The sequence below is a fragment of the Amycolatopsis sp. cmx-4-61 genome (assembly GCF_046548775.1).
Lineage (GTDB): Bacteria > Actinomycetota > Actinomycetes > Mycobacteriales > Pseudonocardiaceae > Amycolatopsis.
Map to the genome: position 1 here is coordinate 451138 of NZ_JAEBEI010000002.1, position 54412 is coordinate 505549.

General features: G+C 72.6%; 55 protein-coding genes (2 of these 55 running past the window's edge). 25 read left to right on the plus strand and 30 right to left on the minus strand.

Annotated elements, in window-relative coordinates:
* The 4 genes from ACLJOU_RS10485 to ACLJOU_RS10500 all read left to right on the plus strand — a co-directional run.
* Positions 1 to 1825, plus strand: partial view of an AfsR/SARP family transcriptional regulator gene (locus tag ACLJOU_RS10485; RefSeq protein WP_410565758.1) — the 3' portion only. Its footprint begins 1466 nt before the window's first position; 1825 of the gene's 3291 nt are visible here — the last part of the coding sequence; the start codon falls outside the window, past its left edge; its stop codon occupies positions 1823 to 1825.
* A gap of 79 nt (positions 1826 to 1904) precedes the next feature.
* Positions 1905 to 3386, plus strand: a complete 1482-nt coding sequence (locus tag ACLJOU_RS10490; RefSeq protein WP_410565761.1) for an FAD-dependent monooxygenase — start codon at positions 1905 to 1907, stop codon at positions 3384 to 3386.
* A 204-nt stretch (positions 3387 to 3590) separates the two neighbouring features.
* Positions 3591 to 4754: a PucR family transcriptional regulator gene (locus tag ACLJOU_RS10495; RefSeq protein WP_410565764.1), complete on the plus strand. Its 1164-nt coding sequence runs from the start codon at positions 3591 to 3593 to the stop codon at positions 4752 to 4754.
* A gap of 159 nt (positions 4755 to 4913) precedes the next feature.
* Positions 4914 to 5270, plus strand: coding sequence for a hypothetical protein (locus tag ACLJOU_RS10500; RefSeq protein WP_410565767.1), 357 nt, complete (start codon positions 4914 to 4916; stop codon positions 5268 to 5270).
* 116 nt (positions 5271 to 5386) lie between these two features.
* On the opposite strand, the gene ACLJOU_RS10505 is transcribed toward ACLJOU_RS10500, so the two are convergent.
* Positions 5387 to 5965 carry a TetR/AcrR family transcriptional regulator gene (locus ACLJOU_RS10505; protein WP_410565770.1) on the minus strand — a complete coding sequence of 193 codons (579 nt, stop codon included), beginning with the start codon at positions 5963 to 5965 and terminating at the stop codon, positions 5387 to 5389.
* Positions 5966 to 6048: 83 nt separating this feature from the next.
* Here ACLJOU_RS10505 and ACLJOU_RS10510 point away from each other — a divergent pair, with 83 nt between their 5' ends.
* Complete coding sequence (locus ACLJOU_RS10510) at positions 6049 to 6930, plus strand: SDR family oxidoreductase (protein ID WP_410565773.1); 882 nt, start codon at positions 6049 to 6051, stop codon at positions 6928 to 6930.
* Positions 6931 to 7078: 148 nt separating this feature from the next.
* Here the strand turns inward: ACLJOU_RS10510 and ACLJOU_RS10515 are convergent, their stop codons facing one another.
* Entirely contained in the window at positions 7079 to 7987 is a 909-nt protein-coding gene (locus ACLJOU_RS10515) for an alpha/beta hydrolase (protein ID WP_410565776.1), read from the minus strand.
* A 40-nt stretch (positions 7988 to 8027) separates the two neighbouring features.
* Between ACLJOU_RS10515 and ACLJOU_RS10520 the strand changes: the two genes are divergently transcribed.
* The gene (locus ACLJOU_RS10520; RefSeq protein ID WP_410565779.1) at positions 8028 to 8504 is read left to right on the plus strand and encodes a MarR family winged helix-turn-helix transcriptional regulator; all 477 of its coding nucleotides are present in this window, start codon (positions 8028 to 8030) and stop codon (positions 8502 to 8504) included.
* A 119-nt stretch (positions 8505 to 8623) separates the two neighbouring features.
* Here ACLJOU_RS10520 and ACLJOU_RS10525 read toward each other — a convergent pair whose 3' ends face one another.
* From ACLJOU_RS10525 to ACLJOU_RS10535, 3 genes are all read right to left on the minus strand, one after another.
* Entirely contained in the window at positions 8624 to 9886 is a 1263-nt protein-coding gene (locus ACLJOU_RS10525; RefSeq protein ID WP_410565782.1) for a fatty acid desaturase family protein, read from the minus strand.
* Positions 9887 to 9901: 15 nt separating this feature from the next.
* Positions 9902 to 10999 (minus strand): ferredoxin reductase, encoded by a 1098-nt coding sequence (locus tag ACLJOU_RS10530; RefSeq protein ID WP_410565785.1) that lies wholly within the window; start codon positions 10997 to 10999, stop codon positions 9902 to 9904.
* A gap of 156 nt (positions 11000 to 11155) precedes the next feature.
* A complete protein-coding gene (locus ACLJOU_RS10535; protein WP_410565788.1) occupies positions 11156 to 11806 on the minus strand; it encodes a TetR family transcriptional regulator in 651 nt (216 codons plus the stop codon).
* A 79-nt stretch (positions 11807 to 11885) separates the two neighbouring features.
* On the opposite strand from ACLJOU_RS10535, the gene ACLJOU_RS10540 reads away from it, so the two are divergent.
* Complete coding sequence (locus ACLJOU_RS10540; protein ID WP_410565791.1) at positions 11886 to 12338, plus strand: YybH family protein; 453 nt, start codon at positions 11886 to 11888, stop codon at positions 12336 to 12338.
* 60 nt (positions 12339 to 12398) lie between these two features.
* On the opposite strand, the gene ACLJOU_RS10545 is transcribed toward ACLJOU_RS10540, so the two are convergent.
* Positions 12399 to 13004 carry a TetR-like C-terminal domain-containing protein gene (locus ACLJOU_RS10545; protein ID WP_410565794.1) on the minus strand — a complete coding sequence of 202 codons (606 nt, stop codon included), beginning with the start codon at positions 13002 to 13004 and terminating at the stop codon, positions 12399 to 12401.
* A gap of 92 nt (positions 13005 to 13096) precedes the next feature.
* Here ACLJOU_RS10545 and ACLJOU_RS10550 point away from each other — a divergent pair, with 92 nt between their 5' ends.
* The 3 genes from ACLJOU_RS10550 (at position 13097) to ACLJOU_RS10560 (ending at position 16258) form a co-directional block, all read left to right on the plus strand.
* Positions 13097 to 14203 (plus strand): amidohydrolase family protein, encoded by a 1107-nt coding sequence (locus ACLJOU_RS10550; protein WP_410565796.1) that lies wholly within the window; start codon positions 13097 to 13099, stop codon positions 14201 to 14203.
* Positions 14203 to 14796 (plus strand): nuclear transport factor 2 family protein, encoded by a 594-nt coding sequence (locus tag ACLJOU_RS10555; RefSeq protein WP_410565799.1) that lies wholly within the window; start codon positions 14203 to 14205, stop codon positions 14794 to 14796. Before ACLJOU_RS10550 ends, ACLJOU_RS10555 begins: the two co-directional genes overlap by 1 nt.
* A gap of 352 nt (positions 14797 to 15148) precedes the next feature.
* The gene (locus tag ACLJOU_RS10560) at positions 15149 to 16258 is read left to right on the plus strand and encodes a pyridoxal-phosphate dependent enzyme (RefSeq protein WP_410565802.1); all 1110 of its coding nucleotides are present in this window, start codon (positions 15149 to 15151) and stop codon (positions 16256 to 16258) included.
* A 42-nt stretch (positions 16259 to 16300) separates the two neighbouring features.
* Here ACLJOU_RS10560 and ACLJOU_RS10565 read toward each other — a convergent pair whose 3' ends face one another.
* The 5 genes from ACLJOU_RS10565 to ACLJOU_RS10585 all read right to left on the minus strand — a co-directional run bounded on the left by ACLJOU_RS10565 (position 16301) and on the right by ACLJOU_RS10585 (position 22450).
* Complete coding sequence (locus ACLJOU_RS10565) at positions 16301 to 17308, minus strand: RimK family alpha-L-glutamate ligase (protein ID WP_410565805.1); 1008 nt, start codon at positions 17306 to 17308, stop codon at positions 16301 to 16303.
* Positions 17309 to 17334: 26 nt separating this feature from the next.
* On the minus strand, positions 17335 to 18504 hold the full coding sequence (locus ACLJOU_RS10570) for an ATP-grasp domain-containing protein (RefSeq protein ID WP_410565808.1): 1170 nt from the start codon (positions 18502 to 18504) through the stop codon (positions 17335 to 17337).
* Positions 18497 to 19660, minus strand: a complete 1164-nt coding sequence (locus ACLJOU_RS10575) for an MFS transporter (RefSeq protein WP_410565811.1) — start codon at positions 19658 to 19660, stop codon at positions 18497 to 18499. Before ACLJOU_RS10575 ends, ACLJOU_RS10570 begins: the two co-directional genes overlap by 8 nt.
* Complete coding sequence (locus ACLJOU_RS10580; protein WP_410565814.1) at positions 19657 to 20835, minus strand: acetyl-CoA carboxylase biotin carboxylase subunit family protein; 1179 nt, start codon at positions 20833 to 20835, stop codon at positions 19657 to 19659. Before ACLJOU_RS10580 ends, ACLJOU_RS10575 begins: the two co-directional genes overlap by 4 nt.
* A 226-nt stretch (positions 20836 to 21061) precedes the next feature.
* Positions 21062 to 22450 (minus strand): KamA family radical SAM protein, encoded by a 1389-nt coding sequence (locus ACLJOU_RS10585; RefSeq protein WP_410565817.1) that lies wholly within the window; start codon positions 22448 to 22450, stop codon positions 21062 to 21064.
* Positions 22451 to 22569: 119 nt separating this feature from the next.
* On the opposite strand from ACLJOU_RS10585, the gene ACLJOU_RS10590 reads away from it, so the two are divergent.
* Genes ACLJOU_RS10590 through ACLJOU_RS10600 form a run of 3 tightly spaced genes read left to right on the plus strand, consistent with a single transcriptional unit; the run spans position 22570 to position 26581 of the window.
* Positions 22570 to 24165 (plus strand): amidohydrolase, encoded by a 1596-nt coding sequence (locus ACLJOU_RS10590; protein WP_410565819.1) that lies wholly within the window; start codon positions 22570 to 22572, stop codon positions 24163 to 24165.
* Positions 24166 to 24176: 11 nt separating this feature from the next.
* Positions 24177 to 25787 carry an apolipoprotein N-acyltransferase gene (gene lnt / locus ACLJOU_RS10595; protein WP_410565822.1) on the plus strand — a complete coding sequence of 537 codons (1611 nt, stop codon included), beginning with the start codon at positions 24177 to 24179 and terminating at the stop codon, positions 25785 to 25787.
* A gap of 26 nt (positions 25788 to 25813) precedes the next feature.
* Positions 25814 to 26581 (plus strand): polyprenol monophosphomannose synthase, encoded by a 768-nt coding sequence (locus ACLJOU_RS10600; RefSeq protein WP_410565825.1) that lies wholly within the window; start codon positions 25814 to 25816, stop codon positions 26579 to 26581.
* Here the strand turns inward: ACLJOU_RS10600 and ACLJOU_RS10605 are convergent.
* A complete protein-coding gene (locus tag ACLJOU_RS10605) occupies positions 26568 to 27320 on the minus strand; it encodes a class I SAM-dependent methyltransferase (RefSeq protein WP_410565828.1) in 753 nt (250 codons plus the stop codon). The genes ACLJOU_RS10600 and ACLJOU_RS10605 overlap by 14 nt on opposite strands.
* Positions 27321 to 27354: 34 nt before the next feature.
* Here ACLJOU_RS10605 and ACLJOU_RS10610 point away from each other — a divergent pair, with 34 nt between their 5' ends.
* Positions 27355 to 28149 (plus strand): PIG-L deacetylase family protein, encoded by a 795-nt coding sequence (locus ACLJOU_RS10610; protein WP_410565831.1) that lies wholly within the window; start codon positions 27355 to 27357, stop codon positions 28147 to 28149.
* Here ACLJOU_RS10610 and ACLJOU_RS10615 read toward each other — a convergent pair.
* On the minus strand, positions 28082 to 28831 hold the full coding sequence (locus ACLJOU_RS10615; RefSeq protein ID WP_410565834.1) for a DeoR/GlpR family DNA-binding transcription regulator: 750 nt from the start codon (positions 28829 to 28831) through the stop codon (positions 28082 to 28084). The two genes, ACLJOU_RS10610 and ACLJOU_RS10615, sit on opposite strands and share 68 nt — an antisense overlap.
* Before the next feature lie 48 nt (positions 28832 to 28879).
* Between ACLJOU_RS10615 and ACLJOU_RS10620 the strand changes: the two genes are divergently transcribed.
* Complete coding sequence (locus tag ACLJOU_RS10620) at positions 28880 to 29488, plus strand: NUDIX domain-containing protein (protein WP_410565837.1); 609 nt, start codon at positions 28880 to 28882, stop codon at positions 29486 to 29488.
* 185 nt (positions 29489 to 29673) lie between these two features.
* Here ACLJOU_RS10620 and ACLJOU_RS10625 read toward each other — a convergent pair whose 3' ends face one another.
* From ACLJOU_RS10625 to ACLJOU_RS10635, 3 genes are all read right to left on the minus strand, one after another.
* Positions 29674 to 30021, minus strand: a complete 348-nt coding sequence (locus ACLJOU_RS10625) for an RNA polymerase-binding protein RbpA (protein ID WP_003081521.1) — start codon at positions 30019 to 30021, stop codon at positions 29674 to 29676.
* Between the two features lie 226 nt (positions 30022 to 30247).
* Positions 30248 to 31009: a thymidine kinase gene (locus ACLJOU_RS10630; RefSeq protein ID WP_285991785.1), complete on the minus strand. Its 762-nt coding sequence runs from the start codon at positions 31007 to 31009 to the stop codon at positions 30248 to 30250.
* A 21-nt stretch (positions 31010 to 31030) separates the two neighbouring features.
* Positions 31031 to 32431, minus strand: coding sequence for an MFS transporter (locus ACLJOU_RS10635; protein ID WP_410565843.1), 1401 nt, complete (start codon positions 32429 to 32431; stop codon positions 31031 to 31033).
* 245 nt (positions 32432 to 32676) lie between these two features.
* On the opposite strand from ACLJOU_RS10635, the gene ACLJOU_RS10640 reads away from it, so the two are divergent.
* On the plus strand, positions 32677 to 33342 hold the full coding sequence (locus ACLJOU_RS10640; protein ID WP_410565846.1) for a transglycosylase family protein: 666 nt from the start codon (positions 32677 to 32679) through the stop codon (positions 33340 to 33342).
* Positions 33343 to 33346: 4 nt separating this feature from the next.
* Here the strand turns inward: ACLJOU_RS10640 and ACLJOU_RS10645 are convergent, their stop codons facing one another.
* Entirely contained in the window at positions 33347 to 34138 is a 792-nt protein-coding gene (locus ACLJOU_RS10645; RefSeq protein ID WP_410565849.1) for a glycerophosphodiester phosphodiesterase, read from the minus strand.
* 66 nt (positions 34139 to 34204) lie between these two features.
* On the opposite strand from ACLJOU_RS10645, the gene ACLJOU_RS10650 reads away from it, so the two are divergent.
* Complete coding sequence (locus tag ACLJOU_RS10650; RefSeq protein ID WP_410565852.1) at positions 34205 to 34576, plus strand: hypothetical protein; 372 nt, start codon at positions 34205 to 34207, stop codon at positions 34574 to 34576.
* 137 nt (positions 34577 to 34713) lie between these two features.
* Here ACLJOU_RS10650 and ACLJOU_RS10655 read toward each other — a convergent pair whose 3' ends face one another.
* The 5 genes from ACLJOU_RS10655 to ACLJOU_RS10675 form a co-directional block, all read right to left on the minus strand.
* The gene (locus ACLJOU_RS10655) at positions 34714 to 35694 is read right to left on the minus strand and encodes a tyrosine-type recombinase/integrase (protein WP_410565854.1); all 981 of its coding nucleotides are present in this window, start codon (positions 35692 to 35694) and stop codon (positions 34714 to 34716) included.
* 555 nt (positions 35695 to 36249) lie between these two features.
* On the minus strand, positions 36250 to 36690 hold the full coding sequence (locus ACLJOU_RS10660) for an SRPBCC family protein (protein WP_410565857.1): 441 nt from the start codon (positions 36688 to 36690) through the stop codon (positions 36250 to 36252).
* Positions 36691 to 36692: 2 nt separating this feature from the next.
* Positions 36693 to 37049: an ArsR/SmtB family transcription factor gene (locus tag ACLJOU_RS10665; RefSeq protein ID WP_410565859.1), complete on the minus strand. Its 357-nt coding sequence runs from the start codon at positions 37047 to 37049 to the stop codon at positions 36693 to 36695.
* Complete coding sequence (locus ACLJOU_RS10670) at positions 37046 to 37492, minus strand: SRPBCC domain-containing protein (protein WP_410565862.1); 447 nt, start codon at positions 37490 to 37492, stop codon at positions 37046 to 37048. Before ACLJOU_RS10670 ends, ACLJOU_RS10665 begins: the two co-directional genes overlap by 4 nt.
* Positions 37493 to 37524: 32 nt before the next feature.
* Positions 37525 to 38040, minus strand: coding sequence for a GNAT family N-acetyltransferase (locus tag ACLJOU_RS10675; RefSeq protein ID WP_410565864.1), 516 nt, complete (start codon positions 38038 to 38040; stop codon positions 37525 to 37527).
* Positions 38041 to 38083: 43 nt separating this feature from the next.
* Here ACLJOU_RS10675 and ACLJOU_RS10680 point away from each other — a divergent pair, with 43 nt between their 5' ends.
* Entirely contained in the window at positions 38084 to 38647 is a 564-nt protein-coding gene (locus ACLJOU_RS10680; protein ID WP_410565867.1) for a cupin domain-containing protein, read from the plus strand.
* Here ACLJOU_RS10680 and ACLJOU_RS10685 read toward each other — a convergent pair.
* Positions 38631 to 39242, minus strand: coding sequence for a TetR/AcrR family transcriptional regulator (locus ACLJOU_RS10685; RefSeq protein WP_410565870.1), 612 nt, complete (start codon positions 39240 to 39242; stop codon positions 38631 to 38633). The two genes, ACLJOU_RS10680 and ACLJOU_RS10685, sit on opposite strands and share 17 nt — an antisense overlap.
* A gap of 22 nt (positions 39243 to 39264) precedes the next feature.
* Between ACLJOU_RS10685 and ACLJOU_RS10690 the strand changes: the two genes are divergently transcribed.
* From ACLJOU_RS10690 to ACLJOU_RS10700, 3 genes are read left to right on the plus strand one after another with little or no spacing between them, the layout of a single operon-like run.
* The gene (locus ACLJOU_RS10690; RefSeq protein WP_410565873.1) at positions 39265 to 39720 is read left to right on the plus strand and encodes an SRPBCC family protein; all 456 of its coding nucleotides are present in this window, start codon (positions 39265 to 39267) and stop codon (positions 39718 to 39720) included.
* Positions 39721 to 39753: 33 nt separating this feature from the next.
* Positions 39754 to 40359, plus strand: coding sequence for a TetR/AcrR family transcriptional regulator (locus ACLJOU_RS10695; RefSeq protein WP_410565876.1), 606 nt, complete (start codon positions 39754 to 39756; stop codon positions 40357 to 40359).
* Positions 40343 to 41974, plus strand: coding sequence for an acyl-CoA dehydrogenase family protein (locus tag ACLJOU_RS10700; protein WP_410565879.1), 1632 nt, complete (start codon positions 40343 to 40345; stop codon positions 41972 to 41974). The genes ACLJOU_RS10695 and ACLJOU_RS10700 overlap by 17 nt, the downstream gene beginning before the upstream one ends.
* On the opposite strand, the gene ACLJOU_RS10705 is transcribed toward ACLJOU_RS10700, so the two are convergent.
* Entirely contained in the window at positions 41971 to 42465 is a 495-nt protein-coding gene (locus ACLJOU_RS10705; protein ID WP_410565882.1) for a pyridoxamine 5'-phosphate oxidase family protein, read from the minus strand. The genes ACLJOU_RS10700 and ACLJOU_RS10705 overlap by 4 nt on opposite strands.
* Positions 42466 to 42546: 81 nt before the next feature.
* Positions 42547 to 43080, minus strand: coding sequence for a TetR/AcrR family transcriptional regulator (locus ACLJOU_RS10710; RefSeq protein ID WP_410565885.1), 534 nt, complete (start codon positions 43078 to 43080; stop codon positions 42547 to 42549).
* A 77-nt stretch (positions 43081 to 43157) separates the two neighbouring features.
* Between ACLJOU_RS10710 and ACLJOU_RS10715 the strand changes: the two genes are divergently transcribed.
* A complete protein-coding gene (locus tag ACLJOU_RS10715) occupies positions 43158 to 44369 on the plus strand; it encodes an FAD-dependent monooxygenase (RefSeq protein ID WP_410565888.1) in 1212 nt (403 codons plus the stop codon).
* Positions 44370 to 44717: 348 nt separating this feature from the next.
* On the opposite strand, the gene ACLJOU_RS10720 is transcribed toward ACLJOU_RS10715, so the two are convergent.
* Genes ACLJOU_RS10720 through ACLJOU_RS10735 form a run of 4 tightly spaced genes read right to left on the minus strand, consistent with a single transcriptional unit; the run spans position 44718 to position 50063 of the window.
* The gene (locus ACLJOU_RS10720; RefSeq protein ID WP_410565891.1) at positions 44718 to 45800 is read right to left on the minus strand and encodes an SWIM zinc finger family protein; all 1083 of its coding nucleotides are present in this window, start codon (positions 45798 to 45800) and stop codon (positions 44718 to 44720) included.
* Positions 45797 to 48298 (minus strand): DEAD/DEAH box helicase, encoded by a 2502-nt coding sequence (locus ACLJOU_RS10725; RefSeq protein ID WP_410565894.1) that lies wholly within the window; start codon positions 48296 to 48298, stop codon positions 45797 to 45799. The genes ACLJOU_RS10720 and ACLJOU_RS10725 overlap by 4 nt, the downstream gene beginning before the upstream one ends.
* Before the next feature lie 44 nt (positions 48299 to 48342).
* Complete coding sequence (locus tag ACLJOU_RS10730; protein ID WP_410565897.1) at positions 48343 to 49125, minus strand: ABC transporter permease; 783 nt, start codon at positions 49123 to 49125, stop codon at positions 48343 to 48345.
* Positions 49122 to 50063 carry an ATP-binding cassette domain-containing protein gene (locus ACLJOU_RS10735; RefSeq protein WP_410566690.1) on the minus strand — a complete coding sequence of 314 codons (942 nt, stop codon included), beginning with the start codon at positions 50061 to 50063 and terminating at the stop codon, positions 49122 to 49124. The genes ACLJOU_RS10730 and ACLJOU_RS10735 overlap by 4 nt, the downstream gene beginning before the upstream one ends.
* Before the next feature lie 78 nt (positions 50064 to 50141).
* Between ACLJOU_RS10735 and ACLJOU_RS10740 the strand changes: the two genes are divergently transcribed.
* A complete protein-coding gene (locus tag ACLJOU_RS10740; RefSeq protein WP_410565900.1) occupies positions 50142 to 50918 on the plus strand; it encodes a TetR/AcrR family transcriptional regulator in 777 nt (258 codons plus the stop codon).
* Here ACLJOU_RS10740 and ACLJOU_RS10745 read toward each other — a convergent pair.
* Positions 50901 to 52076 carry a cytochrome P450 family protein gene (locus ACLJOU_RS10745; RefSeq protein ID WP_410565903.1) on the minus strand — a complete coding sequence of 392 codons (1176 nt, stop codon included), beginning with the start codon at positions 52074 to 52076 and terminating at the stop codon, positions 50901 to 50903. The genes ACLJOU_RS10740 and ACLJOU_RS10745 overlap by 18 nt on opposite strands.
* Before the next feature lie 86 nt (positions 52077 to 52162).
* Here ACLJOU_RS10745 and ACLJOU_RS10750 point away from each other — a divergent pair, with 86 nt between their 5' ends.
* Positions 52163 to 53233 (plus strand): TetR/AcrR family transcriptional regulator, encoded by a 1071-nt coding sequence (locus tag ACLJOU_RS10750; protein ID WP_410565906.1) that lies wholly within the window; start codon positions 52163 to 52165, stop codon positions 53231 to 53233.
* A gap of 21 nt (positions 53234 to 53254) precedes the next feature.
* On the plus strand, positions 53255 to 54412 hold the 5' portion of the coding sequence (locus tag ACLJOU_RS10755; protein WP_410565909.1) for an RNA polymerase sigma factor. The gene runs 132 nt beyond the window's last position; the window shows 1158 of its 1290 coding nt (coding positions 1–1158); the start codon lies at positions 53255 to 53257; its stop codon lies off the right edge, out of view.

Below are 54412 nucleotides of genomic sequence, written 5' to 3' on the forward strand. Positions count from 1 at the left end.
GATGCCGCTGGCTCTCGAACTCGCCGCCGCCCGGTTGCGGACGCTGTCCCTGCCCGACCTCGCCGATGGGCTCGCCGACCGGTTCCGGCTCCTCACCACCGGCCACCGCACCGCGCCACCCCGGCACCGCACCCTGCGGGCGGTCATCGCCTGGAGCTGGGAGCTGCTCGGCGAGCGGGAACGCACCGTCGCGGAACGGATTTCGATCCTGCCCGGCGGCGTCACCCCCGCCTCGGCGGGGGCCGTCTGCGCCGGCACGAGCGTGCCCGCCGCCGAGATCCCCGAACTGCTCGCCGCCCTCGTCGACCGGTCACTGCTGCAGCTGGCGCCCGGCACCGGCCGCTACCGCATGCTCGAAACCATCCGCGAGTACGGCATCGGCCGCCTGACCGGAGCCGGCGGTCTCGACGCGGCCCGCGACCTGGCTGCCGCCCACTTCACCGAGCTGATGGCCCGCCAGGACGCCCGGCTGCGGGGCCACGGCCAACGGCAGGCCCTCCGGGTGATCAACGCCGAGTACGACAACACCCTCGCCGCCCTGCGCCACCGGTGCACCACCGGCGACTCCGCCGCCGCGATCACCCTCGCGCTGAGCCTGGCCTGGTACTGGCAGATGTCCGGCCGCAACTCCGACGCCGGCTACTGGCTGGAAAAGGTCCTGGCGCTGCCGGGCGGGGGCCCGGCGGCCGAGCGGGACTGCGCCCGGGCCGTGTACCTGCTCAACCGGGCGGACATCTCCTCCGGGATCACCGCGGGGGAAGCCGCGGGCGACCGGGCGCGGATGCGGGAGCTGGCCGACGGGCTGCTCGCGCACCCGCACCTGCCGAGCCAGTACCGCGCGTTCGGTCCGGTGCTGCTGCTCGTGCTGGAGGAGGAAGCCGCCGCGCGGACGGCCTTCCGGCGCTTGGCCGACGGCGACGACGCGTGGCTGTCCGGGCTGGCCCACCTGTTCCAGGCCGACATCGCCGAGAACGAGGGCGCGCTGGGGCGGACGCGGGTCCACGTGGAGGCGGCCCTGGGCCGCTTCCGGCAGGTCGGCGACCGGTGGGGCCAAGCCGCCACGCTGCCGCTGCGCGCCCGGCTGCGGTGCTACGACGACCTCGACGGCGCGCTGGCCGACCTGCGCGAAGCCCGGACGCTGGCGGGGGAGTTCGGCTCGCTGAGCCTGGGCGACCAGCTCTACAGCGACCTGCGCTGGATCGACCTGCACGTGCGGCGGGACGAAACCGGCGAGGCGATGGCGGTGCTCGGCTCCGCCCGGGAGCGGGCGGTGCGCACGTCCTCGGCGGAGATGCTGGTGCTGATCGACGCCCGCGAGGCCGACCTCCGGATACGGCTCGGTGACCTCGACCGGGCCGGCGCCCTCCTCGACGACGCCGAACGAGGCCTGCTCGGCGACACCGCGTTCCCCGCGGACCACGCCCGTGCGCTGGTCGGCGGCACCCGGGCCGCGCTTTGCCTGGCCCGGGGCGACCTGCCCGCCGCGGACCAGGCGCTGCGGGCGGCCTACGCCGCCGCGCTGGTCACGCGTGACCTCCCGGTCCTGTCGCTGGTGACCGTGCACACGGCGGGGCTCGCCGAGGCACTCGGGCGGCACCGGGAGTCGGCCGTGCTGCTCGGTGCCGCCGCCCGGCTGCGGGGCGCGCACGACCACACCGATCCGCAGGTCCGCGACCTCACCCGGCGGGGCAAGGCGGCGCTGGGCGCGGACGAGTTCGCCGCGGCGTACGCGGAAGGCTGGGAACTGGCCCCGGAGGCCGCGGTGACCACGGCCGATCCGGCCACCCCGGTTCGGCGGCCGGGCCACCACGAACCCGCGGTGTGAGCGCGGTGTGCGCGTCCTGCAAGCGGCGGCGGTGATTCTCGGCGTACCGGAATGGCGTACTTCGAGAAGGTGGTTTGTCGTGCACGACGTGGTGATCGCGGGGGGCGGGCCGGTCGGTCTGTTCCTCGCCTGCGAACTGGGCCTCGCGGGCTGCTCGGTGCTGGTCCTCGAGCGGGAGCCGCAGCCGCATTCCCCGTGGCGGAGTTTTCCGCTCGGCATGCGCGGCCTGTCGGGCGGCTCGGTGGAGGCGTTCTACCGCCGCGGGCTGCTGTCGCCCCTGCTGGCGGCCTCGGGCGTGGCCGAGCCGCCCGGCGCGGAGGAGCCGGCACCCCCGCGGTCGGTCGGCCATTTCGCCGGGCTGCCGCTCGATCCGGCCGACGTCGACCTCACCCGGCTGCCCTACCGGCTGCCCAGTCCCGCCGCGGACGGCATGATGACCAGCCTGGACGCGGTGGAGACGGTGCTGGCGGAGCGGGCCGGCGAGCTCGGCGTCGAGATCCGGCGGGGGACCGCGGTCGAAGGCGTCACCCAGGACGGCGAAACCGTGGTCGTCCGGGCCGGTGAGCACGACTACCCGGCCCGCTGGCTGGTCGGCTGCGACGGCGGGCGCAGCACGGTGCGGCGCCTCGCGGGCTTCGCCTTCACCGGCACCGAACCGCAGTTCACGGGCTACCTCGCGCTCGCCACGGTGCGTGATCCGGAGCAGCTGCGCCCGGGCTTCACGCTGACCGAGGCGGGCATGTACCTGACGATGTCCGAGCCCGGCCATTTCGGTGTGCTGGATTTCGACGGCGGCGCGTACGACCGTTCCCGGCCGTTGACCCGCGAGCACCTGCAAACGGTGCTGCGCCGCGTGTCCGGCACCGGAGTCACGCTGGACGACGTCCGCTTCGCCTCGAGTTTCACCGACCGGGCGATGCAGGCGACCACCTACCGGCGCGGCCGCGTCCTGCTCGCCGGCGACGCCGCGCACATCCACTCGCCGCTGGGCGGGCAGGGGCTCAACCTGGGCATCGGTGACGCAGTCAACCTGGGCTGGAAGCTGGCGGCGACGGCAGGCGGCCACGCCCCGGACGGCCTGCTCGACACCTACACCGCCGAACGGCACCCGGTCGGCGCGCGGGTGCTCGACTGGTCGCGCGCCCAGGTGGCCGTCATGCGGCCGGACCCGCACTCCCGGGCGATCCAGGCCGTGGTGGGCGATCTGCTGGCGACCCGCGACGGCACCACCTACGTCTTCGAGCGCACGTCGGGCACGTCGATCCGGTACGACCTGGGCAGCGAGCAGCCGCTGGTCGGCCACAACGCACCGGACTTCCGCCTGGCCGACGGCACGCGCCTCGGCGAGCTGATGCACGACGGCCGGGGTGTTCTCTTCGACTTCGGCCCCGGCGAACGCTTCCGGGACGCGGCACTCCACCACGGCGACCGGATCCGGTACGTCCCCGGCCCCGCCCGCGACGACCTCGGCTTCGGCGCCGTCCTCGTCCGCCCCGACGGCATCGTCGCCTGGGCCGGCGACCGCGGCTCGTTCGAACAAGCCGTCAACCGGTGGTTCTGAACCGCCCAAAGGGGATCGCGGTCGAAGGGCCGGCGGCCGCGCGTGAGCGGTGTCCCCCGTGCGAGCTACCCGCAAGTGTCCACTGTGCAGTGATGCTCGCCGGGGGTGCCGGCCCCTAGCGTTCAGGACATCGGCCGATGCCGAACGAACCCCTCCCGGAGCGGCCACCGGGGGACCGGCAAGACGACGAGGACGGAGTCGGGCGTGTCCGAGCTGATCGAGGCCGAGATCGCGCTGGTGGCCGGACAGCTGCTGCTCGCGGCCGAGGAGCTGGTGGCCGCGCAGTTGCGGGTGACCGGCTCGATCGACTCGTACCGCGTGGTTCCGCCGGCCGAGGTGCGGCCGTCCGCGCACCGGAACGTGGTCCGCGTGGCCGCCGCCCTCCGCGGCGAGCAGTCCCTCCCCGGCGGTGTGGCGGAAGACGAGCGCGAGACCGGGCGGCGCCGGGCCCTGCAGGGCGTCCCCAGCTCCGACGTGCTGGCCGCCTACCGCCGCGGTATCGCGCTGCTGCGCGACGAATTCCTCCGGATCGCCCGGCACAACGGCATTTCCGCCGACGCCGTGCTCCTCGGCACCCGGCGGATCTGGCAACTCGGCGACCACTGCAGCAACGACGTCCTCACCGGTCACCGCGAAGCCGAGTCCGGCCTCACCCGCCGCGAGGAACAGCAGCGCACGACCCTGCTCGCGCGCCTGCTGGACGGCACGATGACGACCGGCCAGATGGTCGCGGCCGGGGTCGGGTTCGGGCTCACCGCCGGTGAGTCCTACTGGGTCCTGCGGGCCCGCTCCGCCGGTACCGACCCGTTCGAGCTGACCCGCGCGCTGGAACGCGCGGCCGGTGCGCAGGCCACCGTCCTGATCAGCCCCTACGGCGGTGACGTGGCGGGCGTGCTTTCGCAGCCCGTCACGGACGAGCCGGCCGGTGACGTCATGGCCGGTCTCGCCGGACCTGTCGAGCTGTCGCGGCTGAGCGCCGGTTTCGCCGAGGCCACGCGCCTGCTCGAGGCGACCGCCCGGTTCGGCCACCGCGGAATCGTGGACCGCGGGCGGATCGGCCTGCGCTTGGCCGTGGCGAACGAACCCGAGCTGGGGGAGTACCTCTACGCCGGTTACGTCGAACCGGTGGAGGTGGAGAGCGCCATCGGCGAGGCCCTGCTCGCCAGCGTCGAGACCTACCTGTCCCGGCGGCGCTCGATGCCCGAGGCCGCCGCCGAGTTGTCCGTCCACGTCAACACCTTGCGGTACCGGCTGGACCGCTTCGCCGCGCTGACCGGAGCGGATCTCCAGGACACGGAGACCGTGTTCGAGGTCTGGTGGGCCCTGCAGTACCGCAAGCTCCGCGGACCCCCATCGGACGGCGCCTGACGCGGTGCCGCCGGTCCGGATCGTCGGCTTCGAGCCTCTTGTGCGGAACTCCAGTTCGGCGGCTGCTGACGTTGTAGTGCCGCACGTGGTGGGTTTCTGCCGGGCTTGGTTCACTTTCGGGGCCGACTCTTCCCGGCTACCGCCCGAAAGGAACGCAGCATGAAGCGAATGCGATCGATGGCCGTGGTGTTGTTCGCCACCCTGGGTATCACGTTGGCGACGACCACCCCTTCGTGGGCGACCTTCGAGGTCAACATCTTCGATTGCACTTTGGGGACCGCGGACTTCCTCGTCTTCGGACAGACAGCCGACAACGGCCTCGGCAGCCGGCGGTGCTACGCCGACGCGGGCGATCTGTCGCTCGGCCTGGATCGCGTCACCAGCTTCAAGAGCGGCGACAACGCCGGCTACTTCGAGTACGAGCCGGGGGACGGCTACCGCTACCGGCACAGCTTCCCCAAGGGCGAGCAGATCACGAAGCAGTACGGGCTCGTCACCTTCCTGCACATCAACTGATCGAGTGCCCGTGGAGGGTGCTCAAGCGCCTTCGGCGCCCGGGACGGCGGCGCGTCCCCGCCGTCCCGGGCGCCTCGGCGACGGCGTCCCCTGCCGGCACAAGAGGCGCGCCGGGGTCAGCCCAGCGATGCCGTGGCCGCGCGTAGTTCCTGCAGGGCGGCCAGCGCGTAGGGCGCGAGCCCGTTTTCGTCATCGCGCTCGGCTTCGGACCACTGCGTGTAGCCCCGCTTGAAGGCGAGGACACCGAGTTCGGCCGCGAGGTGCGCGGTCGGGTCGGGAGTGCCGCGGGCGACGAGCGCGGCGGTCATGGCGGCCGCGAGGCTGACGCTTTTGAGCGCATCCCGTTCCTGCAGTTCGGTGCTGGCCGCGACGGCGGCCTTCAGGCGGGGTCCGAGGTCCCGGTTCGCCGGCCCCATGGCGCCGGACGCGCGTTCGAGGCCGGCGGCGACCGCCTCAAGCGGGCTGGCGTCCGCGGGCGCTTCGGAGATCCCCTCCGCGAGCAACCGGCTCAGCGTCTCCTGGCCGGCGACCAGCAGCTCGCGCTTGTCGGAGAAGTGCCGGAAGAACGTGCTCTTGGTGACGCCCGCACGTTCGGCGATCTGGGCGACGGTGGTGGCGTCGTACCCCTGCTCGGTGAACAGGTCGACCGCGGCCACGACGAGCCGCTGCGTCGTCTCCGGTTGCCATCGGGCCATGCGCCCATCATAGGTGATGGGACAAGAGTCCCGTCGCTGTGTATGGTGACGGGACAAAGGTCTCATCAACTCGGGAGCGTCTCATGCAGGTTTTCGTCACCGGCGGTACCGGCACCATCGGCTCGGCGGTCGTCGCCGAGCTGCTCACCGGCGGCCACACCGTTCTCGCGCTGGCCCGCTCGGACACCTCCGCGCGGGCTCTCACCGACGCCGGTGCCCGGGTGCTGCGCGGGCAGCTGGCCGACGTCGACGTCCTGCGGGCCGGCGCCGCACAGTGCGACGGGGTGATCAGCCTGGCGTTCGGCAGCGACTACAGCACCGCGGAAGCGCTGGCGCGGTCGATCGCCGAGGAGAGCGCCGCCATGGCCGCACTGGGTGAGGAGCTCGCCGGCAGCGACCGGCCGATCGTCACGGTCTCGGGCACGCCGTGGGTTCCCGGCCGCGCCGCCACCGAGGCCGACCCGCTGCCGACCGACGGACCGGTAGGCGGCCGCGGCCGCTCGGTGAACGCGCTGCTGGCGATGGCTGCACGCGGCGTGCGCGCCACGGCGGTCCGCATGCCGCGCACGGTCCACAACGAGGGCAAGGGCGGGTTCGCGGGCCTGCTGACCGAGCAGGCCCGCCGCACCGGCGTGGCCGGCTACCCCGGCGACGGCACCCAGCGCTGGCCGGCGGTGCACGCGCTCGACGCGGCGGTGCTGTTCCGGCTGGCGCTCGAGTCGGCACCGGCGGGCACGGCCTGGCACGCCGTGGCCGACGAGGGCGACGCGGTCCGCGACATCGCGGCCGTCGTCGGCAAGCGTCTCGGCCTGCCGGTCGAACCGGTCCCGCAGGAGAACTTCGGCCCCTTCGGCCCGATCTTCGCCATGGACCAGCCCGCGTCCAGCGCCCACACCCGCGAGGTCCTCGGCTGGCAGCCCAAGCACTCCAGCCTCCTCGAAGACCTGGAGCACCTCCAGCCGTGACCCCCGGCCGCCTGTTCCCCGGCTGCCCAACGGGTCCATCGGACGGCAAGCCGGAGCCCGCTACGCGCTCGCATCGGCTCCGCGCGCGGACGACGGGGAATACCACGCCCCTCGTCCGCGCGCTGACCTGCGTCGTGGCGGCCGTCGACTACGGCTCGCCGGGGTGCACGTGCTGGGTGAGGAAGAGCGCGGCGCGGTCGAGAGCCTGGCCGGCTTCGTCGAGGAGGCCGGTGAACGCCTGGAACACGTGCGGTACGTCGGCGGTGACGTCGAGGATGACGTCCACCCCGGCCGCGCGTGCGCGGGCGGCCATCCGTGTGGAGTCGTCCAGCAGGACCTCGTTGGTCCCGACCTGGAGCAGCATCGGCGGGAATCCGGCCAGGTCGCCGAACAGGGCGGGGCTCACCAGCTCCTGGTGCGGATCCTCGCCGGCGAGGTACAGCGCGCCGGTGCGTTCGAGGCTCTCGCGGACGAAGAACGGGTCGATGCCCACCTTGGTGTCCATGCTCTCGCCCGTGCGGGTGCCGTCCAGGCCGGGGGAGAACGCCACGATCGCCGCCGGGGCCGGCAGTCCCGCGGCGCGGGCCGACAGGCACGTCGTGACGGTCAGCCCGCCGCCGGCGGAGTCTCCGGCGAAGGCGATGGACTCCGGATTCGCGCCGGTGTCGAGCAACGCGCGGTAGGCGGCGACCGCGTCGTCGATCGCGGCCGGGAACGGGTGCTCGGGCGCGAGCCGGTAGTCCAGTGACAACGCGCGGAACCCGGTCCGGGCGACCAGGTTCCCGGTCAGCGACAGCGCCGTCTCGGGTGAGCCGACGATGTAGGAGCCGCCGTGGAAGTACAGGATCGTGCCGGCGGGTGCGCGGCCGGCCGGTTCGACCAGCAGGGCGCGTCGCGATCCGAGCACCGTTTCCGTGGTCTCGATCCCGTCCGGCACGATCATCGAGGCCATCATCGTCGCGAACTCCGCTCGCATCTGCGCGACCGACGGAGGTTTCTCCGGCTGTGGCTGCCGGCGCAGCATCGCGTCGATCTTCGTTCGCTGCGCCCTACTCATGGTGTCGCCTGACTGAGTACATGCCGCTACAGTATATGCCGTGGCATCTAAGTCAAGGGACTCCCGGCCGGACTCCCGGGTTCTGTTCGCCGACCTGGTCCGCTGCGAGACGCGGCTGTACAACGCGCTCAACGACCGGCTGCGGGAGCGGCACGGAATCGTCACCTCGCAGTACGAGTTCCTGCACCACCTGCGCGAGCACCCCGGCTCCCGGGTGGCCGACCTCGCCGCCGAGTTCGCGATCGGGATCGGGGCGACCAGCAAGGGAATCGACCGCCTGGAGCGGTCCGGCTGGGTCGCCCGGCAACCGAACCCGGCCGATCGCCGGTCGTCCCTGCTGGTCCTGACCGACGACGGTGTGCGCCTGGCCGACGCCGCCGAACGGACTTTCGCCGAGCGGGTGACCGAACTGGTCGAAGGGACCCTCGGCCGCGACCGGGCGGCGGCCGGGGCCGAAGTGCTGGCCCTGCTGCGCACCGCACTGGAACGGGACGGGATCGGCATGCCCACGGGCTGACGCGGAAAGTCCGTCCGGTCCGCGGCCGGTCGGTGAACCTCCTACGGCGCGTCGTCGCCTCGAGTGCTTCGCGAGCGGCGTCGATGACCGACTTCTCCAGCCTGATGAGTTTCGCTCCGTCAAGCAGCGCGCTCCGCTTCCTCGCCGCGGTACGGGCCGGGCTTCGGGCGGGGCCGGCCGCCGGGGAAGGCCAGCCGGAGGATCGTGCGGTGCACCGTGCCGAGCTGGTGGGACAGGGGGCCGGTGTTGTACGGCAGGCCGTAGCGCCGGCAGATGTCGCGGACGCGTGGGGCGATCTCCGCGTAGCGGCTGCTGGGCATGTCCGGGAACAGGTGGTGCTCGACCTGGTACCCGAGGTTCCCGCTGAGGAGGTGGAACAGGGGGGAGCCGGTGATGTTCGCCGCGCCGACGAGCTGGCGGACGTACCAGCCGCCGCGGGTTTCGTCGCGGACTTCCTCCTGGCTGAACGTGTAGGTCTGGTCGGGGAAGTGGCCGCAGAAGATGATCGAGTGGGCCCACACGTTGCGGATGATGTTCGCGGTGAAGTCGGCCCAGAACGTCGCCTTGAAGGCGCCGCCGCCTTCCTCGCGGGCGGCGGTGAGCTGGGCGCGGATCGCGCCGCTCCAGCCGCGACCGCGGATGCGGTCGGCCAGCACCCGGCGGCGGGTGCGGGGTTCGGGACGCATGAGCCGTCCGGCGGTCAGTCCGGCGAGGGCGCTCACCAGCGGCCAGCCGACGTAGTCCTTGAGGATCTGGTCGCGGGCCTTGCCGGAGATGCCCTTGATGTCGTGCCACACGTCCTTGAGCGGCTTTTCGCCGGCGCGGATGGCTTCGACGTCCAGGTCGTGCACCGCGACGCCCCATTCGAAGAACGCCATCAGCACCAGGTTGTACAACGGCTGCGCCAGGTACGCCGGGTGCCACTTCTGGTGCGGGTCGATGCGCATGATCTCGTAGCCGAGGTCTTTGTCCTTGCCGCGGATGTTGGTGTAGGTGTGGTGGATGTAGTTGTGCGAGTGCTTCCACGCCGCGGCCGTCGACGCGGTGTCCCAGTCCCAAGTGGACGAATGGATGTCCGGGTCGTTCATCCAGTCCCACTGGCCGTGCAGGACGTTGTGCCCGATTTCCATGTTCTCCAGGATCTTCGCGATCGCCAGGCAGCCGGTGCCCGCCGCCCAGGCCGCCTTGGAGCGGGAGCCGAGCAGCAGCACCCGGCCGGCGACCGCGATCTGCCGGTGCAGCCGGATGATGCCCTTGATGTACCGGCGGTCGCGCTCGCCGAGGTCGGCGCGCACCTGGTCGTGGATGGCGTCGAACTCGCGGGCGAGCTCGGCCAGCTGGTTCGCGCTCAGGTGGGCGAACGGGTGCGTGGTGGCGGTCATGGGTTCCTTTCCCGCTCAGAGTTCGACGGTGATCCGGCCTTCGGCGCCGTGCACGCAGGTGCGCACGATTTCGTTGTGCATCTCGCTGACGACGTTCGTGCGCAGGTCGCGGATCCGGCCGTCCCGGATCGGCAGCACGCACGTGTGGCAGACCCCGACCCGGCAGCCGAAGGGCATGTCGACGCCCGCGTTTTCCCCGGCGACGAGGATCGGGGTGCCGGGCGGGCAGGCCGCGTCGAGGTTGCGGTGGGCGAAACGCACGGTCCCGCCGGCGCCTTCGGCGCCTTCGCCACCGACGATGGGCTGGAACCGCTCGTGGTGCAGCCGGTCGACGTCGCCGTGGTGCTTCCAGTGCGCCTGCAGGGCGTCCAGCAGCTCGCCGGGGCCGCAGGCGTAGGTGTCGCGCTCCGGCCAGTCCGGGCACAGGGTGTCCAGCTCGGCGGGGGTGAGCCGGCCGTCCCGGCCGGTGACGCGCAGTGCGAACCGGAACCCCTCGTGCTGCTCGTCGAGGACGGCCAGTTCGTCACCGAAGATGACGCCGTCCTCCTCCCGCGCCGAATGGACGTGCACGATGTCGCGCAGGCCCGGGCCGGCCGCGAGGTGCCGCAGCATGCTCATCACGGGCGTGATCCCGCTGCCGGCCGTGATGAACAGGAGGCCGCGGTCGAGCCGGCCGGGGAGGGTGAACGACCCTTCGACCTCCCCCAGCCGGACCAGCTCACCGGGCCGGGCGCGCTCGACCAGGTAGGGCGAGACGACACCGCCGTCGACCTTCTTCGGCGTGACCGAAATGAGCCCGTCCGCGCGGTCCGGGCTCGACGTCAGCGAGTACGCGCGCCAGTGGTGCACGCCGTCGATGACCACGCCGAGGCGCACGTACTGCCCGGGCCGGTGCCCGACCCAGTCGTAGCCCGGCCGGATCAGCACGGTGGCGGCCCCGCCGCGTTCGGGCACGACCCGCTCGACGCGCCCGCGCAGTTCCCGGGTCGACCACAGCGGGTTGATCAGCTCGAGGTAGTCATCGGGCTGCAGAGGGGTGAACAGCCAGCGCAACGCGCGCAGAGCCCGGCGCCGCAGCGGCGAGGCCGGGGGACGCATCCCCACCTCGGCCATCACGCATCACCTCGCCGACATCGGGCGGCGCCGGCGGCGCCGGGCCAGTGGAAGACGACCATGCCCACTGAGTGTACGTGCGTGCACTGAACCCGCGCGGTGAGCCGCGTCCGCCCAGGTCAGGGTTCCGGCCGGGGCGGATCGCGGCCGGGCCGGTCAGGACGTGGTCGGCAGCCCGGCGGCGGTGGCGGCGATCATGCGCTGGAGGGTCGGCCGGAACGGCGGGAACACCCGGGCGATCTCCGGCTCCTGTTCGTAGAGCTCCTGCAGGGCCTTCGGGGGGCGGGTCAGCGGGAACAGCTTGGCGACGTACGCGCCGGCCGCCATGACCAGGGCAGCTCCGTCGGCGGGGGTGAGCTGCGGGCAGGCGGTGCTGATCTGCCGGCCAAGGGTGAAGTACATGTCCACGGCCCACAGCTTGTGCGCCCGCAGCGCCGCCACCGAAACGTTGTGTTCGAACATCGTTTCGGTGTGGATGGTGAGGTCGCAGTACAACGGCCGGTCGGCGTAGGCACCGGCCAGTGCCGCCGCCGTCGCCTGGTAGCCACTGGCTCCCGCGAGGGCGGCACCCGCGGCCGCCGCCCAGTCCGTGCCTTCCCGCCTGGTCAGCTGCAGGTAGATCTCCTCGCGCGTACCGAAGTAACGCAAGACGTTCGACTTGGCCAGCCCGACCGCCGCGGCGATGTGGCCCAGGCTCACCCGGGCCACCCCCGACTCCGCCGCCAGAGCGGCGGCGGCGGCGAGGATCGTCTCGCGTCGCTCGTCTTTTTGTTCCGGGCGTCTGGCCCGCTGAAACACCCCGTCCATGGTGATCGCCATGGTATCCGCCCGGTTTGGAGAACACCGTCCTCTTGTTAAGAATACGGTGTTCTTATAACGTGTCGTCATGCCCCTCAGTGCAACCGACCTCAGTCGGACCATCGACGCCTTCGTGGCCTCCTTCAACCACCCCGACCTCGACCGGGTCATGTCCATGTTCGCCGAGGACGCCCGCTACCTGCCCGGACGCGGTCCCGAACTGCGCGGGCTCGCGGCGATCCGGGCGGCGTTCTCACCGCAGTTCGCCGGGCGCTACGGCGCGCTGACCTTCGACGTGTACGACCAGGTGATCGACGAGACGCGGAGCCGGGCGACGATCCGGTGGGTGTGCCGGCTCGACCTGACCGGCGAGCACGGCCGGCGTGCGATCCCGCCGCTGCGGTGGTTCGCCCGGCTCCGCTACGGCGGCCGGATGCAGTGGCACGGCCTGGACGTCTTCCACTTCGACCCGGCCGGCAAGATCACCGGCAAGTTCACCTACGCGACCTTCCGCCTGCCACTCTGGGAACGAGCCCACTGAACCCGGCGCCCGCGGCCGCCCCGGCCGGCAGCGAGGCAGCGGGACCCGCGCGGCTCGCCGTCAGGGGCCAGGCCGCAGCAGGGGCAGGAGGACCTCGTCGACCACGGCCCGGACTTCCCGGGGATCGACGTGGTCGTGCTCCCAGGCCTCGAGGGTGATCAAGCGCGGCCCGACCGAAGCGATCCGTTCCGTGACGCGCTCAGGCGCTGCCTCGCCTCGCTCGGCCGCCTGCCGCAGCACGTCGAGGATGACCTCGAGGTGCGGACGGATCACGAGGCGGTGCACGTGCTCGAACAGTTCGGGATGACGGTGGCGGTGCGCGATCAGCGGGCGCAGGGCCCGGCCGCACGGCTCTTCCAGGACGCGCGCGAGGCGGGTCAGCAGCGTGATCAGATCGGCCCTCAGCGTGCCCGTGCCCGGCGCGGCCGGCACCTCCCCGAAGCCGGTGGCCGGGTCGGTCAAGGCCGCCAGGACGAGCTCGGCGGGGCTGGACCAGCGCCGGTACAGCGCCGCCTTCCCGGTGCCCGCGGCGGCCGCGATCTTGTCGAAGGACAGCTCTTCGAAACTGGTCCGGGCCAGCTCCTCGAGGGTGGCGCGGCCGATCGCGCCGGTGAGCGCCGCGCCGCGCCGGCGGGTGGTTCTGCTTCCGTGCTGCGCGGAATCCATGGGTACCGGTTTAGCACGCCTGTGGCGCGGCCGATCACCGTGCTACGTTGCTTGTGAACAGAATTGTTCCCTATTTGAAGAGGGTGGAGCGGATGCCGGAAGCCGCGAAGACAGTGCTGCGCAACGTGCGGGTGTTCGACGGGACCACGCTCACCGAGCCCCGCACGGTCGTCATCGACGGGACCGTCATCGGCGAGGATCCGGCCGGCGGCCGCGAGGTCGACGCGGCCGGCGGGACGCTCCTGCCCGGCCTGATCGACACGCATGTCCACCTGCACGGGCCCGGGGACCTGGACGTGCTCGCTTCGTGGGGTGTCACCACCGCGCTGGACATGGCGTGCTGGCCGGTCGAGCGCGTCAAGGCCCTTCGCGAGGTCACCGGTTCGGCGGACTTCCGGACCGCGGGCCTGCCGGCGATCGGGTCCGGCGGCCACCACGCCGAGATGCCCGCCATGCCCGAAGACGCCGTCATCCGGACCCCCGGCGACGCGCGGCGGCACGTCGAGGCCCGGGTGGCCGAAGGGGCCGACTACGTCAAGGGCATCGCCGAGGCACCCGGCGAGGGCGGACCGTCCGCCGAGGCGCTGGGCGCCCTGGTCGAAGCGGCCCGGGAGCACGGCCTCAGGACCGTGGTGCACGCGGTGTCCCCCGGGGCGTTCGCCGTCGCCGTGCAGTCGGGCGCCGAGTTCGTCACGCACGTGCCGCTGGCCGGCCCGATCCGGGCCGAAGACGTCGCCGCCATGAAAGCCGCGGGCCAGGTGTCGATCCCGACGATCACGATGATGGCGGCCATCCTCACGACCGGCCCGCTGGCCGGCCGGTTCCCGATCGACGGCGTCCTGCGGAACGTCGCCGACCTGCACACCGCCGGGGTGCGGATCCTCGCCGGCACCGACGCCAACGACGACCCCGCCGCTCCCGCCGCACCGCGCCACGGCCGCAGCCTGCACGACGAGTTCGAACTGCTGGCCCGCGCGGGCTTGACCCACACGGAAATCCTGCGCTCGGCGACCACGGACGCGGCGCGGGCGTTCGGCTTGCGCGACCGCGGCGCGATCGCGCCGGGCCTGCGCGCCGACCTCGTCCTGCTCGACGGCAACCCGGTCGAGGACATCTCGGCCACCCGGGCCATCCGCTCCGTCTGGTGCGCCGGCACGGAGATCACCCCTGCCTCCCACCGCCCCGGAACGGAGGAATGATGGACGACGTCACCGAGATCACGCAGCTGGTGCTGAAGGAACGCCAGGCGCGCGACCGCGGCTGGTGGGATCGGATGCGGGCGGCCTACGCCGACGATTCGGCCATCCGCCTGAGCTGGTTCCGCGGCGGCGGTGCCGAGTTCGTCGCCGAATCGCGGAAGATGGCCGAGCGCGGCGACCTGGCCGTGCACCGGTTGAGCCCGCCGGTGGTGCACCAGCACGGCGACCGCGCGATCGTCGAACTGCCCGCGGTGATCGAGCTGCGCACGATCGTCGACGACGTCGAGGCGGACCTGGCCTCCGCGGGCCGGCTCCACTACCGCGTGGCGCGCCGCGACGGCCGCTGGCTGATCACCGCACTGGACCCGGTGTACGAACGCGACCGGCTCACGCCCGCGCACCCGGGCGTGACGCTGCCCGTCGGCCCGGCCGACGTCGCGTCCTACCGGCCCCCGTACCGGTTCCTGTGCTACGTCTTCTCCCGCCGCGGCTACACCGTCGGCGACGACCTCTACGGGGACGACCGGCCCGCGGAGGTCGCGCGCTTCCACGAGGCCGCGTTCGCCTGGCTGGCCGGGGGCCACATCGGCTAGGTGTGGTCGAGGTCGGCGTGGGTCGGACCTACCTCGGGGCCCAGGCCGTCACCGGGATCGTCTTCGTGCGGTGGCTCCAACTCGCGCGCACCCGTGGTCTAAAGCGCTTACAACCAAAGAACATCGCCGAACACGGGGTGCGCGCAAGGTCGTCGTCCTGGCCACCGCCTGACCTTCGGCCGGACGGTCACCTGCACGTCGTGCCCGGCGCCCGTGCGGTTTGCACGATCCGGGGTGAGCGATGCACATCCCGCAATTCCGGAGAACAAGTTCGATCGTGCAGAAGAAAAGCTTTCTCCTGCATTGACGATTCTGTCGTGGAATGGGAGACTCGCTCCTTTTCCGTTCTACGGTGGGGCCCGCACTCAGACACCGGGTCCGGTACCGCCGTCCGGAGCCGTCGACGGAAGGGCTGCACGTGTACCGGTCTTTTTCGGAGAAGCTCGCCGATCCCGACCTCATCGATCTCGGCGAAGGAATCTACGTCCTGCGGTTCGAGGTCATGAAGGTGGCTTCGGTCCGCGCGGCCGTCCAGGACCTGCTGGACCGCGGGGTCGTCCGGCCCGGGCAGACGCTCGTCGACAGCTCCAGCGGCATCTACGGGCACGCACTGGCGCTGGTCTGCCGCGAATTCGGGCTCAAGTGCCACATCTTCGCCTCGATCTCGGTCGACGCCGGCATCCGGACCCAGCTGACCTACCTCGGGGCCACCTTCCAGCAGGTGCCCTCGTCGGCGAGCCTCAAGCACGACCAGGAGATCCGCGTCCGGCTGGTGCACAAGTACCTGGAGGCGAACCCGGACGCCTACTGGATGCAGCAGTACCACGACGACGTCCACTACCTCGGCTACCGCGGGGTCGCCCGCACCGTCGTCGAGGAGCTGGGCGTCGACGGGCTGACCCTGGTCGGCGGGGTCGGCACCGGGGCGTCCACCAGCGGGATGGGCCGCTACCTGCGGGAAGCGTCCCCGGACGTGCGGGTGGCCGGGATCCAGCCGTTCGGCAGCCGGTCGTTCGGGGCGGAGTCGGCGCCGATGGACTCGTTCATCATCGCCGGCATCGGCAGCGGGATCCGGTTCGCGAACATCGACTACCGGATCTACGACACCGTGCACTGGCTGGACTTCGACGTCGCGGCGGCCGGCTGCCGGCACCTGCTGGCCACCACCGGCGTCTTCGCCGGGCTGTCCGGCGGTGCCGGCTGGCAGGTGGCGCGGTACGTGCGCGAGACCGAGCCGGCCGGCGGACCGGTGGTTTTCCTCGCCGCCGACCCCGGCCACCGGTACGTCGAACTCGTCTACCCGGTGGAGGCCGCGGACGCTCCCGACCCCGGCTACCGGCCGGTTCGGGTCAGCTCGCTCGACGACCTCGCCGGGCCGTGGGCCACGATGGACTGGGCCCGGCGGCCGTTCCACGTCCAGGACGACCTGCCCGAGTGGCGCCAGGTACCTCGGGCGGCGTGACCGGGCGGCCGCCCGGCAACGGTGCCGGGCGGCTCCCGGCGGTCAGGGCAGGCGGCCCTGGGCGCGCAGCGCGTTGAGCACCGTGGTGACCGCCTCCGAGGACTGGTCGACGCCGGTGGCGCGGAAGGAGTAGTTCAGGCCGCCCGGGTTCACCAGGTTGAACTCCATGACGTACGGGTAGGCCAGGTCGATGCCCGAGTAGAAGACGCCGTGCTCCATCAGCCGCTTCCCGAGCCGGCGCACGAAGCCGTCCTCCTCCGGCGTCAGCGTCAGGCCCTCGAACTTGGTGCCGAGGGTGACGTTGGCGCGGTCGTCGTGCTCGAAGTGGAACCGGCGGAAGCCGCACACCGGGACGTCGCCCGCGATGATCACGCGCTTCTCGTTCTCCCGCACGTTGGGGATGTACTCCTGGACCGCGGTGTACCGCTTGGCCAGCCCGATGATCTCGCGGCTGTACATCTCGTACCGCGGCACGGCGTTGCCGGTGGCCGACTGCAGCAGGGCGGCCCGGTTGCGCTCGGTCTTCGACAGGAAGTAGACGTCGGCGCCGCAGCCCTCGTTGGTGGGCTTGAGCACCCAGGTGCGCTCGGCGTCCGCCTCGACCAGCCCGGTCAGGAAGTCGAAGTCGTTCGAGACGTAGGACGCGGGCAGGTTCTCCCGCGGCACGACGGATCCGAGCGTCGTCTTGGAGTTGAGGTAGAACAGCGCGGCGGCCTCGTTGACGAACGGCACCCGCTGGTTCAGCACCCACAGCAGCTGGAAGCTGTCCGCCTGCACTTCGGGGTTGGTGCCGGCGAGCACCCACACGAGGTCGAAGTCCTCGGCCGAGGCGTAGCTTTCCGACAGCGCCGGGAAGTCGTGCCCGGTCAGATACTCCTCGGTCAGCCGGACCCGGTCGCAGACGACGACCGAATCGTGGATCGACAGGGTGTCGATGTCGCCGATGTGGACGTCGTGCCCCTCGCGGTGCAACGCGCTCGGGATGATGGAATGGTTGTCCAGGCGGAACTTCGCGACTTCGGAGACCAGGACGAGGATCTTGTAGGGCACGAGCCGGTCCTTTCGGGTGGCGGGTTTCACAACCCGCGGGTGAACGCCGCGACAGCGCGAGCGAAGTGGGTTTCGAGTTCTTCGCGGGTGTCGCCGACGGCGACCACGAACCCGTGCCGGTCCCGCGACTGGCGAACCGCCGGCGGGCGGGCGCCGGGCGTGGCCGCCAGGTGGGCTTCCACGACTCCGGGCAGCGTCGCGACCGCCGCGACGTCGACTTCGGGCACCGGCGCGTCGCCGGGGAACGTGACGTAGCGGATCCCGGCGACGCGGCGCCGGGCCGGGCCGTCCGGGGTTGGCCGGTCGAAGACGACCGCCATCGTCTGCGCGAAGACGTCCTCTCCCAGCGCTAGGCGGAGCATGTCGCTGATCCGGTCGCCGCCCGGGCGGCCGTGCGACTCGATCAGCCGGGGACCGGCGTCGGTCAGCATCACTTCGGTGTGCGAAACGCCGTAGTGGTACCCCGCGGCGTCGAGCGTCGCGGCGACGACGTCCGCGATGGCCGCGGCCGGCCCGGCACCGAGGTCCACCGGCAGGGTGTGGCCCGTCTCGACGAAGTGCGGGGCACCGGTCGTCGCCTTCTCGGTGACGGCGAGGATGCGGTGGCCCCGGGGCGAGCTCATCGCCTCGACGCTGTATTCGGTGCCCCGCAGGAACTCCTCGACCAGGTGCGGGCGGTCGAGCTCCGGCCCGGCGAGCCGCGCGGCGGCGTCGGCCGGGCCGTCCAGCCGGGTCACGCCCGCGCTGCCGGTGCCGTCGGCCGGCTTGACGATGCAGGGGAACCCGATGTGCGTGAGCGCCCGGCCGAGCTCGGCGAGGGTGTCGCAGACCGCGTGCGCGACCGGGGCGCCGGCCCGGTCGCCGACCGCGGCGCGCAGCTTCGCCTTGTCCCGGAACGTCTCCAGCGCGCCCGGCCGGGTGCCCGGCCAGCCCATCCGCTCGTTGACCACGGCCGCCGCCGAGCAGCCGGCCTCGCCGAACCCGAAGCAGGAGACCGGCCCGGGCAGGTCCAGTTCACGCAGGCGGGCCACCAGTCCGGCGGGATCGGTGGTCCACGGGCTGCGCAGGAGCAGGCCCGGCACGGGGCCGGGGTCGGCTCCGCCGGGGGCGAGGGCGACGACCACCGCCAGCCCGAGCCGGCGCGCGGCGTCGACGACCAGGTCACGGGGGTTGAGCAGGACGACCGTTTCAGGCATGCCGGACCCGCGCTTTCGGCAGGAGGAGACTGGCCGCGGCCGCGGCGACGGACACGCTGATCAGCACGAGCCAGACGCCGTCGCCGCTGAGCAGCTGCACGAGAACGCCGCCGAGGCTGGCGCCGGCGAGGCTTCCGACGGCCCCGGCCGCGCTCATCGCGCCGAGGGCGATCCCGGTGCGGCGCACCGAGCTCGCGCGGATGACCTGCTCGTCGAGACTGGGCCCGACGAGCATTTCGGCGACGGTGACCGGAAGGGCGAAGACCAGCAACGAGAACCACCCCGCGTGGGCCAGCAAGACCGTGTAGGCGCAGGCGAAGAAAAGGAAGCCGAGGGCGAGCAGGGTGCGGTTCGGTGTGCGGGCGAAGACGTGGCGCAGCAGCGCGTACTGGCAGAGCACGACGAGGACGCCGTTGACGGTGAAGACCACCGCGATCGCCGCCGTGCTACCGGTCATGGCCAGTGCCGCGATCGGCACGACGACGTTGAGCTGGCTGTAGATCGCCCAGTAGGCCACGCCCAGCGCGAGCAGCGTGAGCCAGTGCGCCCGGCCCCACCGGTCTTCCGGCGGCTCGGCGGCCGCGACGGCCGGGCGGGGCCGCGCGGCCGGGCGTCCCGCGCGGGCGAGCAGCCGGATGCCGAGCGCGAGGTGGGACAGGACGCAGGCACCCAGGATGTACCGGAACCCGAGCGGGTAGACGGCCGCGCCGAGCGCGGGCCCGGCGACGACGCCGATGTTGACGAACGTCGAGCGCAGCGCCAGCATCGCTCGCGGCCCGGGGCCGTCTTCGGCGACCAGCCGGGTCTTGATGGCCAGGCCCAGCAGCGAGCCGCCGACCCCGACGGCCACCACGCCGGCGACCAGGCCGGGGCCGCCGAGACCGAGCAGGACGTACCCGGTGATCCGCAGCGCGAACCCGGCGGCCAGCACGGCCCGCGTGCCGAGCCGGTCGACCAGGAACCCGGTGAGCAGCGAGAAGGCCTGGCTGGAGAAGGCGAGCAGGCCGACGAGGAACCCGGCCTCGGCCGCCGCCACGCCGCGGCCGGTGAGCTCGACCGCCAGCAGTGGCAGGAACATGAACGTGGTGAGCCCGGTCAGCAGCACCGTGACCAGCAGGGCCCGCCCGTCCGGGGAGGTTTCGCGCCACGCTGTCACGGCGCGTCCGCCACGAGGTTCGCCGTCAGCCACGCCTCGGTTTCCCACAGCCGGGCCTCGACCTCGGCGGTGTCCCGGCCTTCGACCATGGCCCAGCAGAGGTGGGAGGTGCTGTTCTGCGCGACGGCCCCGGCGGCGAGGGCGGTGTTGACCTCGTACTCGGTGACCCACGCGAAGGGCGGCCGCCCGGGGGCGCGCACGGCGCGGCCCGGGGGGACGATCGCGACGGCGCCGCGCAGCCGGTCGGGCGCTCCCCGGGGCGGGTCGGCCACGGGCAGCCCGGTGGACAGCCGCAGCCAGGTGGGAAGCAGGTCGAGGCCGTAGGTCGCGCGGGTGAGCGCGGGGATCCGGGCTCCGCCCACCCGCGACGCGATCTCGCACAGCAGCAGCTCCCCGCGCGCGGTGCGGAACACCTCGAGGTGGTAGGCGGACACGGCGGGAGTGTCGAAGGCGGCGAGGCACTCGTCGAGGAAGGCGGTCAGCTCGACCGCGACCGGGTCGCCCGGGTGCAGCTGCAGCGATCCGTTGTTCTGCCCGGAAAACACGCCCAGGCAGCTGCGCAGGTACCGCGAGCACGAGACGAACCGGAAGCCATCGGCGAGCACGGCGTCGACGTGGTGGACCTCCCCGTCGACGAACTCCTCGGCCATCAGATCGTCCCGCCAGTGCCGGCGGCTGAACGCGGTCAGCTCACCGGCGTCCCGCAGCACGGTGATGTCCCGGGAGCCCCCCTGCTTCCGCGGCTTGACCACGACCGGATAGCCGACATCGTCGACGAAGTCGAGCAGGTCGGCAAAGGTGCCGAGCCCGGCGAAGCGCGGCGTGCGGACCCGCTTGCCCGCCACCTCCTTCATGACGACCTTGTCGCGAAAGGACAGCGCGCTGTCCGGAGTCTGCCCGGGCACCCCGAGGTGGCTGCGAAGCCGGGCCACGCGTTCGAGGTCGTACTCGTTGTCCGTGACGACGTGGTCGAAGAGGCGATCGCGGGCGAGTTCCCGCAGCCGGAGTTCGGCGTAGGGGACGAACTCGCAGTCGGGCACGTGTTCGTAGTGCGCGAACCCGGCGGTGGCGGCGAGGGGGTGGTGGCTGAAGACGTGGAGGCCGCTGACGTGCTCGGGCAGCATGGCCGCGTAGTCGTTGAGCTGCCCGTAGTTGATGACCGCGACGTTGACCACCGCAACCCGCCCCTCGCCGCTAGTACCCGCTGCCGTCACAGCATGCTAGGAAGCGGGCGGTGTCCGCCTCATCTCCCAGGAGGCGCCATCAGGGCACGAGAAGACATGCACGAATCCCGAAGCTGGGCTAGCCGCGCCGATCCGAGACGGCCGAAGGGGTGCCCGGGGCCTCGATCAGGCTCCGTGGCACCCCTCGGCACACCTCTCGAACGGTAATCCGCCGGTGTCAGTGGGAGCGGTTCGCCCACCAGGTCTGGCCGGCTTCGGGCAGGGTCGGGATCGGGTCGTAGTACGGGTACCGCCGCTGCAACGCCTCCGGGTCCTCCAGCTCGATCCCGGTCCGGTAGTTCTTCGTCCAGTACGAAATCCCCAGCTCCCGGTCGTACTCGGCCAGCTGGTGCACCCACCGCTTCCCCACATAAGGCACGTCGCACACGATCCGCGGCGTCGCGTACCCCGGCAGGTACCCCATGATCGAGTGCTGCAGCTCCTGGGCCTCCCACACCGCGACCCGCCAGTGCTCGGCGTTCGGGATCATGTCGCACATGTAGAAGTAGTACGGCAGGATGTTCGCTTCCCCTTGCAGCGCAAAGCAAAGGTCCAGCAGCGCGGCCGGTGTCGCGTTCACCCCGCGCATCAGCACGCCCTGGTTGCGCACGTCGCGGACCCCGACGTTCAGCGCCGTCTGGGCTGCTTCCGCCACCAGGGGCGTCACCGACTGGGCGTGGTTGACGTGGGTGTGGATCGCCAGGTTGACGCCGCGGCGCTGGGCCGTCACCGCGACGCGCTCGAGGCCTTCGACCACCTTGGGCTGGATCCAGTGCTGGGGGAGCGCCGCCAGTGCCTTCGTCGCCAGGCGGATGTCGCGGACCGTGTCGATGTCCATCAGGCGCATCAGGAACGACTCCAGCTGCGGCCACGGCACGTTGGCGACGTCGCCGCCGGAGACCACCACGTCGCGGACGCCCGGGGTCTTCTTCAGGTAGGCGATCATCGCGTCCTGGCGGTCGACCGGCTTGAGCGTCAGCTTGTGCTTCTCGACCGTCTCCGTGGAGTTGCCGACCAGGTCCATGCGGGTGCAGTGGCCGCAGTACTGGGGGCAGGTCGAGATCATCTCGGCCAGCACCTTCGTCGGGTAGCGGTGGGTGAGGCCCTCCACCACCCACATCTCGGCCTCGTGCAGCGAGTCGCGCTCGGAGTGCGGGTGGCTCGGCCAGACCGGGTCGCGATCACTGCGCACCGGGAGCATGTAGCGGCGGATCGGGTCGGCGTAGAAGGCCTCGGTGACCTTCGCCGGGTCCGTGCCCGCCGTGGGCGCCATCGTGTTGAGCATCTGCGGGGGCAACAGCATCGACATCGTCGCCAGCTCGCGCTGGTCGGCGAGCAGGTCGTCGTAGAAGCGCTCCTCCAGCAGGTCGCCCATCAGCGCGCGCAGCTGCTTGACGTTGCGGACGCAGTGCACCCGCTGCCACTGCGCGTCGCGCCACTCGGTCTCGGTCACGTCGTGCCAGCCAGGAAAGCGGCGCCAGTCGGGTTCCACCAGCTCGGCGCGGGCGTACTCGTAGGGCTGGTCGAAGGCGGCGGCAGGCGTCACAGGTTCCTGGGTCGCAGTCACTTGTACTCCTAATCGTCGGGATCGCGTTAAATTATCCTGTCATATCGTCGTCATGGAGTAAATCTTCCTGCCTGCCGGGTCGCTGTCCCCCACGTGGCGGAAGGGGGGAGACTCGGGGGGTGACGGACGAACAGACGACGCTCCTGCTCGGCGGGCGCATCTACACCCCCGCCGGCCCCGACGCCACGGCGATGGCGGTCACCGGCGGCACGGTGGTCTGGGTCGGGCAGGACGCCCCGGCCCGCGCGCTGCACCCCGATGCCCAGGTCGTCGACCTGCAGGGCGCGTTCGTCGCTCCCGCGTTCGTCGACGCCCACGTCCACGCCACCGCCACCGGGCTGCACCTGACCGGCCTCGACCTCACCGGTGTCCGCAGCGGTGCCGACCTGCTCGCCCGCGTCCGCGACGCGGCCACCGGCGAGCAGGTCCTGCTCGCCCACGGCTGGGACGAGACCACCTGGACCGAGCCGCGCCTGCCCAGCCGCGCCGAACTCGACGCCGCCGCCGGGGGCACGCCGGTCTACCTCAGCCGCGCCGACGTCCACTCCGCGCTGGTCTCCACGGCCCTGGTCGACCTGGCCCCGGCCGCCCGCGACGCCGACGGCTGGTCGCCCGACGGTCCGCTGACCCGCGCCGCCCACCACGCCGTCCGCGCGGCCGTGCGCGCCGCCATCACCCCGCAGCAGCGCGAACGCGCCCAGCGGGCGTTCCTCGCCGAGGCCGCGAAACAGGGGATCGTCAGCGTCCACGAATGCGCCGGCCCCGACATCTCCGGCCGCGACGACCTCGCCGCCCTGCTCGCCCTGGCCGGCCCGGGCACACCCGAGGTCGTCGGCTACTGGGGTGAACTCGGCGCCGTCGGGACCGCCCGCGAACTCGGCGCCCGCGGCTTGGCCGGCGACCTGTTCGTCGACGGCGCCCTCGGCTCCCACACCGCCGCCCTGACCCGGCCGTATGCCGACCACCCCGGCGAAGGCACCCTCTACCTCGACGCCCACCGCATCGCCGACCACCTCACCGCCTGCACCGAAGCCGGGCTACAGGCCGGCTTCCACGTCATCGGCGACGCCGCGACCGCCGAGGTGACCGAAGGTTTCCGGCTGGCCGAAAAGGAGGTCGGGCACCGCGCGCTGGCCGCCGGCCACCACCGGCTCGAGCACCTGGAAATGGTCACGCCCGAGCAGGCGAAGCAGCTGGCCGGCTGGGGGGTGGTGGCCTCCGCGCAGCCGCTGTTCGACGCCCTCTGGGGCGGCCCCGAAGGCATGTACGCCGAACGCCTCGGCCCGGACCGCGCGGCCGGGCTCAACCCCTTCGCGACGCTGGCCGCCGAAGGCGTCCTGCTCGCCTTCGGCTCCGACGCGCCGGTCACGCCACTGGACCCTTGGGCGAGCGTCCGCGCCGCGGCCTACCACCGGACCCCGGGCGCGGGCCTGTCCCCGCGCGCGGCGTTCACCGCCCACACCCGGGCCGGGCACCGGGCGGCCGGGGTCAACGACGGCGTCACCGGCAGCCTCGTCCCGGGCGCGCCCGCGCACTACGCGATCTGGGACGCCACCGACCTCGTCGTGGCCACCCCGGACAGCCGCGTGCAGCGCTGGTCCACCGACCCGCGGGCCGGCGTGCCGCCGCTGCCGAGGCTCGAACCGGACGCCGCCCTCCCGCGGTGCCTGCGCACGGTCCGCGCGGGTGCGGTCATCCACGACGCCATCACCTAGAGTTCCCGACTGTGGCAGTCACCGTGGCGGACCCCGAACCGGGCGCCCCGCATCAGCCCGCCCGCACGCGGCGGTTCCCCCGTGCCTGGCTCCTGCGCACGCTCGCGGCACTGGTGTCCGGATTCGCCTTCTACCTCAGCTTCGCCCCGCGCCCGCTGTGGTGGCTGGCGCCCCTGGCCTTCGCGGGGTTCGCGCTGGTGCTGCGCGGACGCCGGTTCCGCGCCGGCTTCGGCTACGGCTTCGCGTTCGGGATCGTGTTCTTCCTCCCGCTGCTGACCTGGCTGCTGGACTTCCTGGGCCCCGACTTCGGCCCGTGGCCGTGGCTGGGGCTGTCGTTCGCGCTGGCGCTGTACCACGGCCTCGCCGGCGGCCTGATCACGCTGGTGTCGCGGCTCCCGGCCGCGCCGCTGTGGGGCGCGCTGGTGTTCATCGCGCTGGAGACCCCGCGCGCCTGGTTCCCCTTCGGCGGGTTCCCGTGGGGCCGGGTCGCCTTCAGCCAGCCCGCGGGCGCGTTCCTGCCGCTCGCCTCGGTCGGCGGCGCCCCGCTGGTCGGCCTGGCCGTCGTCCTCACCGGGTTCTGCCTGGCCGCCCTCGCCGCGAGGCTGCGGGACGTCCGCAAGCCGACGCGCCCGGCGGTGTACGCCGCCCTCGGCACGCTGCTGCCGGTCGTCGCGGGCCTGGCGCTGTGGCCGTCGATCGGCACGGGCCCGCAGGACGGCGAGCGCACGGTCGCCACCGTCCAGGGCAACGCCCCGGACATCGGGCTCGCCCTGCAGGGGGAGCGGACCGTGCTGCGCGAGAACACCATCGCCGAAAGCCGGCGGCTCCTCGCCGCCGTCCGGGCCGGGCGGGTACCCAAGCCGGACCTCGTCGTGTGGCCCGAGAGCGCCACCACCGTCACCGGCCCGGACCTGCAGGTCGACCAGCTCGTCGCCGGCTTCGGTGCCCCCGCCCTGATCGGGGCGATCTACCGGCTGCCCGACGGCCACCTGCAGAACTCCGTCATCGCCTGGGACCCCGGCACCGGCCCCGGGGCGCGCTACGCCAAGCAGCAGCTGGTGCCCTTCGGCGAGTACGTCCCCGCCCGCAAGGTCGCCCAGCTCGTCACGCCGTTCCTCGACTCCGAAACCGTGGACATGGTGCCCGGCGACGGCGCGAACCAGACCATGACCGCCGCGGGCACCAAGGTCGGCGTGTTCATCTGCTACGAAGCCGCCTTCGACTACCCGGCCCGCGACGCCGTGCGCGACGGCGCCGAACTGCTCGTCGTCCCGACCAACAACGCCTGGTACGGCGAGAGCGAGATGAGCGTCCAGCAGCTGGCCATGTCCCGTCTGCGGGCGGTGGAGCACGGCCGGGCCGTCGTGGTGTCGGCGGTCTCCGGCGTGAGCGCGATCGTCGCCCCCGACGGGACGGTGACCAGCTCAACGGGCCTTTTCACGGCGGATTCCCTGGTCGGGCGCGTCCCGCTGCGGACGCAGACTACGCTGTCGGATCGACTAGGTGCGTGGACGGAGTACGGGCTGCTGGCTCTGGCGATCGCCGGGGTGGCCGGTGGGCTCGTACTCCGTTTTCGCACCCGGCGCGGCAGCGCCGGCACGGCAGGGGAAGCGGCGGACTGACCGCCGCGGATATCGGAGGAGCACGGATGTCGCAGGCGCCGCGGGGGGCCCGGGAAATCGAGCCGGTGCTGGTGGTGATCCCGACCTACAACGAGCGGGACAACCTCGGCCCGATCCTGGATCGCCTGCACAAGGCACTCCCGGACGTGCACGTGCTCGTGGTGGACGACGGCAGCCCGGACGGCACCGGCGAGCTCGCCGACGAGCGCGCGGCGGCCAACGATCACGTCCACGTGCTGCACCGCACCGAGAAGGCCGGCCTCGGCGCCGCCTACATCGCCGGGTTCCGCTGGGGCCTGGCGCGGGAGTACAACACGATCGTCGAGATGGACGCCGACGGCTCGCACGCCCCGGAGGACCTGCCGCGGCTGCTGGACGCGGTCGGTGACGCCGACCTGGCGATCGGCTCGCGGTACGTGCCGGGCGGCGCGGTGGTGAACTGGCCGCTCAAGCGCCAGGTCCTCTCCCGGGGCGCCAACGTGTACTCGCAGGTCGCGTTGGGCATGCGCACCCGCGACATCACCGCCGGGTTCCGCGCCTACCGCCGTCCGGTGCTGGAGAAACTGGCGCTGGACGAGGTGAACTCGCACGGCTACTGCTTCCAGATCGACCTGACCATCCGCACGGCCGACGCCGGCTTCGCGATCGTCGAGGTCCCGATCACCTTCACCGAGCGCGAGATCGGCGAGTCGAAGATGGACGGCTCGATCATCGGCGAGGCGTTCCTGCGGGTGGCCAAGTGGGGCGCCGAGCGCCGCTGGCACCAGCTGCGCAAGCTCCTCAAGCGCGCCTGAGCCGCGCGGTCACGAGCCAGGTCCGGGCGCCGAGGAGCACTCCCTCGGCGGTCTGGTGCGCGGCGAAGGCCTCCTGCAGCCGCGGCACCGCCTGCTCGTCTCCGGCGGCGAGCAGCTGCCGCACGTCCAGCAGGCCGAGGGCGAACCCGCACGCCGTCACGGGGTCCGGGCCGTAGCAGACCGGGTCGCGCAGCTCGGTGCACCGGACTTCGGTGAAGCCGGCGCCCGCCAGCAGGGTCCGCGTGTGGCCGGGGTCGCCGAGGGAGAAGTGCGGGCCGGCGGGCGGCGCGGGGGTGTCGGGTGCGATGGCGTCGTGAAGCACCGAGTACCACTCGTTGCGGTCACGCTCCTGCCACACCAGCAGGACCAGGCGGCCGCCTGGCCGCAGCGCGCGGGCGAGGTTGGCGAACGCCGCGGGCGGGTTCGGGAAGAACATCGCGCCGAACCTGCTGAGGACGACGTCGAACGCGGCCGCGGGAAAGGGGTGCGTCTGCGCGTCGGCCACGGCGAAGTTCGCTCCGCCGAGTTCGCGGGCCCGCGCGATGGCCGCGGCGGAGATGTCGACGCCGAAGGCGGTCCCGCCGTCCTCGGCGGCCTGGCGCGTGGATTCGCCGGTGCCGCAGCCGACGTCGAGGACATCCTCGCCGGGCTGCACCGCAGCCGCCGCGCGGAACCGCTCGTTCTGGCGGCGGACCTCTTCGTCGAAGACCGCCGCGAACCGGACCCGGTGTTCGCTCACGCCGTTTTCTCCCGTTCTCGGCCATCATGGGCCGGTGACGACCATCGTGGCCTTCCACGCCCACGCCGACGACCCGGTCCTGCTCAGCGGCGGCACCCTGGCCCGCGCCGCCGCCGACGGGCACCGGGTGGTGGTCGTGGTGGCCACCGACGGCATGGCGGCCGAGCACCCGACCCCGCGCTGGGCCGAGCTGGAGGCCGCCGCGGCGATCCTCGGCGTCCGGCGCGTCGTGCACCTCGGCTACGCCGACAGCGGCCACGGTCCGGTGCTGTACGCGGACCCGCCCGGGCGGCAGCGTTTCGCCCGCGCGGACACCGAGGAGGCCGCCCACCGGCTCGCGGCGCTGCTGCACGAGGAGCACGCCGACCTCCTGCTCGGCTACGACGGCAACGGCGGCTACGGGCACCGCGACCACGTGAAGGTGCACGAAGTCGCCCGCCGCGCGGCCCGACTGACCGGGACGCGGCTGCTGGAGGCCACCCTGCCGCGGGACTTCGCGCGGAGGTTCGTGCGGGTGGTCCGGGCGCTGCGGATCCCGTTCGACTACGACGCCGAGGCGCTCGACCACGCCTACACCCCGGCCTCGGCCGTCACCCACCGCTTCGACGTGCGGCGCTACGCCGCCCGCAAGCAGGCGGCGCTGGCCGCGCACGTGTCCGACGTCCGCGGCACCGGACGGCTCTCGGCGGTGCTGCGGCTTCTGGTGTGGCTGCCGGCACCGCTGTTCGGGGTGGTGGCCGGCCGCGAGTGGTTCACCGAGGTCACGCCCGCAGGATCGCCACTCCCCGGGCTGCAAGTTCCTGCACGTTCTGGTCGTCGGCGTCGGTGATGATCCCGGCCACGTCGGCGAAGGGCAGCACGGTGAACCGCGACGCCGCACCCAGCTTCTCGGCACTGGCCAGCACGTAGGTGTCGGCCGCGCGCCGGGCCAGGGTGCGCTTCATCGCGGCTTCCTCGGCGTCGCCGGTGGTCAGGCCGGCTTCGGGGTGGACGCCGGTGACGCCGAGCAGGAAGACGTCCGCGCTGATCGCCTGGGCGGCTTCGGCGGCGGCCGCGCCGCAGGTCACGGCGGAGTGCCGGAAGAGCCGGCCGCCGAGCAGGAACACCTCGACGCCGTGGTGGTCCAGCAGGGCGACCGCGACGGTCGGGCTGTGGGTGACGACGGTGGCCTCGAGATCATCGGGCAGCGCTCTGGCGACGGCGAGAGTGGTCGTGCCGCCGTCCAGGATGACGGTGGAGCCGGGCCGGACGAGCTCGGCGGCGGCCGCGGCCACCCGGTCCTTGCCGCCGACGGAGATCGCCGTCCGGCTCGCGTAGTCGGCGACGGCGGGGGAGACGGGCAGCGCGCCGCCGTAGACGCGCTGGCAGAGCCCGGCCGCGGCCAGGTCGCGCAGGTCACGGCGGATGCTGTCCTCGGACACGCCGAGCTCCGCCGCGACGTCCTTGGCCAGCACTTTGCCGTCGGCGGCCAGCCGGGCCAGCAGCAGTTCACGGCGTTCCCCGACCAGCATGCACGATCCTCCTTGTTTATTCCGATTCATGTATATTATGGTCGAGTCATGACCTCTTCGACAAGCCTGTCCCGCAACCCGCGCGTCCGGGTGACCGACGTGGAGCTGCTCTCGTCGGCCTGGTACGTGCTGCGCCGCACGACGTTCGACTACCGGCACGCCGACGGCCGCTGGACGACCGAGCAGCGCGAGACCTACGACCGCGGCAACGGCGCGACGGTGCTGCTCTACGACCGCCAAGGCGGCACGGTGCTGCTGACCCGCCAGTTCCGCTACCCGGTCTACGTCAACGACCACCCGGACGGCATGTTCATCGAGACCGCCGCCGGCCTGCTGGACGCCGACGACCCGGAGACGGCGATCCGCCGGGAGGCGGAGGAGGAGGCCGGGGTCCGGATCGGCTCACTGGAGCACGTGTTCGACGTCTACACGAGCCCGGGCTCGGTGACCGAACGCCTGCACTGCTACGCAGCGCCCTACGACCCGGCCGACCGCGGCGCCGGCGGCGGCATCGCGGAGGAGGGGGAGGACATCGAGGTGATGGAGCTGCCGTTCACCAAGGCCCTCGAGATGATCGGGACGGGCGAGATCGCGGACGCCAAGACGATCATGCTCCTGCAGTGGGCCGCGCTCCACGGCCCCTTCCGCCCCGCCTGACCCGTAGGCCTGCGTACCGCCGGGGAGTGCCCGCGAGCCGACCGTCGGGGTAGGCGACCCGCCAAGCGTGCGGGCCGACTCTCGGGGGCGGGCCGTCCGGGCATGCGAAAGGCCCCCGCGGGGGGAGGTCGCGGGGGCCTTTCGCTTGTGGTGGGAGCTTGGCTACTGGGCCGAGTTCCGGAGGGTCACGCCGACCGGGAGGTCCGGCGGCCCTTCAGCTCGGCGAGACGTTCGTTCAGCAGGTCCTCGAGCTCGGGGATCGTGCGCCGCTCGAGCAGCATGTCCCAGTGGGTGCGCGGCGGCTTGACCTTCTTCTGCTCGGGCTGCCCACCATCGACGATCTCCGATTCGCTGCCGTGCAGGCGGCACTCCCAAACCGTGGGGATCTCGGCGTCGTCGGAGAACGGCACCTCGAACTCGTGGTTCTTCGGGCAGGCGTAGCGCACGGTGCGGCGTGGGGCGAGGTCGTGGTTGCGGTCGGTCTCGTAGCTGACCGCTCCCAGCCGGCTTCCACGAAGAACACGGTCGGCCATGATGGGGGTCCTTTCAGTCAGCTCCGGGGTGGAGCCAGGGTGTTGCTCACCCTATGCAACGACCCGGGGTCCCGGAGGATTCCCGGACCACCATGTCGTTGCTCACGATGAGCTGCGTCACCCGCCTGCATCAGCTTCTCCTAGTAGGAGGCGTTTCGCGCTCTGGCGTGACGTCAATACGGCCTCTTAGTGCTGAGATCCCCCGGATGGGCTACTCGCGTCTCGCTCAGGTCAACCGTAACTGACCGTGATGAGCGGTAACCGGCCCCAAGTCACCCGATCGAAAGTGGCGGCGGCACAATACCTGATAACGCACGGTAGCGAATTCGGCCTCAAAACGTGCTGAAGCTGAAGTTTCAACTACGGATTGTTCGGTATCTGCCACCACGACGGTGTCACCCTCGCGCACCACTTCGCCGTCCACCACCCGCGCGTTGAACCGCCCGGGCAGCCCGCACCAGCACAACACCTCCACCTGAACCGGCTGCAGCTCGTCCGCCAGTTCGAACAGACGAGCGGCCCCCGGGAACAACCGGCTCCGGAAGTCCGTCGCGATCCCGAAGCAGTACACGTCGATCTCCACCTCGTCGGCCAGTTCCGCCAGCTGGTCGACCTGACCGGGGGAGAGGAACTGCGCCTCGTCCACCACCACGTAGTCCACATGCCGGCCCTGCGCCCACTCCTGCCGCACCAGATCACGCACGTCGGTGTCCTCACCGACCTCCACCGCCTGCCGCGTCAGCCCGATCCGGCTCGAGATCTGCGGCGCGCCCGACCGGTCGTGGCGCACCAGCACCAACCCCCGCCGGCCCTGCCGCGCGTGGTTGTGGTCGATCTGCAGCGCCAGGGTCGACTTCCCGCAGTCCATCGGCCCGTAGCAGAACTTCAGCCTGCCCACCGGCGGCGTCCCGCGGCGCGAACCGGCCGCGGGAACCGACGACAGGGCATCGGTGGGATCAGGGCCGGCGGCGTCGTTGAGCAAGGTCACGACGCCCGACCCTATCGGTGGCTACAGAACCTCCGGCGGGGTGTTGCCCGCCGCCACGATCGCCCGCCGCACCGGCACCAGCCACACCAGCACCAACCCGGCCGCGAAGAACACCACCAGCGCCACGATGGCCAGCCGGAACGACCCCGTCGCCTGCCCCACCCCCGCGAACACCAGCGGCCCCAGCCACGACGTCCCGCGCTCGCCCACGACGTAGAGCGAGTAGTACTGCGCGTCCTTGCCCGCCGGGATCATCTGGCTGAACAGCGACCGCGACAGCGCGTTCGTCCCGCCCAGCACCAGCCCGATCCCCACCGCCACCGCCAGGAACTGCCCCAGCTGCTTCGGCTGCACGAAATACGCCCCGGCCAGCACGATGACCCACACCACCAGGCTCCCCAGGATCGTCCGCTTCGCCCCCGCCCGCCGCGCCACCAGCCCGTGCAGCGTCCCACCCAGGTACGCCACGAACTGGATCACCAGGATCGTGACGATCAACACCTCGTTGCCGAACCCCAGCTCGTCCTTGCCGTACTGCGCCGACACCGTCACCACCGTGTTGATCCCGTCGGTGAAGACCAGGTAGCTGCCCAGGAACGCCAGCGTCAACGGGAACGCCTTCGCCGCCACCAGCGTCTGCCGCAGCTCCGTGAACCCCGCCCGCAGCACCGAACGCCCCGGCGCGACCTCGACCGGCGTGTGCCGGCGGGGGAGCGCCCGCACCGCCGGGAACGTGAACGCCGCCCACCACAACCCCGAGGTCAGGAAGCAGATCTGCACCGCCATGCCCTGACTCACCCCGAACGCGTCGTGCCCGAGGTAGAACCCCAGCTGCAACGCCAGCGCCAGCCCGCCACCCAGGTACCCGAACGCCCAGCCCTTCGCCGAAATGCCGTCCCGCTCGTCCGGCCCCCCGATGTCGACCAGGAACGAGTAGTAGACGACCAGCGAACCCCCGTACCCGATGTTCGCCACGATGAACAGCGCCGCACCCAGCTGCCAGTCCGACCCCGTCAGGAAGAACATCGCCGCCGCGGCCGCCGCACCCAGGAACGCGAACCCGCCCAGGATCCGCCGCTTGTTGCGGCTGCGGTCGGCCACCGCACCCGCGATCGGCAGCACCAGCACCTGCACCACCGTCGCCACCGACAGCAGGTACCCCCACACCGAACCGGCCGGGAACTGCAGCCCGAACAACGTCACGTCGCAGTGGTGCAACGTGTCCGCCCCACCCGCCGCGTCCAGGCACGCACGGTCCCCGTTAAGGGTGATGTTCGCCTTCGCGTCCGCGGCCGCGATCGAGCTCATCGACAACGCACCGAACACCGTCGTCGTCGACGAATAGAACGGCGAATTCGCCCAGTCGTAGAAGTACCAGCCCCAGCGCTCGCGCCTGGTCGAGCGCGTCCCGGCCAGCGTCATCCACGGCTCCTTCACCTCGGGAACTTCCAGGTCAGCGCGGAGACTACGGGCACACCGCCAGCCCGGTGACCCCACCACCGAAACCGTGTCCGGTTTGTCGCTTCGCGCTCGTCCACCGGCCTCCCCGGCCCACCCCATCCACCCCGGCACGACGGTCGCGGACCTGCGTGAACGGTGTTACCCATGAGACTGGAGCGCCGATCGTGTCTGTTGTGACCAATGGGACACGCTCCTACTGTGCACCCATGACCCGAAACCGCCGACGCACCGTGGCGAGGCTGCTCCTCGCCCTCGCCGCCACGGGTCTGCCGCTGATCGCCCCCACCGCCGCCGCCGCGGACCCCGCGTCCAGCGCCTGGGCCAAGCTCCGCATGTGCGAATCCAGCGACCGCTACGCCACCAACACCGGCAACGGCTACTACGGCGCCTACCAGTTCGACCTGCCCACCTGGCGCAGCGTCGGCGGACAAGGCCGCCCCGACCAGGCCGCACCCGCCGAACAGGACTACCGCGCCCTCTACCTCTACCGCATGCGCGGCTGGCAGCCCTGGCAGTGCGCCGGCATGCTCAAACTCACCGCCGACGCCGACGCCCGCAGCAAACGCGTCCCCACCTACACCGAATCCGCCTACATCGGCGGGGGAGGGCGGCCCGCCCCGGCACCCGCCGCCGGCGGCGCCAAACCCGCCTGGCCCGGCGTCGTCTACCGCTACGGCGACTGCGCCGACCCCCTCAAGACCTTCCAGCTCCGCATGAACGCCTTCGGCTACGGCTTCACCGGCACCGGCTGCTACCTCGACAAAACCCGCACCGCCGTCCTCGACCTCCAACGCGCCAACGGCATCAAGGACAGCGGCCTCCTCGGCCCCAAGACCTGGGACGCCGCCTGGACCGGCAAACCACCCCGCTGACCCCTCACGGCTCCTGCGACTGCCGCCACGCACCCCGCTCGATCAGCACCTCACGCAGCAGATCCGGCCGGTCCGTCACAATCCCGTGCACCCCCAGGTCCAGCAGCATCCGCATCTCCGCCGGATCATCGATCGTCCACGTGTGCACCTCGATGCCCGAGCGCCCCGCCATCGCCAGGAACGCCTTGTCCACCACCCGCAACGCCCCCTGCCGCACCGGCACTTGCGCCATCGCCCCCAGCACCAGCCGGCCCAGGGGGAGCAGCGGCAGCTTCCCCCGCACCCACAACGCGAACGCCGACCGCGGCCCCATCGCCGTCACCAGCCGCGGCCCCGCCAGCTTCCGCAACCGCACCAGCCGCGCATCCGAAAACGCCGCCCCCGCCACCCGGTCGAACGCCTTCGTCCGCTCCAGCACCTCCACGAACGGCTCCACCGCCCGATCGGCCTTCACGTCCACGTTGAACCGCGCATCCGGCAGCTCCTCGAGGACGTCCTCCAGCCGCGACAACGGCGCCTTCCCACCCACCTTCACGTTCTTCAGCTGCGCCCACGTCTGCGCCGCGATCGGCCCCGAACCGTCCGTCGTCCGATCCAGGTTCGGGTCGTGGTGGACCACCACCACCCCGTCCGCCGTCGCGTGCACATCCGTCTCGAGGTACCGGTACCCCTCCGCGCACGCCCGCCGGAACGCCGGCAGCGAATTCTCCAACCCCTCGAGCTCACCGAGGTGCCACCCCCGGTGCGCGAACGCACGGGGGACCGGATCGGCCAGATACGGAAACGACGCCTGCATCCCCCAAGTGTGCCCTTCCGCCATGACCCCGGCATGAGCAAACGGTGGCCAGCTAGGGTCTCCCGGGTGAGGGAAGCCGCCGAACTGACCCAGCTCGAACCCACCCCCGCCCGCCGCGGCGCCCCGAAGCACTGCGGCTGGTGCGGCCGCCGCCTCCCCGAAGCCGGCAACGTCGGCCGCCGCCGCCGCTACTGCGGCCAATCCTGCCGCCAACGCGCCTACGAACGCCGCACCGCCCTCCAGCGCAGCGGCCTCCCCGAGGACGCCGTCGTGCTCTCCGACACCGAGATCGCCGCCCTCCAAGACCGCCTCTTCCAGCTCCGGTGCGCCGCCGAAGACATCGTCACCGCCGCCGACGACGGCGCCGACCCCCGCGAACTCCGCGGACTCGCCGACGAGATCGCCCGCGCCGCCAAGGACCTCGAACAACTCCGCTGACCACCCGCACGGGCTGAACGAACCATCCCGGCCACGCCACCGGCCCTGAACGCACCGTTTCGTTCATTGGCCAGCCGCCCCGGACGTACCGGTCCGTACACGAGGCAAGCCGCGGAGCGACTTCGCGGCCGCCTACCTCAGCCCAGCCCGTCCAACGCCCGGTACGTCCGGTTGCTCGCCGCCGCCGCCCGCTGCTCCCGCCCCGTCGCCTCGATGTAGTTCTGGCTCGTCGCCAGGCTCGCGTGCCCCAGCAACGCCATGATCTCCGACGCCGTCGCCCCGTCCTCCGCCAACCGCGTCGCGAACGTGTGCCGCAACGCGTGCAGATTCGCCCCCACCGGCACCCGGTCGTGCAACCCCGCACCCCGGTAACACGACTTCACCAGGTACTCCAGCGCACCCCGCCCGATCGGCTCACCCGCCCGATCCAGCAGCAACGGCGAACCGGGGGAGAACCGCACGTTCGGGAACCGCACCCGGCACGACTCCCGGTACCGCTCGATCAGCTCCGCCAGCACCGGCTGCACCGGGATCGACCGGTCCCGGCTGCCCTTGCCCTTCACGTGCAACCGCAGCTCACCCGCCCGCCCCACCAGCGACCGCGACGTCAGCGCCCGCATCTCCGCCGCCCGCAACCCCGCCACCAGCCCCAGCGCGATCACCAGCACGTCCCGCTCCGGCCACGGATCCCGCGCGCGCCGCGACCCCGCGGCCGCCGCCGAGAGCAGCTGCTCCGGGGTTTCCTCGCCCCGCAACGGTTTCGGCGTCAACGCCGGCGTCCGCGGCCGCGCCACCGCACCCATCGGGTTGCCGGACAGCAGCCCGTCCGCCACGCAGAACGTCAGGAACTGGTTCCACGTCGACCACGCCCGCAGCACCGAGCTCTTCGCGTGCCCGTCCGCGAACGCCCCGAACGCCGCCCGCAGCGCCGGGCCGGTCAGGTCGGCGACCTCCAGCTCCTCGGCGGGGCGGCCGAGCTCGGAAACCAGGAGAGTGGTGATGCCGGCGAGATCCCGGCGGTAGGCGTCGGTGGTGTGCGGGGAGTCCTTGCGGGGACGGCGGGCAGCGAAGAAGGCTTGCTGGGCCTCGGAAACCTTCATGTGGATCTTGTACCGCACACCACCGACAGTTTCCGCGCCCGGGCCCGCACCCGGCATTTCATGCATAACCGCAATTATGCATGAAATGCCGGGGTAACCCGGGATCTTCCCCTTGGGGGACACGGTTCTCTCCGGAGGCCCCTTCGAGCCCTCCGGGCCGCCGTCATGCTCCGGCAGGGAGCGATGCGTACACATGTTCGACGTCGGCGGTCGGTCGAGACCCAGGGATGGCCGGAGCTCACGGCGCGATATGACGTGCGACGAACGCGCTGCACACCATCCTGAGCCGTTCGACCCCGTCGAGTTTCGTCACCGTGACGTTTTGAGGTCGGGTGACCGGACCTCGAGTCGACGGCTCTCAGGGGATGCTCTCGGCTCCCTGACACCCGATCTCGACCCCAGAGAGCTTGGGTCGCCCGTCGAAACCCGCACAGGGGCCGTCCTGGCGAAGCGGGCGCTCTCGCGAACCGAGTGTGGCCCAACCCTCGGTTCTGCGCCCCTCTCGGCTCGTCGTCCAGAACGTCACCAAATGCCGATAATGTACATTATGTCAAGTAACGTCAGTGTGTAACGTCAGTGCCAGTCGCTGATCTGCACGTCCCGCGGGCTCGGGGCGCCCTCCCCGGTCTCCACGAGCTGCTTGAGGCTCAGCAGGTAGCTCGCCCACTTCGTGCTGCAGTGGTGCATGAACTCGCCCGCCTCGCGCCAGCCTTCGTGCTTGAACAGGACGATCGTGTAGTCGTCGCGCTGCTCGAGGTCCCAGCGGATGGTCGTGCCGATCCATTCGGGTGGTCCGTCGACGACCTCCCAGCGGACGAGCCTGCCCGGGTCGAGTTCGAGGACCTTCATGTCGAAGCCGCCCGGGATGAAGCGGAACCCGATGACGCCGCCGATGCCGGTCTCCCCTTCGGTCTTCTCGGTCCACCAGCCGGCGAGGCCGTCGATCGTGGTGAGTGCGGTGTAGACGTTGTCCGGCGTGGCGTTGTGGACGCCGATGCGGTGCAGGATGTCCATTTCTACTGGTTCCTTTCGGTGGTTTTCTCGATGGTTTTCTCGATGGTTTCGGCGATGCGCTTGATGCGGCGGAGCCGGGCGTCCCACGTGTTGCCGACGTCGGTGAGCTGGGCGACGGCGCGCGCGAGCTGGGCTTCGTCGACGCGGAACTGTTTTTCGCGGCCGGCGTTGTGGGCGTGGACGAGGCCGGCGCGGTCGAGGACGGTGAGGTGTTTGGCGACGGCTTGGCGGGTGACCGGGAGGTGTTCGCTGAGGCTGGTCGCGGTGCCGCTCCCCTGTTCGAGCAGCAGGTCGAGCAGGCGGCGGCGGGTGGGGTCGCCGACGGCGGACCAGAGGTCGTCGTCCACGGCGGTGCTCACGGGGTGGCTCCGACCTGGGGGGCGTAGGTCTGCAGGCGGGGCAGGAAGTGGTCCCAGCCGGTTTCGTGGTCGGCGTGTTCGGCGGCGGTCTTGGCTTCGTCCCAGCCGCGTTCGCGGAAGCCGGTTTCGGTCATCCGGAGGCGGGTGCCGGTGCCGTCGGGTTCGAGTTCGAAGACGACGAGGAAGGAGTTGCCGGGTGCGGCGGTTTCGCCTTCGGCGTGGGTCCAGCGGAAGGAGAAGTGCTTGGGCGGGATGGCGTCGACGACGGTGAACTGGACCCAGGAGCCGCCGAAGGCGATGCGGCCCGCTCCCCCGGGTTCGACGGGGTAGTCGGCTTCGTCGGGCCACCATTCGCGGAGGTGTTCGGGGCTGCTGACGACGTCGAAGACGACGTCGGGGCGGGCGTCGATGTGGAGTTCGCGTTCGATGGTGCCGTGGTCCATGCGGGGCTCCTTGTGCAACGTTCGGTTGCGTGTCACGTTAGCTCGGCGGGAGCCGATGTGCAACCTTCGGTTGCGCCGAGGTCTTTCTGGACCCAGGCGACGTCGTGCCAGGCGCCGTGTTTCCAGCCGACCCGGCGGTAGACGCCGGCGGGCGCGAACCCGAGGGCGCGGTGGAGCCCGGCGCTGGCGTCGTTGGGCAGGGTCATGCCGGCGAAGGCGCGGCAGAACCCGCGGGTGCGCAGCCGGTCGAACAGGGTCTCGTAGAGGGCGCGTCCGGCGCCGGTGCGGCGGCGGCCTTGTTCGAGGTAGATGCTCGTCTCGCAGGACCAGCGGTAGGCGGCGCGTTCGGCGAAGCGGGTGGCGTAGGCGTAGCCGGCGATGTGGCCGTGGTCTTCGAGGACGAACCAGGCGTGGGCGCCGGCGATGCGGCGGGCCATTTCGGTCGGGTCGGGTGGTTCGGTCTCGAAGGAGATGACGGTGTCGGTGACGTAGGGCGCGTAGAGGGCCGCGCAGGCGGCGGCGTCCTGGGTGGTGGCGGCTCGAATCATGGCTCATATGGTAGCCGTGATGACTCGTATAGTATCCAACGTCATGACCGATCCGCTGACTGCTCGCCTGGCCGCCGCCGTGCACACCGCCCGCGCGGCACGAGGTCTCTCGGCCGCCGCGCTCGCCGAGGCCTCCGGGGTGTCGCGGGCGATGATCGGCAAGATCGAGCGGGGTGACGTCCAGCCGACGGCGGCGTTGCTGGCGAAGCTGTCGGCGGCGCTGGGCCTGACGTTGTCGGAGTTGATCGCGCGCGCCGAAGGCGACGAGCGGCGGTTGGTGCGGGCGGCGGAGCAGCCGGTGTGGACGGATCCGGAGACGGGCTACCGGCGGCGGTCGGTCTCCCCCGCGGCCGGGCGTCCGCTCGAGCTGGTGGAGGTGGAGTTGCCGCCGGGGGTGGAGGTGCCGCTGGTGGCGGGGACGTACGCGTTCCTGCACCAGCAGATCTGGGTGCTGGCCGGGCACCTGCGGTTCCACGAAGGGGCGCAGGTGCACGAGCTGGCCACCGGCGACTGCCTGCAGCTGGGGCCGGCCGCGGACTGCGTGTTCGTCAACCCGGGGTCGGTGCCGTGCCGGTACCTGGTGGCGCTGGTCAAGCGCGCAGGTTGAGGGCGGCGATCGAGGAGTCGAGCCAGGCGGCGAGAAACCGGTCGGGCGCGAGGTCGCCGGGGGTGTGTCCGATGAGGACGTCGAGGATCGGGTAGTAGGTCAGGGCGGCGACGAGGACGGCGGCGGTGGCTTCGGGGTCGCGGACCGCGGCTCTCCCCTGGTCGCGCAGGGTGGTGATCCATTCGGTGCCGCGGCGGTAGACGGTGGCCACGACGCCCTGCCACATCTGTTCGAACAGTGCGGGGAAGCCGGTGAATTCGCGGATCATCAGGCGGATGAGGTCGCGGTCGGCGGCCATGAAGGCCCAGACGACGTCGGCGAGGACGCGCAGTGCTTCGCGGGGGTCGTCGGGGAGCTGGGTGTCGGCGGTGTCGGCGGTGCGGGTGGTCAGTCGCGCGAGGTTGTCGTGCACCGCGGCCTCCAGGAGCGCGGCTTTGGACGGGAAGTGCTTGTAGAGGGCGCCGCTGCCGGGGTGCAGGCCGCAGGCGGTCTGGATGTCGGCGACGGAGGTGGCGTCGTAGCCGCGGGTGGCGAAGAGGTGGACGGCTTCGTCGAGGATGCGACGGCGGGTGACGCCGGGGGTTGTCCGAGCCATAGTGAGAAACTACTCTCTTTCTATGGTGGATGTGACGGTGGAAGTGACCGTGTCGTGTACTCCGGAGGCCTTCCTGGCCCTGGTCATGGATCCGCGGCGGTACGCGGAGGTCGATCGCAAGCTGGGGCGGATCGACTGGGTCCGCTCCGCCGGGGAGGTCACCGAGTTCCGGTTCCGCTCCCGGCTGCCCGGGCTCGGGCCGGGCCCGAAGATTGTCTCCCGGATGACGCTGACGCCGGGCCGCCGGGTCGACGTGCGGCTGCCCGACCGGCCGGAAAACCGCCTGGCGCGCCGGTTGTGCTCGTTCGAGGCGTCTTTCGAGTGCGCCCCGGTGGCGGGCGGGATCCGGGTGCGGCGGCGGATCGCGTTCGGGTTCGCCGCTCCTCTGCGCCTGCTCGCCGAGCCCGTCCTGAGGCGGAACCTGCGAGCGGACGTCGAGCGGGAGGTTCGAGGCGCGAGGCAGCTGCTGGAGCGTTGACTGAAGCAATGAATCAGTGCTTCACTTCTTGACGTGCCCTACCGCCGCACCCCGAAAGTGCAGGAACGCCTCGACGCCCAACGGGAGACGATCGTCGCCGCGGCCACGCGCCAGCTGGCCGAACACGGCTACGGCGGCTGTTCGGTCGCCGCCGTCGCCGAACGCGCCGGGGTGGCCGTCGGGAGCGTGTACCGCCACTTCCCCACCAAGGCCGAGCTGGTCGTGCACGTCTTCCGGCAGGTCGTGACCCGGGAGGTCGAGGCGGTCCGGGTCGCGGCGGCCGCGGCCGGCGACCCCGCCGACCGGGTCCTGGCGGCCGTCGACACCTTCGCCCAGCGCGCCCTGAAGGCGCCGAAGCAGGCCTACGCGCTGCTGGCCGAGCCGGTCGACGCGCTCATCGACGCCGAGCGGCTCGAGTTCCGGCGGGCCTACACCGAGGTCATCGCCGAGCACGTCGCCGCCGGCGTGCGGGACGGCGTCCTGCCGCCGCAGGACGGCCGGCTGACGGCCGCCGCGCTCGTCGGCGCCGCCGCCGAAGTCCTGATCGGACCATTGACCAGCGGGAACGCCGGTGACGTCGCCGAGCTCCGCACGTTCATCCTTCGCGCTCTTGGAGGTTCCGATGCCCGCCACGCATGAGGTCACCAACCAGGTTCCGCCGCTGGCGGGCCACGACGTCGCCGACGACCCGGCGCTGCTGGCCGGGCTCGAGCGGGCCGGCGCCGGCTGGGCGGCCGAGGAGTTGCACGAGCTGGGCCGGCTGGCCGGGTCCGAGCAGGCGCAGGAGTGGGGCCGGCTGGTCAACGAGAACGAGCCGGTGCTGCGCACGCACGACCGGTACGGTCACCGGGTCGACGAGGTCGAGTTCCACCCGTACTGGCACGAGCTGATGACGGTCGCGACGGCGCACGGGCTGCACGGCACGCCGTGGCGGGACCCGCGCGAGGGGGCGCACGCCGCGCGTGCGGCGAAGTTCTACGTCTGGGGCCAGGTCGAGGCCGGGCACAGCTGCCCGATCTCGATGACCTACGCGGCGGTTCCGGCGTTGCGCGCGAATCCGGAGCTGGCGGCGCGCTACGAGCCGCTGCTGGCGACGACCGAGTACGACTTCGGGTTGCGCGAGCCCAGCACCAAGCGCGGTTTGCTCGCGGGCATGTCGATGACGGAGAAGCAGGGTGGCTCCGACGTCCGGGCGAACACGACGACCGCGACCCCGGTTGCGTCAGCGTCGGACGGCAGTTACACCCTGGTCGGGCACAAGTGGTTCACCTCGGCGCCGATGTGCGACGTGTTCCTGACGCTGGCGCAGGCGCCGGGCGGGCTGTCGTGCTTCCTGCTCCCCCGGGTCCTGCCGGACGGCTCGCGCAACCGGATCCTGCTGCAGCGGCTGAAGGACAAGCTGGGCAACCGGTCGAACGCCTCGTCCGAGATCGAGTACGACGGCGCGGTGGGCTGGCTGGTCGGCGAGGAGGGCCGCGGGGTCCGCACGATCATCGAGATGGTGAACAACACCCGGCTGGACTGCACGCTGGGCAGCGCGTCGGGGATGCGGCTGGGTGCGGTCCGGGCGGTGCACCACGCCACCCACCGGCGCGCGTTCGGCAAGGCACTGGCCGACCAGCCGCTGATGACCAACGTGCTGGCCGACCTGGTGCTCGAGTCGGAGGCGGCGACGACGGTGGCGATGCGGCTGGCCGCGGCGGGCGACCGCCGGGACGACGAGCAGGAGCAGGCGTTCCGGCGGCTGGGGCTGGCGGTGTCGAAGTACTGGGTGTGCAAGCGGGCGCCGGTGCACGCGGCCGAGGCCTTGGAGTGCTTCGGCGGCAACGGGTACGTCGAGGAGTCCGGGATGCCGCGGCTGTACCGCGAGGCGCCGCTGTCCTCGATCTGGGAGGGCTCGGGCAACGTCGCCGCGCTGGACGCGCTGCGTGCGATGGGCCGGCAGCCGGAGTCGGTCGTGGCGTTCTTCGCCGAGGTCGAGCGGGCCGCCGGCGGCGACACGCGGCTGGACGACGCCGTGGACCGCGTCCGCAAGGAGCTCACGGACCTCGACGGCATCGAGTACCGGGCGCGGCGGCTGGTGGAGGCGATGGCGCTGGTCCTGCAGGGCTCGCTGCTGGTCCGCCACGGCCACCCGGCGGTCGCCGACGCGTTCTGCGCCTCCCGCTTCGGCGGCGACTGGGGGGTGGCGTTCGGGACGCTCCCGGCCGGCGTCGACACGGGAGCGATCATCGAGCGCGCCGCGGTGCGTTAGCCGAGGCGCTCGGCGCGCTGCCGGGCCAGTTCCTCGACCGCGCTGGGCAGGGTGGTTTCGAAGTCGATCAGCTTCGCCCAGGTCGGGGTGACGACGATCCGGACCATGCCGTCGTAGAGGGAGCGCACTTCGCGTTCCCATTCGACGCGTTGCTCGGGCGTCATCTCGTAGGTGCCGTTCATCCGCAGGTACTCCTCGGGGATGCCGTCGACGACGTCGAGTTCGGCGCGGCCGCGGATGAGCAGGATCTTGGGCGGGTGCACCTCGGTGTCGATGGTCAGCGCGACCGCCGGGTTGGCGCGCAGCGACGGCAGCTTCGGGGAGTTCTTCGCGGTGCACAGGACGATCTGCGAGCCGTTCCAGGTGAAGGCGATCGGGATGCTGCGCGGGGTGCCGTCCTTGGCGACGTAGGCCAGCCGGGTCAGGTCGCGGGCGAGCAGTTCGCGGCTGAGCGGGCGGTCGAGGACTTCGGCGATCTCGTGCTGCTGCATGGTGGTCTCCTGCTCCGGGCGGGTCGCTGTCGTCCGGGGACGGAGCCGCCGGCGCGTTCTCGACACGCGCCGCGGAGGTTTTCAGCGGCCGAGCGCGCCGAGGGCGCCGGCGACCGCGGCGGCCCTGAGGTCGTCGACGGGCGCGTCGGGGAACTGCATGCAGACGTCCTGCAGGCCGCCCAGCGCCAGGATGGCCCTGGCCTGCTGTTGCAGCGTCGGCGACGGCCCGCAGATCAGCTGGGTGAGCCGGGTCCGCCAGCCCAGGACGCGGTCGATGAGCCCGAGGTCGGCCAGGGTGGGCATCTCGGCCAGCAGCATGACGACGTCGGCGCGGTGGCGGTAGTTGAAGTCGAAGAAGCCTTCGATCAGCTCGCGCACCGGTGCGTCGCCGCGGGCTTCCTGTTCGAGGAGGAAGTTCTCGCCGTCGTCGAGCAACGGCTGGACGATGCTGCGGACCAGGTCGTCGCGGGACGGGAAGTGGTAGTAGAGCGCGGGTTTGGTGATGCCGAGCCGGTCGGCGATGTCCTGCAGGCTGGTGCGCTGCACTCCCTGGGTGGCGAACAGGGCGCGGGCGACGTCGAGGATGCGCTGCTTGGTTTCCGACGGTTTCGGCACCGGCCCAGCATAACTGACTTAACCTTAGGTAAGGAGACGTGGTACAACTTACCTACCGTTAAGTCAGGGAGGTACTCATGCGGATCCTCGTCTCCGGCGCCAGCATCGCCGGGCCGGTGCTGGCGTACTGGCTCACCCGGCACGGCTTCGACGTCACCGTGGTCGAGCGTGCACCGGCGCTGCGCAAGACCGGTGGCCACGCCGTCGACCTCTTCCGGCCGGCCATGGACATCACCGAACGGATGGGCGTGCTGCCCCGCGTCGAGGCCGTGGCCACCGGCACCACCCGGATGACGCTGCACCGCGAAGGCGCCCGCCGTCCCCTGCGCGTGGACCTGGCGAAGGTCTTCCAGGCCACCTCCGACCGACACGTCGAGGTCATGCGCGACGACCTGTCCGAGATCTACTACGACGCCGGCCGCGACGACGTCGAGTACCTCTTCGGCGACTCGATCACCGCCCTGTCCCCCGACGGCGAAGTCACCTTCGAACACGCCCGGCCGCGCCGGTTCGACGTCGTCGTCGGCGCCGACGGGCTGCACTCGAACGTCCGGCGGCTGGTGTTCGGCGAAGAAGCCGGGCTGACGACGTTCATCGGCGCGTACCTGGCCGTGCTGTCCCTGCCGGACACCCTCGGCCTCGACGGGGAAGCCGTCACCCACCTCGGCCCCGGCCGCACCGCCTCCCTCTACAGCGCCCGCCACCTCGACGACGCGCGCGCGGTGTTCCTGTTCCGCCGCGCGGAGCCGCTGGACTACCACCACCGGGACGTGCCCCGGCAGCAGCAACTGCTCCGGGCAGCGTTCTCCGGGATGCATCCGCAGGTCGACGGCTGGCTGGCCGGGCTGGACGGCCCGGGCCCGTTCTACTTCGACTCGATCACCCAGCTGCGGCTGGACACGTGGTCCCGCGGCCGCGTGACGCTCGTCGGCGACGCCGGCTACTGCCCAGGCCCCGCCGTCGGCGGCAGCACGAGCCTCGCCGTGCTCGGCGCCTACGTCCTGGCCGGCGAGCTGGCCGCGGCCGGCGGCGACCACGAGCGCGCCTTCGCCGCCTACGAACGGGAAATGGGCGAGCTGGTGCGTTCCAGCCGCGCCTTCGCCATCGGCGCGGCCCGGACCCTGATCCCGGACTCCCGCGCCGGGGTGTGGGCGCTGGCCCGCGGCGGGCAGCTGGTCTCGGCGCTGCCGGCCGGCCTGACGCGGGCGATCGCGAAGCTCGACAGCGGCGGCGTCCGCATGCACGACTCGATGCACGTCAAGGACTACGCGGTGACGACCGCGGCCTGACGCTGGAGGGGACCGCCGTGGTGACGGCCCCCTCCAGCTTCCGACAGCGGGTATTAGGTCACCGGCGGAAACCGGGCGGGCGCGCGGGAAGGACCCCCGCGCGCCCGCACCCCCAGTGGCCCGGCGGAACCCGCCGTCGGGGGACAGGAGACAACGAGTACCGCGCTGGATACCGGGAAAAGAGGCGGATTTCCCCCAGCGGCGCTGGCTGCGGACGCCGGTCACCGCCCGCGGTGGCGGGTCGCGGAGATACGGGCGGCGAAAGCGCGAGGCGCACTTCGCGAGCCGCGGCGGTCGGGCGGGTTGACCCCCGCATCCTCTCGAGGAGCATCGCCACCGGCGGCCGAATCAGCCCACTAGCAGCCCCGGGTCGCGCTCCGGTGCGCCCGCCGGCCACCACTGCTCCCCCTCCAGCCGGTACGGGTGCCACCGGCCGCGGCGGTCCAAACGCAGCTGCACCGCACCCACCGTGCAGTGGTTGCGCTCGAACACCGGCTCCTCCTCGACGTCCGCGAGCGCCGCCCGCGCCGCGCCGACCACCGCTTTCGGCGGTGTCCAGGACGATTCCAGCACCTCCAGCCCGTCCACTCCGCCGTAGCGCCACGCCGCGACCGCGCGCGCGTAGCCCTCGCCCAGGCGCTCGGCCGCCGCCGGGAATTCCGCGGCCAGGCGGACCGCGTCGTGACGCCGTCCCGGCCACGGCCGGCCCGCCAGCAACGCCCGCGCCTGCCCGGCCGCGTTCGCCGCCAGCAGCGCGAACGTCTCGGCCGGCACCCGGGGCGCCGCCGCGATCGACGGGGCGCCCGACGGGTGGAAGCCCGCCAGGTCCGGCACCTCACCCGGGACCCGGTCCGCGGCCGGCTCCGCCACCGGGGCCGGCGCGGTGCGGCTCTCCAGCTCCGCGCGGATCTCCCGCTCCCCCTTGCCGCGCAGCAGCAGCACCAGGAACGGGTCCGCGTCCAGCAGCCACGACGCCTGGAACGACAACGCCGCCGCGTGGCGGCACGGCAGTTCCCAGCCCGGGCAGTCGCACTCGGGGTCCAGGTCGGCGATCCCCGGCAGCAGGTCGACGCCGGTCGTCTCGGCCAGGTCCGGTGGCAGGTCGCGGTCCAGCAGCGCCGCCAGGTGCCCGGCGCGGGCGGCGACCCGGTCGAGCAACCGCGTCCAGTCCGCTTCCGCGAGCTCCGCCAGCCGCAGCTGTGTCCGGTACGGGCCGCCGTCGGCGTCCTCGACCACCGCCGCGATCCGGCCCGCGCTGACCGTGATCGGGCCGACCAGCCCGGCCGCCGCGTACTTGCGGCCCTTCTTCAGCTGACGCAGGTCCAGCGCGGTGTCCTCCATCGCGCGCACCCACGCCCGGCCCCACCACGAGCGGGCCAGGCGCGCGCCCGGACCGAACGCGGGGAACCCGCGCACCCGGTCGTCGCTCATCCGCGGCTCCTCAGTTCGACGAGCTCGGCCAGCTCGGTGTCCGACAGTTCCGTCAACGCGGCCTCGCCGCCGGCCAGCACGGCCTCGGCCAGCGCCCGCTTCTCCCGCAGCATCGCCGCGATGCGGTCCTCGACCGTCCCCTCGGTCACCAGCCGGTGCACCTGGACCGGCCGGGTCTGCCCGATCCGGTACGCCCGGTCGGTCGCCTGGTCCTCCACCGCCGGGTTCCACCAGCGGTCGAAGTGCACGACGTGGTCGGCGCGGGTGAGGTTCAGCCCGGTGCCCGCCGCCTTCAGCGACAGCAGGAACACCGGGACCTCGCCGGCCTGGAAGCGGGCGACCAGCTCCTCACGCCGCGCCACCGGGGTGCCGCCGTGCAGCAGCTGCGTCGCGATCCCGCGATCGGCCAGGTGCTTCTCCAGCAGCCGCGCCATGACGACGTACTGGGTGAACACCAGCACCGCGCCGCCCTCGGCGAGGATGGTGTCCAGCAGCTCGTCGAGCAGCTCCACCTTGCCCGACCGGCCGCCCGGCTCCTTCAGGTACTGGGCCGGGTGGTTGCAGATCTGCTTGAGCGCGGTCAGCAGCTTCACGATCCGGCCGCGCCGCGCCATCCCGTCGCTCGCGGCGATGTCGGCCATCATCTCCCGCACGACCGCCTCGTAGAGCGCCACCTGGTCCGCACTCAACGCCACCGGCCGGTCGGTCTCGGTCTTCGCCGGCAGCTCCGGCGCGATCCCCGGGTCGGACTTGCGGCGCCGGAGCAGGAACGGCCGCAGCAACCGCGCCAGCCGCTCCGCCGCGGCCGCGTCACCCGCCTCGATCGGCCTCGCCCAGCGCGTCCGGAACTCGCTCGGCGAGCCCAGCAGACCGGGCGCGGTCCAGTCGAGGATCGCCCACAGCTCCGCCAGGGTGTTCTCCACCGGCGTCCCGGTCAACGCCACCCGCGCCGCCGCCGGCACCAGCCGCAGCGCCTTCGCCGTGCCCGAGCGGTGGTTCTTGACGTGCTGGGCCTCGTCGGCCACCAGCAGGTCCCACCGCACCGCGGCCAACGGCGCCGGATCGGTGCGCAGCGTGCCGTAGGTGGTCAGCACGAAGCCGTCGAGGTCCTCGAGCGACCGGGCACTGCCGTGGAAGCGCCGCACCGGCACCCCGGGGGCGAACCGGCGGATCTCCCGTTCCCAGTTGCCCAGCAGCGACGCCGGGCACACCACCAGCGTCGGCCCCGAACCGCGGTGCAGGTGCAGCGCGATCAAGGTGACCGTCTTGCCCAGGCCCATGTCGTCGGCCAGGCACCCGCCCAGACCGAGGCCGGTCACCGTGGCCAGCCACTGCAGCCCGCGCAGCTGGTAGGCCCGCAGAGACGCGGCCAGTCCCGGCGGCGGCGCCTGCGGTTGCGGCGGCTCGGACAGCCGTTCCCGCAGCCGCGCCAGCCAGCCGTCGGTGACGACCTCGACCACTTCACCCTCGACCTCGGTGGTCCCCGACAGCACCGCGCCGAGCGCGTCGACCGGCGTCAGCGGCTTGAGCGCCCGGTCACGGGCCTTCGCCGCCAGCGCCGGATCGACCAGCACCCACTGCTCGCGCAGCCGCACCACCGGGCGGCGGGTCTCGGCGAGCGCGTCCAGCTCCGCCTCGGTCAGCACCGCATCGCCCAGCGCCAGCTGCCAGTCGAACGCCAGCGCCCGCCCGCCGCCGAAGAACGACGGCAGGTCCCCCGGGGCGTCCCCGGCCCGCACGACCGCCCGCGCGGTCAGCGACCCCGCCAGCTCGGCCGGCCAGTGCACGTCGATCCCGGCCGCCGCCAGCCGCGGTGCCGCGGACGCGACCAGCTCGGTGACGTCGTCCTCGCCGAGGTCCAGCTCCGCCGGCACCGCCGTGGTCAACAGCGGCCCCAGCGCGGGCCAGACCTGCGCACCGCGGCGCAGGGCGAGCAGGACGTCGATGCGCGCCCGCGGCCCGAACCGCCCGGTCGCCCACAGCTGCGCCGCGTCGGCGACCTGCCCGGGATCGGCCAGGCTGTGCACCTGGACCACGGCGCGGAACCGCCCGGCGGCGAACCCGTCCGGCGCGTGCACCCGCAGCGACACCCGGATCCCCGAATTCAGGCCCGCGGCCAGCTCGTCGGCCCAGCCACGCAGGGACTCCGCCCGCTGCGGTGCCACGGCGGCGAACAACCGCGTCCCGGCGGCCTTCGCCGCGGCCGGGGTGCGGGGCAGGGTGTCGGCGACGGCGTCGAGGAACGCCCGCAGCAGCGGCCCCGGCGCCCGCTCGTCCGGGGGCATCGCGGCCGCGAGGTCCCGCAGCCACGCCGCTTCGCCCGGGTCCAGCGGTCCGGCGCGCCAGGCGTCGTGCCCGGCCCCGGTGACCCCCGGCAGCAGCCGGCCGGCCGCGACCAGCCGCAGCGCGGCCCGCGCCGCCGTCGGCCAGAACCCCTCGGTCTCGCCCAGCAGTTCCGGCAGGGCCTCGACAACGGACAGCTCCCGGCCGTCGACCACCAGGCGGCCCGCCCGCGGTGGTTCGCCCGGTTCGAAGTGGACGTTCAGTTCCCCAGCCTCCTGTACCTGCGCGCCGACAACGGCACGAACACCGCCAGCAGCACCAGCGGCCACCCCACCGCCATCGCCACCGCGTGCGCACTCACCCAGGACGTCCCGGCCGCGCCCGGGTTGCCGAACAGCACCCGCGCCGCCGTCACCGTCGAGGACAACGGGTTCCACTCCGCCACGGTGCCCAGCCACGCCGGCATCGTCGAGGTCGCCACGAACGCGCTGGAGAGGAACCCGAACGGGAACTCACCCGTCTGCGCGAGCGTCACCATCGACGGGTCCGAGGTCAGCAGGCCCAGGTAGATCCCGGCCCAGACCAGCGCCGTCCGCAGCAGGAGCAGCAGGCCGAGCGCGGCGAGGGTCTCGCCCAGGCTGCCGTGCGGCCGCCAGCCGACGGCGAACCCGCAGCCCAGCAGCACCGCCAGCGCGAGCACCGCGTTCACCAGGTCCGCCGCCACCCGCCCGGTCAGCACCGCCGAGGGGGCCATCGGCAGCGACCGGAACCGGTCGGTGACACCCTTGGCGGCGTCGTCCAGCACCGCGCTCATCGTCCCCGACAGCCCGAACGCCATCGTCATCGCGAACATCCCCGGCATCAGGAACTCGCGGTAGGAGCCCCCGCCGGGCACGCTCATCCCGCCGCCGAGCAGGTAGGCGAAGATCAGCACCATCAGGATCGGGAACGCCACCACCGTGGCCAGCCGGGCCGGGCGCCGCGCCGAGTGCGCGAGGTACCGCCCGGTCAGCGTCCAGCCGTCTTCGACCGCCCACCTCATCGCGTCACCTCCGCCCGGCCGGTCAGCTGCAGGAAGACCTCGTCCAGCGTGGGGCGCCGCAGCGCCACGTCGGCGACCGCGAGCCCGGCCGCGCCCAGCTCGCGGACGACGTCGGTGAGCACGGAGGCCTCGCCCGGCGCGGCCGCGCTCACCCGCAGCTCGTCGGTGACCGGCTCGGCCCCGGTGACCCGGGCCAGCAGCCCCGCCGCCGCGCCGACGGTGTCGGGATCGGTGAGGACCAGCTCGATCCGGGTCGCCCCGAGCGAGTCCTTCAGTTCCGCCGGGGTGCCTTCGGCGATCACCCGGCCGTGCTCGACCAGGGAGATGCGGTCGGCCAGCCGGTCGGCTTCCTCCAGGTACTGGGTGGTGAGCAGCACCGTCGTCCCGTCCGCGACCAGCGACCGCACCGCCCGCCAGACCTCCGTGCGGCTGCGCGGGTCCAGCCCGGTCGTCGGCTCGTCCAGGAACAGCACCCGCGGGGCCGCCAGCAGCGACGCGGCCAGGTCGAGGCGCCGCCGCATCCCGCCCGAGTAGGCCGACACCGGCTTCGCGCCGGTGCCGGCGAGGCCGAACCGCTCGAGCAGGTCGTCGGCCCGGCGGGCGGCCTCCCGGCGGCCCAGGTGGTGCAGCCGGCCGAAGAGGATCAGGTTCTGCCGTCCGGACAGGATTTCGTCGACGGCGGCCTGCTGGCCCACCAGCCCGATCGCCGAGCGCACTTTCGCCGGTTCGGTGGCGACGTCGAACCCGGCGACCCGGGCGACGCCGCCGTCGTGGCGCAGCAGCGTCGAGAGCACGCGGACCGCCGTCGTCTTGCCCGCGCCGTTGGGTCCCAGCAGGCCGCACAGGGTGCCGGCCGGGACGGAGAGAGCGAACCCCTCGAGGGCGTGCGCGTCGCCGTAGCGCTTGCGAAGTCCCTCGGCGTGGATCTGCGGAGTCATCAAGCCCCTAACTCTGTACAGTGTACGAAGAACAGGCTAGCACAACTCTGTACGTCGTACGGAGAACAGGGGTACAGAATGACCGGCGTGCGCACGCAGGAGAACGGCGACGGCGACCCGCGGCGGGCGATCGAGCTGCTCTGGGGCGTCTCGGCGCCCCCGCGCCGCGGCCCGAAACCCAAGCTCGCCACCGCCGACGTCGTGCGCGCGGCCGTGGCGCTCGCCGACGCCGAGGGGATCGAGGCCGTCACCATCCGCCGGGTCGCCGAACAGCTCGGCGTCTCCCCCATGTCCCTCTACACCTACGTCCCGGGCCGGGCCGAGCTGCTGGACCTGATGACCGACCACGCCCACGGCGAGCTGGGCGACCCGGGAGAAGGACTCCACTGGCGGGCCGCGCTGACCGCCGTCGCCGAAGAGCAGTGGGCACTGCTGCACCGCCACCCCTGGCTGCTGGAGATCACCACCAGCCGACCGGCCCTGGGTCCCCACAGCTTCGCCAAGTACGAGACCGAGCTGCGCGCGGTCGAGGGCATCGGCCTCGACGACGTCGAAATGGACGCCGCGGTCAGCCTCGTCACCGGCCTGGTCCGCACCACCGCCCGCAGCTCGCTCGACAACGCCCGCCTGGTCCGCGCCACCGGGCTGACCGACGCCCAGTGGTGGGAGCGCGCCTGGCCGGTGCTGGCCGGCATCCCGGCCGCCGACCCGGCGCGCTACCCGATCTCATCCCGGGTGGGCCAGGCTGCCGGTGAAGCGCACAACGCCGCCGAGAACCCGGCCCACACCTTCCGCTTCGGTCTCGCCCGCGTCCTCGACGGGATCGAAGCGCTGATCTCAGAGCGCCAGCAGTAGCCGCGCCGGACGCCAGGTCCCGCCGTCGGGCGCCCGCGGGACGTCCTCGGTGAGCGCCAGGTCCGGGAAGCGCGCGAAAAGCGACGACAACGCCACTTCGGTCTGCACCCGCGAGATCGAGGCGCCCAGGCAGAAGTGCGGGCCGTGCGAGAAGCCCAGCTGCGGCGGCCCCGGCCGGGTGATGTCGAACCGGTCCGGGTGCTCGAACGCCCGCGGGTCGCGGTCGGCGGCCACCACCGCCGCCGTCACCCGCTCGCCCTTGCCGATCACCGCCCCGCCGATCTCGACGTCTTCGCGCGCGAACCGGGGCGTGGTCAGCAGCTGCGGGCTGCACCAGCGCATCAGCTCCTCGACCGCCCCCGGCCACTGCCCGGCGTCCGCGCGCAGCAGAGCCAGCTGGTCCGGGTGCCGCAGCAGCGCCTCGACGGCGTTGGCGATGAGGTTCACCGGCGTCTGCCCGCCCAGGACCAGGTGCCAGACGAGGGTGACCAGCTCGGTGTCGGTGAGCCGGTCACCGTCCTCGGCCTGGGCCCGCACCAGGTCGCCGATCAGGTCGTCGCCCGGCTCGGCCCGGCTGCGCGCCACCGCCTCCTTCGCGCCTTCGACGATCGCCGGGATCGCTTCGGCGAAATCCGGACCCAGCCCGCCGGCGACCGCGGCCCCGTAGCCGCGCCAGCGGGGCCGATCGGTCTCCGGGATGCCGACCAGCTCGCAGATGACGTCGATCGGCAGCGGCCGCGCGAAGTGCGGCACGAGGTCGACGACGCCGTTCTCGGCGTGCCGCGGCAGTTCGTCGAGCAGCCGCGCGGTGAGCGCCGCCAGCCGCGGCCGCAGCTGCGCGGCCCGCTTCGGCGTGAACGCCGGGGCCACCAGCCGCCGCAGCCGCAGGTGCTCCGGGCCGTCCTTCTCGGCCATCGTTTCCAGGTACTGCAGGCAGTGCTCGGGAACGCCCGGCGGGCGCAGGAAGCTGCCGGAGTTCACCTCGAACCGCGGATCGCCGAGCATCGCGCGCGCTTCGGCGTAGCGGGTCACGGCCCAGAACGGGCCGAAGCCGGGGATGACCAGCTTGGCCACCGCACTCACCTCGCGCGCCCGGTCGTAGGCGGCGAACGGGTCGGTCAGCACCGTCGGGTCGGTCAGATCGATCTCGGGGGTCATCCACCACTCCAGATGTTCAAATCCGATGTTCTTGTCATCTCAGTGGTCACGGTATCTTGACACCCGACACCGCGGCAAGGAGGACGATGGTCAGGCTCAGCAGGGCGGAGACCCAGGAGCGCAACCGCGCGAAGGTGCTCGCCGCCGCCCGTGACGAGTTCGCCCGCCGCGGCTTCCGGGAGGCGAAGGTCGACGTCATCGCCGAACGCGCCGAACTCACCCGTGGCGCGGTCTACTCCAACTTCCCCGGCAAGCGCGCCCTGTACTTCGCGGTCCTGGCCGACCTCGCCGAACGCGCCCCGCGCCCCGCCACCCCGCCGCCGGACCCGGCCGCCGCCGACGTCCTGGCCGCCTTCGCCCGCGCCTGGATCGCCCGGCTCCCGCTGGCCACCGACAGCGACGGCGAAGACGCGCGGCTCGCCCGCGACCTGGTGCCCGAAGTCCTCGCCGACGACCACACCCGCCGGCCGTTCGCGCAGCTCATGCGCGTCGAAGCGATCCTGCTCGGGCTCGCCCTCGAACGCGTCCGCCCCGGCCGCCGTCTGGTGCGGGTCGCCGAAGCCGCGCTGACCACCCTGCACGGCGCGAGCCAGCTCGCCGCCGCCGCGCCCGGCTTCGGCGAGCCGTTCCACCTCGTCACCGCCTGCGCCGCCCTGCTCGACCTCGACCTGACCGACGACTGGCCCGCCGAGCCGCCGATCACCACCCCGGCCCGGCCCGCGAGCGAGCCCTGGGACCCGCCGCCGGCCACCGACCTGCTGACCGGCGAAACCTTCCCGCCCGGCGACGGCGTCGTCACCGTCCTCGGCCTGCACCGCGCCGCCGCCTTCGAAGAGGCCGTGCGCGCCGGTGCCGACGTCACCGCCGTGCTCGTCACCAGCGACCCCGGCGAACTCGCCCCGCTGGCCCGGCTCGCCGTCGCCGACCTGCGCGGCTGCCTCGACCAGGCGATCGCGCCCCCGGCCCGGCCCCGGCTGCGGCTGGTCTGCGACGCCGGCGGCGCACTCGCGGCCGCCGCCGGCGTCACCGCCGTCAGCGACGCAACCGAGACCGCCGTCCGCGTCGAAGCCGGCCGGATCGTCGCGCGCGCAGAGGGCTTCGGCGCGTGTCACGCCGCAGCTGTCGGTCCCGAGCCATCCCGTTCGTCGGAGAGCTGACCGGCACGAAAGGAGCGGGTGGTGGACGTCGAGACCGCGGTCGCCGAAGCGTTCCGGGAGGAGTGGGGCCAGGTCGTGGCCACGCTCATCCGGATCACCGGCGACTGGGACCTCGCCGAGGAATGCGCCCAGGACGCCTTCGCCCTCGCCCTGCGCACCTGGCCCCGCGACGGCGTCCCCGACCGCCCCGGCGCCTGGCTGACCACCGCCGCCCGCCACCGCGCCACCGACCGGCTCCGCCGCGACGCCGTCGGCGCCGCCAAGCTCCGGGAGGTCGCCCGCATGCCCGGCCCCGACGGCCCCGAACCCGACGACCCCGAACCCGACGACAGCGGCGTCACCGACGACCGGCTGCGGCTCATCTTCACCTGCTGCCACCCCGCGCTCGCCACCGAAGCCCAGGTCGCGCTGGCCCTGCGCACCCTCGCCGGCCTGTCCACCGCCGAGATCGCCCGCGCCTTCCTCGTCCCGGAAGCCACCATGTCCCAGCGGCTCGTGCGGGTGAAGCGCAAGATCCGCCACGCCCGGATCCCCTACCGCGTCCCGCCCGCGCACCTGCTGCCCGAACGCACCACCGCCGTGCTCGGCGTGCTCTACCTGATGTTCAACGAGGGCTATTCCGCCAGCGCGGGCCCCGGCCTGCTCCGCCCGGACCTCGCCGCCGAAGCGCTCCGGCTCGCCCGCGTCCTGGCCCGGCTGATGCCCGACGAACCCGAAGCCCTCGGCCTGCTCGCCCTGATGCTGCTGCAGCACGCCCGCCGCGCCACCCGCGTCGACGCCGACGGCGTCCTCGTCCCCCTCGAAGAGCAGGACCGCAGCCGCTGGGACACCGCCGCCATCACCGAAGGCACCGCCGTCCTGGAGACCGCGCTGCGCCGCCGCCGTCCCGGGCCGTACCAGATCCAGGCCGCCATCGCCGCCTGCCACGCCACCGCCGCCCACGCCGCCGACACCGACTGGCCCCAGATCGCCGGCCTCTACGACCAGCTGCGCAAGCACGTCCCCAGCGCCGTCGTCGACCTCAACCGGGCCATCGCGGTCGGCATGGCCGACGGCCCGGCCGCCGGGCTCGCGCTGCTCGACGCCCTGCCGCTGGCGGGCTACCACCTGCTGGCCGCCACCCGCGCCGACTTCCTCCGCCGTCTCGGCCGCCACGCCGAAGCCGCCCGCTGGTACGCC

Bases quoted from the DNA above. Each gene is read 5' to 3' on its own strand.
- ACLJOU_RS10600 (WP_410565825.1), top strand. From the start codon at position 25,814: ATGTCGCAGGCGCCGCGGGGGGCCCGGGAAATCGAGCCGGTGCTGGTG.
- ACLJOU_RS10615 (WP_410565834.1), bottom strand. From the start codon at position 28,831: ATGCTGGTCGGGGAACGCCGTGAACTGCTGCTGGCCCGGCTGGCCGCC.
- ACLJOU_RS10635 (WP_410565843.1), bottom strand. From the start codon at position 32,431: ATGACGCTGGCCGGGACGCGCTCGACCAGGCGCGAGCGCTGGGGCTGG.
- ACLJOU_RS10750 (WP_410565906.1), top strand. From the start codon at position 52,163: ATGGTCAGGCTCAGCAGGGCGGAGACCCAGGAGCGCAACCGCGCGAAG.
- ACLJOU_RS10705 (WP_410565882.1), bottom strand. From the start codon at position 42,465: ATGCAGCAGCACGAGATCGCCGAAGTCCTCGACCGCCCGCTCAGCCGC.
- ACLJOU_RS10670 (WP_410565862.1), bottom strand. From the start codon at position 37,492: ATGGACCACGGCACCATCGAACGCGAACTCCACATCGACGCCCGCCCC.
- ACLJOU_RS10525 (WP_410565782.1), bottom strand. From the start codon at position 9,886: ATGACCGCCACCACGCACCCGTTCGCCCACCTGAGCGCGAACCAGCTG.
- ACLJOU_RS10500 (WP_410565767.1), top strand. From the start codon at position 4,914: ATGAAGCGAATGCGATCGATGGCCGTGGTGTTGTTCGCCACCCTGGGT.
- ACLJOU_RS10570 (WP_410565808.1), bottom strand. From the start codon at position 18,504: ATGCCTGAAACGGTCGTCCTGCTCAACCCCCGTGACCTGGTCGTCGAC.
- ACLJOU_RS10515 (WP_410565776.1), bottom strand. From the start codon at position 7,987: ATGAGTAGGGCGCAGCGAACGAAGATCGACGCGATGCTGCGCCGGCAG.
- ACLJOU_RS10720 (WP_410565891.1), bottom strand. From the start codon at position 45,800: ATGAGCGACGACCGGGTGCGCGGGTTCCCCGCGTTCGGTCCGGGCGCG.
- ACLJOU_RS10645 (WP_410565849.1), bottom strand. From the start codon at position 34,138: ATGCAGGCGTCGTTTCCGTATCTGGCCGATCCGGTCCCCCGTGCGTTC.
- ACLJOU_RS10550 (WP_410565796.1), top strand. From the start codon at position 13,097: ATGCCGGAAGCCGCGAAGACAGTGCTGCGCAACGTGCGGGTGTTCGAC.
- ACLJOU_RS10700 (WP_410565879.1), top strand. From the start codon at position 40,343: ATGCCCGCCACGCATGAGGTCACCAACCAGGTTCCGCCGCTGGCGGGC.
- ACLJOU_RS10625 (WP_003081521.1), bottom strand. From the start codon at position 30,021: ATGGCCGACCGTGTTCTTCGTGGAAGCCGGCTGGGAGCGGTCAGCTAC.
- ACLJOU_RS10540 (WP_410565791.1), top strand. From the start codon at position 11,886: ATGCCCCTCAGTGCAACCGACCTCAGTCGGACCATCGACGCCTTCGTG.
- ACLJOU_RS10530 (WP_410565785.1), bottom strand. From the start codon at position 10,999: ATGGCCGAGGTGGGGATGCGTCCCCCGGCCTCGCCGCTGCGGCGCCGG.
- ACLJOU_RS10680 (WP_410565867.1), top strand. From the start codon at position 38,084: ATGACCGATCCGCTGACTGCTCGCCTGGCCGCCGCCGTGCACACCGCC.
- ACLJOU_RS10505 (WP_410565770.1), bottom strand. From the start codon at position 5,965: ATGGCCCGATGGCAACCGGAGACGACGCAGCGGCTCGTCGTGGCCGCG.
- ACLJOU_RS10685 (WP_410565870.1), bottom strand. From the start codon at position 39,242: ATGGCTCGGACAACCCCCGGCGTCACCCGCCGTCGCATCCTCGACGAA.
- ACLJOU_RS10545 (WP_410565794.1), bottom strand. From the start codon at position 13,004: ATGGATTCCGCGCAGCACGGAAGCAGAACCACCCGCCGGCGCGGCGCG.
- ACLJOU_RS10660 (WP_410565857.1), bottom strand. From the start codon at position 36,690: ATGGACATCCTGCACCGCATCGGCGTCCACAACGCCACGCCGGACAAC.
- ACLJOU_RS10535 (WP_410565788.1), bottom strand. From the start codon at position 11,806: ATGGACGGGGTGTTTCAGCGGGCCAGACGCCCGGAACAAAAAGACGAG.
- ACLJOU_RS10740 (WP_410565900.1), top strand. From the start codon at position 50,142: ATGACCGGCGTGCGCACGCAGGAGAACGGCGACGGCGACCCGCGGCGG.
- ACLJOU_RS10510 (WP_410565773.1), top strand. From the start codon at position 6,049: ATGCAGGTTTTCGTCACCGGCGGTACCGGCACCATCGGCTCGGCGGTC.
- ACLJOU_RS10555 (WP_410565799.1), top strand. From the start codon at position 14,203: ATGGACGACGTCACCGAGATCACGCAGCTGGTGCTGAAGGAACGCCAG.
- ACLJOU_RS10620 (WP_410565837.1), top strand. From the start codon at position 28,880: ATGACCTCTTCGACAAGCCTGTCCCGCAACCCGCGCGTCCGGGTGACC.
- ACLJOU_RS10690 (WP_410565873.1), top strand. From the start codon at position 39,265: ATGGTGGATGTGACGGTGGAAGTGACCGTGTCGTGTACTCCGGAGGCC.
- ACLJOU_RS10640 (WP_410565846.1), top strand. From the start codon at position 32,677: ATGACCCGAAACCGCCGACGCACCGTGGCGAGGCTGCTCCTCGCCCTC.
- ACLJOU_RS10715 (WP_410565888.1), top strand. From the start codon at position 43,158: ATGCGGATCCTCGTCTCCGGCGCCAGCATCGCCGGGCCGGTGCTGGCG.
- ACLJOU_RS10730 (WP_410565897.1), bottom strand. From the start codon at position 49,125: ATGAGGTGGGCGGTCGAAGACGGCTGGACGCTGACCGGGCGGTACCTC.
- ACLJOU_RS10675 (WP_410565864.1), bottom strand. From the start codon at position 38,040: ATGATTCGAGCCGCCACCACCCAGGACGCCGCCGCCTGCGCGGCCCTC.
- ACLJOU_RS10745 (WP_410565903.1), bottom strand. From the start codon at position 52,076: ATGACCCCCGAGATCGATCTGACCGACCCGACGGTGCTGACCGACCCG.
- ACLJOU_RS10735 (WP_410566690.1), bottom strand. From the start codon at position 50,063: ATGACTCCGCAGATCCACGCCGAGGGACTTCGCAAGCGCTACGGCGAC.